The sequence below is a fragment of the Polynucleobacter sp. AP-Capit-er-40B-B4 genome (assembly GCF_018882245.1).
Classification (GTDB): Bacteria; Pseudomonadota; Gammaproteobacteria; order Burkholderiales; family Burkholderiaceae; genus Polynucleobacter.
Map to the genome: position 1 here is coordinate 572,247 of NZ_JACVOV010000002.1, position 51,359 is coordinate 623,605.

Below are 51,359 nucleotides of genomic sequence, written 5' to 3' on the forward strand. Positions count from 1 at the left end.
AATTTGATCAAACGCTTTCCAGTCCTCAGGGTTTGCATTAAATAATCCCGGACCAAATTCAGCAATATTGGCAAGCGTATCGCCGATCGCGCGCGGCTGCTCAAAAATTTCTTTTTGCATGTAGTGCTGATACGGGCCCAAATCAACCGAGTCAGCTTGCGCTGGCATAGGCTTTAATTCTCTTTGGGCAGGCTTGCCCGCCTGATCAATCACCTCAACACTATCCGCCTTAAGGACCGCAACATCGCCCTCTTCTAAATACAGCATGGAATGAGCTCGTCCGGCCAAAGCCAGCGCATCAGATGCTAAAAAGTGTTCATGATCTCCGATGGCTACTACTAGAGGCGATCCAACGCGCGCACCTACCAGAGTGCTCGGATTATCTTGGGCAATAACACCAATAGCGTAAGCACCATGTAATTTTGGCAACACCGCTCTTACTGACTGTGCAATATCTTTTTGTCCGTTAGCAACATATTGCCGATGAACTAAATGGGCAATCACTTCTGTATCAGTTTCAGAAGTAAATACATACCCAGCAGCTTTTAATTCGGCACGAAGCACTTCGTAGTTTTCAATAATGCCGTTATGCACGACAGCAATTAAATCATTTGAAGTATGTGGATGCGCATTTTGCGTATCTGGTTTGCCGTGAGTCGCCCAGCGTGTATGTGCAATTCCCAGCGTGCCAATAAAATCCTTACCCTGCTCGGCCAGCTCAGAAACACGTGCCGTAGTGCGAGCGCGCTCAATGGGATATTTAGCATCATCACCATTGATGACTGCAAAACCGCAAGAGTCATAACCCCGGTACTCTAGACGGCGCAAACCCTCAACCAAAACATCAACGATATTTTTATGGGAGGCTGCTCCAACAATACCGCACATTATTTTTTACCTTTTACAGTTTTCTTAACTACTTTTTTAACCGCTTTCTTCGTAGTTTTCTTCGCTGATTTTTTTGTTACTGCTTTTTTTGCGGGCGGCTTTTTAATGGCATTCTTTTTTTCTTGCTTTACAGGGCGCTGCCACTGCAATGAAATTTGCTTTGCTCTCGATACGGTCAACTGATTGGCTGGCGCATCTTTTGTGAGTGTTGTGCCTGCGCCCAATGTCGCACCGCGACCCACGCGCACCGGAGCAACCAGCTGTGTATCCGAGCCAATAAAAACATCGTCTTCAATAATGGTTTGGTGTTTATTAACGCCATCGTAGTTACAAGTAATAGTACCGGCACCAATATTGACTCTGGAGCCAACAATCGAATCGCCAACATAAGCCAAATGATTGGCTTTGCTGTTAGCGGCAATTTTGCTGTTCTTTACTTCAACAAAGTTGCCAATGTGAACATCATTCGATAAATCCGCACCAGGACGCAATCGAGCATAAGGACCAATTAAAGATTGATTGCCTACTTTTGCACCATCCACATGACTGTATGCATGAATAACTACAGCATTACCGATGACGCTGTTACGAATCACACAGTAAGGACCGATCTTTGTACCGGCACCTAAAGTGACGCAGCCTTCAAACACACATCCAACGTCAATTGATACGTCTGTACCGCACTCCAAAGTACCGCGTACATCAATGCGCGCCGGATCAGAAAGAGATACGCCTGCATCCATTAATTGATTGGCAATATTGAGCTGGTGTACACGCTCCAACGCAGCAAGCTGATTACGACTATTCACGCCAATAGTTTCAAATTCATCATCGGCCTGAGAGGTGCGAATTGGCACACCATCTTTGACTGCCATGGCAATCACATCAGTTAAGTAATACTCACCTTGGGCATTGCTTGCACGTAAAGCCTTTAGCCATTTCTTTAATGAGTTCGTTGGCAGCACCATGATGCCGGTATTGATTTCATGAATCTGTTTTTGCGCTTGAGTTGCGTCCTTCTCTTCAACAATCTCTTTTACTGAACCATCAGCATTGCGCACGATGCGACCGTATCCGGTTGGATTGCTTAGGTTCTGTGTCAGCAAAGCCAATGCGCAATCTTGCCCTCTTACACCATCCGCTAATTTTGCTAATTTGGCGAGCGTCTTTTTTGTTGTCAGCGGAACATCGCCATACAAAACCAGCGTAGGCTCTTGTACATCCAACTTAGGCAATGCTTGCAAGAGTGCGTGACCCGTACCTTTTTGCTCGGCTTGAAGCGCGGTCACTACTTTGCTATAGCCTGAGTTATCTTTGCTTGCAATTACTAAGAATGTCTTAACGTCTACTGCGCCATGACCCACCACAACAACAGGGCCAGTTTTTGCTTTCTTATCCTGTAAAGAGAGTGCAGTATCGAGAACATGCTGAAGCAGGGGTTTGCCTGCTAGATTTTGCAGGACCTTGGGCAGGGCGGATTTCATCCGCTTTCCTTGCCCAGCAGCCAATATGACGATATTCATAAAGGGGGATTATAAGTCCCCTGAATCATGGTTCCACAGGCTAATTCGTCTAATTCAGCCTCATCAATTGCCTTGTCACCTGCAGATCTAGCAGCAATTCCGGAGAGTTCGGTAGAAATCTCCAGGTTTTTGAAATCAAAGGCCTCTCCATCCATCAAATGGGACGGAACGATATGGTGCATAGAGCGAAATAAGTTCTCAACTCGACCTGGGTGCTTCTTTTCCCAGTCGCGCAGCATTTCTTTCATCACTTGACGCTGTAGATTGGGCTGACTGCCACACAAGTCGCATGGAATGATAGGGAAGTTCATATCGGCCGCATAGCGCTCAAGTAACTTTTCAGGAACATAAGCTAAGGGGCGAATCACAATATGCTTGCCATCATCAGATCTCAGTTTTGGCGGCATACCCTTAAGCTTGCCCGCATAAAACATATTGAGCATCAAGGTTTCCAGGATGTCGTCACGATGGTGTCCCAATGCAATCTTTGTTGCACCTAATTCATCTGCTACGCGATATAAAATGCCACGACGCAAACGTGAGCACAAGCCACAAGTAGTTTTACCTTCAGGAATAACGCGCTTCACAATGCTGTAAGTATCTTGCTCTTCTATGTGATATTGGACACCCAGGCTCTTTAAGTAATTAGGCAATATTTCCGCAGGAAAGTTTGGCTGCTTTTGATCCAAATTCACTGCGATGATTTCAAAATTGATAGGGGCCCGCTCACGCAACTTCATCAGGATATCGAGCATGGCATAACTATCCTTGCCACCAGATACACACACCATGACCTTGTCGCCATCTTCAATCATGCCAAAGTCACCAATAGCCTGACCAACCAAGCGACAGAGTTTTTTCTCTAACTTGTTTTCTTCGAAGACAACTTTACGAATATCGCCCATAAGAGTTTTTTAATTCTTTAAGAAGTCTTAATACGAAACACTTCAACACCCACTGAGTGGCAGTCTGGGTACACATCCGGCTTAGCCGTGCTCACTCGCGCAGCCAATACCTTAGGGTGCAACAACATCGCCGTCACAATGTCATCACAGAAAGTTTCCTGTAAATGGATGTGGCCCTTGGAGGCTCTAGCCTTAATAGTTTCACGCATGAAGTCGTAATCCACCACCTCATCCAATTGATCCTGAGTTGGCGTATTCATCGCCAAAGGAATATAGAGGTCTACATTTAAGATGACGCGCTGCTCTGCTTTTTTCTCAAAGTCATGAACGCCGATGTTGATATAGATTTCATAGTCGCGCAAAAATAAACGGCGACAGTCAACAAGGGCAGGATGAGAAAGAATAGCGTGCATGAATATTTACTTTTTAAAAAACTTAATTGGTTTTGAACATTACATCGCGAGTGGAGGGCAATAAGTGCTGTCCGCCATCCACATATAAAGTGGTTCCAGTAATGGCACCAGAATCCGCTAAAAATACCGCTGCTTTTGCAATGTCTGCAGGTGTTGAAGATTTACCTAGTGGCGTCATTTGATGCGCCTTAGAAAAACCATCGTGTGTTTGATCGCCTGATGGAAGAGAGATTCCTGGAGCCAATCCAACCACTCGTAAATGCGGCGCAAAATCCATCGCCAATAATTCAACAGAAGAAAGTAGTGCGGCTTTGGATAGCGTATAAGATAAATAATCTGGATTGAGATTAATGAGTTTTTGATCTAGTAATTGAATTGCAGATGGAATGACCTCTGATGTATTTGACTTGCTTTTTTGATATTCAAACATCAGTTGAGATAACAAAATTGGTGCCGTCAAGTTCACCTGCATATGCTCTTGCAAGATTTTTCCACTTAAAGGGGTATCTGAACTGGCGCGATCATATTCAAAAATAGAGGCACTATTGACTAAACAGCTCAAATGCGGAAAAGCATTGCTAACCGCTTTAAAAAGATTGTTGATTGCGGCTTCATCGGCCAAATCTGCTTCAAAAGCCTGAGCTTTAACTCCAAATCCCTGAATTTCCTGAACGGCTTGGGCGGCCTCATGGGCTGATCGCCCATAATGAACGGCAACATCCCAGCCCTGACGGGCAAACTGCAAGGCAATTTCTCGACCCAGACGCTTTGCAGCGCCAGTCACTAAAACTGCCTTTGGTTGCTGGGATGGGGGTGTTGAACTAGGGTTCAATTAAATTCTCTTAGACTAGCGAGCTATGGATATTACCTTGACCAGCCTTGAAACGGAGCATAGTGCGCTTCTGAAGGCCAAAATAGCCTCTCAGATCGCCTCAAAAGGCGGCTGGCTCCCCTTTTCTCGCTATATGGAGATGGCCTTATACGAGCCCGGAATGGGCTATTACAGCGCCGGGGCCCATAAGCTGGGTGCGGGTGGTGATTTCACCACCGCCCCTGAATTAAGCCCCTTATTTGGCGCCGCTATTTGCTCAACCCTCTTGCCAGTACTTGAGGGCATCAAAGACAAAGGCTTGCCTACGCAAATTTTAGAGTTTGGGGCAGGCACTGGAAAGCTGGCCGCATCCATCCTTACTCGTCTTAATGACCTTGGATTTCAATTAGACAGTTACGACATTATTGAAATTTCGCCAGATTTAGCGCAGCGTCAACAAGAAAATATTGATGCTACGGTTAAACAACTTTATTTGAGCACTCAATGCAATTGGCTTAGCGAGTTACCTAAAAATTTTAAAGGGATCATTCTTGCTAATGAAGTGATCGATGCCATTCCTTGTGATGCCATCATTTTTAAAGATGGCTTTTGGTATTGGTATGGGGTTGCTTTTGAGAATGAGACTCTCACTTGGAAAGTAGGCTCACCCGTTGAACAAAAGCTACTTCCCGAAAGTTTATTAAGCGGCAACTTCTCTGAGGGCTATGTCACCGAACTACACACACCGGCAAACGCTTGGATGCAACAAGTTGCCAAGCATCTAGAACTTGGTCTATTTCTGACATTTGATTATGGATTTCCGGAAAGCGAGTACTACCACCCTCAAAGACTTGAGGGCACACTGATGGCTCACCATCGCCATCATGCGATTCAAGATCCTTTTTATCTTCCTGGTCTTTGTGACTTAACAACGCACGTTGAGTGGTCGCAAATTGCACGTAGTGCATTGACAGAAAATGTAGATGATGTGTATCTCGCTAATCAGGCTGCATACCTGCTGGATGCAGGCATTGGTGATATCGCACTAGAGATTGGCGATCCTAGTGACCCAGAAACATTTCTTCCTATCTCGAACTCTCTACAAAAATTATTGTCTGAAGCGGAGATGGGCGAGCTCTTTAAGGCCTTTGCATTTTCTAAGAACTTAGAAAGCTTGCTGCCAGGCCATATCCTTGAAGATCTGCCAGGTCTACGCGGCAGAAATAGACTCTAGTATCTTGTTTAAGAATTTAGCGCTGCAGTAATTGCAGCCAATCTTGCGGACTCAAAAGTGCTACCAATACGCTCGCCATTAGAGCGATCCTCTACTGCAACGCTTGCAATAATTTCTGCCGCATTTATTGTCTGAGCATTACGCATTGCATTCATTAAGGGTAATGTGTTCATCCCCAGCTTGTCGGCAAGATTCAAAATCGCTTGAACGCGATCCGGCTTGCGCCAAAGATCTGCACGATTAAACCAAGCCAAAATATCCTTAGCTTGATAAGAATGATTGAGGTATGTATTTACTAAAACTCTCAAGTCACTAAAAATCTCGCTGAAATCACGCACTTCGATTGGCATGCGAACACAATCAGCCCAAGAGCGAATTTCCTTGGCACTCAAATCCATCAAAATAATTGCGCAACGCTCATCCAAGCTATTCCCGGCACATGAAAAATGTGTAATTAACTGTTCGCGAAAAGGCTCATCTGCCAACTTGGTGGTCAATGATGGAGGCAATATCACGCCGGCAGCGCCTGTATTTAATAAGACCTGAAACAAATGCATCGGCTTTGTGGCCACCAAACCTCTAGCCAACTCCTGCCAAATACGCTCGGCTGATAGAGCCTTTAACTCGCCAGACTGAACAATCGCCTTTAACGCTGATAGGGTTTCATCGGCTACGCTAAATTCTGGGAAACGTGCAGAAAATCGAGCGATGCGCAATAAGCGCAATGGGTCTTCTGCAAATGCATTAGACACATGCCGAAATATTTTGGCAGCTAAATCTTCTTGACCGTTATAAGGATCAATAATTGGTCCAAACTGTTTTCCATCTGCGCCCACTTCTTGCGCCATTGCATTAATTGTTAAATCACGACGCTCTAAATCCTGTTCCAAGGTAACGGAAGGATCGGCATAAAAATGAAACCCTTTATAGCCTTGGCCAGTCTTACGCTCAGTGCGAGCAAGTGCATATTCAGCCTGAGTCTCTGGATGTAAAAAGACCGGGAAATCTTTTCCTACAGGGCGGTAGCCCTTAGCAATCATCTCTTCTACGCTAGAACCCACAACGACATAATCAATATCGTGCACAGGCAAATCCATTAGGGTGTCCCTTATAGCTCCGCCTACTGCGTAGATTTTCATTACTGCATTCCCTCTAGACTACGGCGACTCATTTTGAATACCTCTGTCAGTGAATCGACACCGCCTGCAGGCAAAGTATTGGGTAATTGCATGGAGGCAATATTGTCACGAGACATTAACGTGGGCCCAGGCAAAAACTCAAATGCAAGCGCCTGCAAATAACCCACAAAAGCAGGGACCGGAATAATCGCACAGCTTGTCTTTGCCTTGCGAGCTGCAAATTCAACGATTTCTTTCATCGTATAAACCGTTGGGCCCACCAAGTCATAGGAATGATGAATTGTTTGCGGCATCGATAACGATTTCACAAAAGCAGATGCAACATCATCCACGCTCACCGGCTGAAACTGTGCCTGATGGTTGGCCAAAGGCATGGCAGGGAATAACTTGGTCAATTTGGAAAATAAATTAATGAATTGATCTTGCGCACCAAAGATGACAGATGGCCTAAAGATTGTCCAATCTAAACCGCTTGCCTTCACAGCGGCTTCTCCATCACCCTTGCTGCGCTGATACATAGAAGGTCCATGAGAATCCGCGCCCAACGCACTCATGTGCAAATAGCGTTTCAAGCCATGTAGCTGCATCGCCGTAATAATATTTTTTAGCAAATCTACATGCGCCACCTTAAATACTTTTCCATAAGGCTGAGCGGTCTTGTCATGCAAGACACCAACTAAATTGATCACCGCTCCATTTTTATCAATACGCTCACAAAGACTTTGTAGCTCATCAAACTCATGAACATCAGCCTCTTCTACATGCACCTTGGGCAGCAACCGTAATTCACGTGCGGCAGCCAAATGGCCTGTTGGAATCAATACAGAATAGCCCGCAAGTTGAAGTTGCGCAGCAATAACTCGCCCCACAAAACCATTTCCACCAATCAATAGAATGTCGTATTTCATGTGAGGCTTTCTTTACCTTTTGGGGTAATTCATTATTTTAAGGAAGCTCGGATTGCGTTGCAGCCTTCGGTGTAATCACACCTAGTCGTTGCTTTAAAGATTGTGTTTGGCCATTCATTACAGACGAATAGTAATTTGCATTGGAGAGTACGTTCTTTACATACACGCGTGTTTCCGTGAATGGAATGGTTTCTGCAAAGATAGCGCCTTCGGTAGGCCCAGACAACTTTTCACGCCAAGCTTTTGAACGAGAAGGTCCTGCGTTGTAGGCCGCTGAAGCCAAAACCCAAGAGCCGTCCAAGTCGATGAGAACCATATTTAAGTAATTGCTACCTAAAGTCAGGTTGGTATTGGTGTCGCTTAGCTTGTCATTGGTGTAATTCGTCATACCAATTTTTTTGGCAACATACTTAGCGGTATTTGGCATCACTTGCATCAAGCCGGACGCGCCCACTGAAGACGCGGCATTCATAATGAAGCGCGACTCCTGACGAATCAAACCATATGCCCAAGCAAGATTCAAATCGATTTGGCGTGCAATCGGAGATAGCTCTTCTTTAAATGGCGTTGGATAACGCAAGCTAAAGTCATGCTCTTGCTTTGTGCGATCAGCAGTATTCACTACACGATCATAGAGATTAATGCGCTTCGCATACTCAGCTGCAGCCAACAACTGCTTATCAGACATGTTACGTAATTCCCAGTTCCATTCGCGATTACCCTCAAAGCGCAAGTTCATTGCATATAAGCGCTCGCCACGAATAAATCCTTTACGGCTTGCCATCGCATCAATCTCTTGCTCAGTCACCTTAGTCTTAGCGGGGGCATGATTGGATTTCCCTAGCTCCTCACGTGCCAATTGACCATAAAAGTTGTATTGATCAGCAATTAACTCAAAACTATCTTTGGCTTTAGCGTCTTGACCTTCAGCTTTTAATGCTCGGCCATACCAATAAGTCCATGCGGGGTCTTTAGCACGCACAGCTGGATTCATGCCATCAATTGCGTTCTTCACCAGAGCCCAATCTTTAGCACGCAAACCAGCGCGTACTTTCCACTCTTGCGATTCAACAGAAAGGAGTTCGTTGTAACCAAGCTCCTGCTGTAAACGATAAGCATCATCCGCATTAGGATCTAACTTCTTCGCCAAGAATTGTCCGATCACACCCCATGCAACCGCTTGATTCTCTTTGCTATAGCGCGATGCATTTTGAGAAAAGTCACGATAGGCTTTGGCCGGATCGGCTTTAGCCGCTTTTACAATATCCGCGATTGGGTCTTCGCCACCAAGACGACGCGCCATAGTGTCATAACCTCTTTCGCTAGCAGCGCGCCCAATTGCTTTAGCTTCGCTTGGAGACATACCACCTGCAGCAACTAGTGATGGCACTAGCTCTTGGCAAGCCTGCCCAAAGTAACTTGGGTCCAATAAGACTGAGCGAGAATCGATTGCCAATTTAGTCGGGTTCTCACCCTGAGATAATTTAGATAACAAGGAGTAGCACTTCACTTGTGTATCGTCATCCAATACAAATTTGGCGTACTCTGCATCAAAGCGCGCCCAATCTTTTCGCTTACCCAAGACCAAGAGCCAATCGTTCCGCATGCGATCCGCCAGAGCTGTGCCTTGGTATTGATTTAAAAAAGCAACCACTTGAGCATCAGCGCTATAGTCATTTCGCGCTCCGCCCGCGCTATCAAATAATTGCGGCTTAATACGGAAATAAGCTACGTAATCATCAAATGGGTAGTTAACCAAATTCGAAGAGAGTTGTTGAGTCCGAAATACATCATTCTTTTTTGCGGCTTCACGCAAATCAATAAACATCCGATCGGTATCGGTAATTTCTGCGGGAGCAGCTTTGCTCTCATATGACTTAGGCAGGCTTGGCTTTTTGGTTTTTTCTGCAAAACTATTGGACATGCCAAACGCTAGGCCCAAGATCAGAATCTTAGCCATCAAAAGGTGCTTGCTGCTGAATATTGCGGACTTCATTCTCGCTATCTAACCCCATATCTATTTACCTGACTGTGGTCAGGCAACAACTTGATTACTATATCTTCTAATTTTCGCCTGATAATGGTCGATATGCACGGTAATTCAGCAAAAACTCTTCGTCAAAATTTACTGAAGCAGCGGACTATGTTTGCTGCCGAGCAAAATTACGCTCAAATTCAAGCTCAACTAATCGATTACTTAAATCAACTGCTATTGGAACAAGGCGATTCCTGGCAATCTATTGCTCTGTATTGGCCTATTCAGGATGAGATTGATTTACGCTCCACCTTACTAGCCTGGGTCAAAAATACCCCCAACAGGACTCTTTCACTGCCATTTGCTCGCCCCGATAAACATCTCGATTTTTATGAATGGCGTCAAGGGGATCAATTACTTCCAAGCAAACATGGCGTACCAGAGCCTAATCCAGAAAATTCTGCACGCCCGCAACTGACACCTGACTGCATCCTGATTCCCTGTGTTGGCTGGTCCAACTCAGTGGTTGACGGCAAAACTCATTACTGGCGCCTGGGTTATGGGGGTGGCTACTTTGATCGCACCCTAGCCCAGTTACGAAAAAATAACCCAAAACTCATTTGCATGGGGGTTGGGTTTGATTGGCAAAAATTAGATGATTCTCAATGGGCTGCTCAAACGCACGATGAGCCCTTAGATATGCTCCTGACGGAGTCTGGTGTACTTCGCTAGGTGCCGCCTTAACTTATTTTGTTAAATCTAGGTTATCAGCAATGGCTAAAACTGCATCTGCCTGATTGAGTGAGTAGAAATGAATTCCAGGTGCGCCTGCAGTTAATAACTGGTCGCATAAATCGGTTACCACCTCTTCACCAAATGCACGAATAGAGGCAATGTCATCGCCATAAGATTGAAGACGCAAACGAATCCAGCGCGGAATTTCAGCGCCGCATGCATCAGAGAATCTTAACAACTGACTGCTATTTGTGATCGGCATGATGCCGGCAATGATCGGCTGTGTCACACCAAGGTCATATGCCTCATCTACAAATCGGAAGTATGCGTCGCTGTTATAAAAATACTGAGTAACAGCAGAGTTCGCGCCTGCTTTCATTTTTTGCACAAAGAAATCTACATCATTTGCAGGTGATTTGGCTTGAGGATGCGTCTCTGGATATGCAGCGACATCAATATGAAACCAATCGCCTGTTTCTGCACGAATAAATTCCACCAATTCATTGGCATGATGAAACTCGCCATACTGACCCATGCCAGATGGCAAGTCACCGCGCAAAGCGACAATACGCTTCACACCTAAAGCTTGATATTGCTTAAGCATCTCACGCACGCTTTCACGTGAGCTGCCAACACAAGACAGGTGAGGAGCAACAGCTGCACCAGCAGCATGAATGTCACTCACCACCTTTAAAGTACCAGACTGAGTAGAACCGCCAGCACCAAAAGTCACGGAATAAAACGCAGGCTTGAGTGTTTTACTAAAACGCTCACGCACAAGATGTAACTTGCTCTCACCTTCAGGTGTTTTTGGAGGAAAGAATTCGACGCTTAATTCCATGATTTTGGGCCTAGGTATCTATTGAACAGTAATTGGATTAATAACGGTAGTGGTCAGCCTTATATGGGCCTTCCTTCGTTACGCCAATGTAGGAAGCTTGCTGATCTGACAACACGGTCAACTCTGCATTGAGAGTCTTGAGCTGTAAGCGTGCAACTTTCTCATCCAAATGCTTAGGCAATGTGTAAACACCGATTGGATATTTATCTGTCCCTACCGCATTCCACAATTCGATTTGGGCAATCACTTGGTTTGCAAATGAAGAGCTCATTACGTAGGAAGGATGTCCTGTACCGCAACCCAGGTTAACCAGGCGTCCTTTAGCCAAAATGATGATGCGCTTCTCAGGCTTACCATTAGCAGCTGGGAAAATTACATGGTCAACTTGTGGCTTAATCTCTTCCCACTTGTACTTTTCAATACCAGCAACATCGATCTCATTATCAAAGTGGCCGATATTACAAACGATGGCTTGATTCTTCATCTTAGCCATATGGTCATGCGTAATCACATGGTAGTTGCCTGTTGCAGAAACAAAGATATCTGCTTTATCAGCAGCGTAGTCCATAGTTACAACACGGTAACCTTCCATCGCAGCTTGCAATGCACAAATTGGGTCTACTTCTGTTACCCACACTTGAGCAGATAAAGCGCGCAATGCTTGTGCAGAGCCTTTACCCACGTCGCCGTAGCCGCAAACTACTGCAACCTTACCAGCAACCATCACGTCAGTAGCGCGCTTAATCGCATCAACCAAAGATTCGCGGCAACCGTAGAGATTGTCGAATTTGCTCTTAGTAACGGAATCGTTTACGTTAATTGCTGGGAACTTCAAATCACCCTTGGCAAACATTTGATACAAACGATGTACGCCTGTGGTGGTTTCTTCTGTAACGCCCTTTACCTTCTCCAAGCGTGTTGAGTACCAAGTAGGATCTTGCGCCAATTTCTTTTTAATGGCCGCAAACAAAATAGTTTCTTCTTCGCTAGTTGGGTGATTCAAGCATGCTTGATCATTTTCAGCGCGAGCACCAAGGTGCAATAGCAAAGTAGCGTCGCCACCGTCATCCAAAATCATGTTGGTGTAGCCGCCATCAGCCCACTCAAAAATACGATGGGTAAAGTCCCAGTACTGTTCGAGAGTTTCACCCTTGATAGCAAACACAGGAGTGCCGTTAGCAGCAATTGCTGCAGCAGCGTGATCTTGTGTAGAGAAAATATTACATGAAGCCCATTGCACTTCAGCGCCAAGCGCCTCCAGGGTTTCGATCAACACAGCTGTTTGAATGGTCATATGTAATGAACCAGTGATGCGTGCTCCGCGTAATGGCTGTTGTGCAGCAAACTCGTCGCGAATAGCGATCAAGCCAGGCATCTCAGTTTCAGCAATCGCGATTTCTTTGCGGCCAAAGTCAGCCAAAGTGATATCAGCAATTGCGCAACGAGTTGCAACAAAGTTATTTAAATCAGAAACGGTATTCATTAATGCTCCAGCTAAATACGATCCAATGCTGGAGTAGAAACTCGCTAGCCATTGAATCATGGGTTAGCGAGCGCGGTTGCAATTAGCAAACTCCGTTTAGGAATCCACTCCCTTCAAGCCTGGGGAAGTGCTGGGTCTCAGCATTCCTTGCAACGCTCCTTGAAGGTATGCCGTAATTGTAAACAATTACGGCATATTTCGCCTCAATACACCTACAAACTGCGTATTTCCTACTTACAGACCTGCTGCGGCACGTAATGCCGCTGCCTTGTCTGTTTGCTCCCAAGTAAATTCTGGCTCCTCACGACCAAAGTGGCCGTAAGCAGCAGTCTTCTTATAAATTGGGCGCAAGAGGTTGAGCATCTTCACGATACCCTTTGGACGCAAGTCAAAGTGCTCAGAAACCAATTGGGCAATCTTCTCATCGGAAATTTTGCCTGTACCAAAGGTACTCACCATCACTGAAGTTGGCTTAGCAACCCCAATCGCATAAGAAATCTGAATCAAGCACTTGCTTGCCAAACCAGCAGCAACCACGTTCTTTGCAACATAACGGCCAGCGTACGCAGCAGAGCGGTCAACTTTGGATGGATCTTTACCAGAGAAAGCGCCGCCGCCATGAGGAGCTGCACCACCATAGGTATCAACAATAATTTTGCGACCAGTTAAACCGCAATCGCCTTGTGGGCCACCAATAACAAAACGACCTGTTGGATTTACCAAGAAGTTAATCGCGCCTTTGATCAAATGCTTAGGCAATACTGGCTTGATGATTTCTTCAATAACTGCTTCACGCAATTTTTCGAGAGAAATATCTTCATCATGTTGAGTAGAGAGCACAACGGTATCGATAGAGTCTGGCTTACCGTCCACATAACGCAATGTCACTTGTGACTTAGCATCAGGGCGCAACCAATTTAAACGGCCATCACGACGCAATTGAGATTGACGCTCAACTAAGCGATGTGACAAATGAATTGGCAAAGGCATCAACTCTGCAGTCTCATCGCAAGCGTAACCAAACATTAAACCTTGGTCGCCAGCGCCTTGATCCAAGCCGTCATCATGAGCTTTATCAACGCCTTGAGCAATGTCAGGGCTTTGCTTGTCATAGGCAACTAATACCGCACAACCTTTGTAGTCGATACCGTAATCAGTATTGTCGTAACCAATTTCACGCAAAGTATTGCGAGCAACTTGGATGTAATCAACGTTTGCGTTAGTAGTGATTTCACCAGCCAAAACTACTAAGCCAGTGTTACATAATGTTTCTGCTGCAACACGTGCAGTTGGATCTTGGGCCAAAATGGCATCAAGAATCGAATCAGAAATTTGGTCTGCTACTTTATCGGGGTGACCTTCAGAAACAGATTCTGAGGTAAAGAAGTAATCGTTTGCCATTGCATATTCCTTAAGTTATTAACACGATCATTGGGACAACTCACGTGCCAGGAACCACAACGGCGACGCTTTAGCAGAATTTATGAATCGCTCTGCAAGTTGTCTTAACTCAGCGATGGTGGGATTCTATCCGAAAAGCTGCTAATTGAGCAAGGCAAGCTGAAATCCACACACGCAGAGCGGCATTGAATATCATTAGGGGGTGCGAAAACTCCTACTTAAGCTCTGCCTCAATACGATTGCCGTGCTTCCTCTTGTCCTGGTTCAGGTAATTGGGGCTTTTTTAGGCATGCTGGCTTATGTTGGATCCAAGCAATACCGGTCACTCTTTCGCCCTCAATACGAAACTGTAGTCCAAGCTCACAAATTGCCTTTAAAGCTCTGGGAGGCAATCAGAGCCTCTGGCATGCTGTTTTCAGACAGCCTGTGGATTTGGCGCAATCCACAAAAAGCATTGAAATTAGTTGAAGTGCAAAACTGGGATGTCGTAGAGGCGGCGATTGGCGAAGGACACGGCCTGGTCATGCTTACACCCCATCTAGGTGGCTTTGAAATTATTCCTCGCGTCTTGGCACAACATTTCCCTGCAACCATTCTGTATCGACCATCACGCCAAGAATGGCTCAATGAAGTGGTAGAAAAAGGTCGCGCCTATCCCAATATGCATTTTGTGCCGACCAACCTCAATGGCGTGCGCCAAATGACTCGAGCCCTCACGCGCGGGGAGGCTATCGGCATTCTTCCGGATCAAGTGCCTAGCGGCGGGGAAGGTGTATGGGTGCCATTTTTTGGACGCCCTGCTTATACAACGCCATTACCGGCTCGCCTTGCTAATCGCAACAACACACCAGTAGTGATGTTTACTGCAAAGCGTAAAGGTCTCGGTCAAGGCTGGTTAATGCAGGCAACTCGTCTAACACCCTTATCCGAAGATGCTCACTCTGCCGCCGCAGACCTTAATGTCGCAATTGAAAATGCAGTACTAGTCGCGCCAGAACAATTCATATGGTCGTACAACCGATATAAGCATCCCGCTGGTGCAGAATTGCCTCCAAGCAATTGAATTAATTCGTTATTATTTCTGGAATGACCTGGTTACAAAACCTTTTCAATTTCTTGGCGCTCAGTCTTCTGCGCCTCTTTGCTTTTTTGCCCTATACGATTACCGTTCATGTGGGCTATAGCCTAGGTTGGCTTGCAGCCCATATTCCGAATGAGCGCAGCAAGGTAGTCAAAACCAATTTACGTTTGTGCTTTCCGAATCTGAGCGAAGAAGAAATAGACAAGCTTGCAATTGAGCACTGGAAATTATTTGGTCGCAGTGTTTTAGAAAGAAGTCGCATTTGGCTTGGTAGCGGCAAACAAATTACCGATATCGTAAGCATTGAATCTGCCATCACCTTGGGTGATCGGAAGCCGCGCCTTCTTATTAACCCTCACTTTGTTGGTCTTGAAGGTGGCTTTATGGCGCTCTCAGTATTGGCAAATCAGCACGATTGGCCACGTGGCGCAGGCCTCTACCAAAACATGAAGAATCCTTTCTTCAATCAAAAAATGATTGAATGGAGAAATCGTTTTGGTGGCAAGTCTATTGAAAGACAAAGTCGCTTACGTGACCTCATCCGCGAAATACAAACGGGCAACTTTATTTTTATTGCCCCGGATATTGATTTGGGGCCGCGCGATTCGGTTTTTGTTCCATTCTTTGGCATCCAAACCAATACCATCACCTCCGTATCCCGCCTAGCAAGACTCAGTGGAGCTGAGGTCTGCCTCATGACAACTACGTTAAATGAAGATCGCAAAGGCTACACCTGCCACATCAGCGCACCCTTGCCTAACTTTCCAAGCGATGATGTTGAGAAAGATACTGCGCGCCTCAATCAATATATTGAAGAGCTTGTTCGCGAAAGACCAGCGGAGTACTATTGGGTACATAAACGCTTTAAACATCGGCCACCTGGCGAGCCGAGTCTTTACGATTAAACGGAAATATTTTGAGCAACAACACAAACAACCCGGCACGTAAGTTGCGCTTCACCAAAATGCATGGTGCTGGCAATGATTTCATTGTGCTCAATGGCATAGATCAAGATCTCAGCGGAATTACCCGCGAACAGTGGCAAGCATTGGCGCATCGCCAATTTGGTATTGGCGCTGATCAAATTCTATTGGTTGAAAAAGCGACACGCCCAGATGCTGATTTTCGGTATCGTATTTTTAATGCTGACGGTGGCGAAGTAGAGCAATGTGGCAATGGCTCACGATGCTTTGTACGTTTTGTATTAGATCAAGGTATTTCCAATAAGAATCCCTTGCGTGTAGAAGTGGCACACACTGTTCTCACCCTCAAATCCCATCCTGATGGGCAAGTAGAAGTTGATATGGGCGCGCCTATTTTTGAACATAGCAATATTCCATTTAATGCCAATGGTTTAGCAAGCATTCAAGAGTTTCAAGAAACGCTATATGCACTTCCTTTGAACTACCCTGCCACGCACGATAGCTTGGTTGGTGTTTTATCTATGGGCAATCCACATGCTGTACAAGTGGTTGGTGATATTGATAGCGCACCCGTACTTGAAGAAGGGCCAGAGATTGAAGGGTTTGCAGCTTTCCCGAAAAAAGTAAACGTAGGCTACCTACAAGTGATCAATCGTAATGAAATTAAATTGCGCGTGTTTGAGCGTGGTGCAGGTGAAACCTTGGCCTGTGGCACCGGCGCATGTGCAGCAGTTGTTTCTGGCATTCGCAGAGGCTTATTAGACTCGCCGGTAAAGGTACATACACGGGGCGGCGACCTACAAATTGCTTGGGCTGGAACTATTGATGGCGTTACTCAATCAGTCATCATGACCGGTCCGGCAGTCACAGTATTTGAAGGTGAAACAGAAATCTAAGAGCGAGCGCTCTTAGATGCCGTACTTCTCGCGATACGCTTTTACTGCAGGCAAATAATTGGTTAGTTGGGTATCGCTTGATGCAGTCAAGAATGACATCAAGCCAGTTAGGTTCGCAATCGCAATCACCGGCAAACCAAATTCTTGCTCCACTGCTTGCACAGCAGATTTATCGCCAATATCAACAGCGTTACCTGAACGCTCCATACGATCCAAAGCAATCAATACTGCAGCAGGCTCTGCGCCCGCTTTGCGAATCAGATCCACCGACTCTCTCACAGAGGTCCCGGCAGAAATCACGTCATCAATAATCACCACGCGCCCCTTAACAGGAGCACCCACCAAAACTCCGCCTTCGCCATGATCTTTTGCTTCTTTGCGGTTATAGGCATAGGGAACATTAATACCATCGTCTGCCAAAGCAATTGCTGTAGCAGCCGCTAGCGTGATTCCCTTATAGGCTGGCCCATATAGCATGTCGAATTGAAGGCTCGACTCTTGCAAAGCTTTGGAGTAGTAACGGCCTAGCGCACTCAAACGAGCGCCATCATTAAATTCACCGGCATTAAAGAAATAAGGCGAGAGTCTGCCAGCTTTGGTTTTAAACTCCCCGAAGGACAAAACCTTTGCCTCTAAGGCAAAACGTATAAAGTTATCTTGATTTGAATTATTTGAGCTCATAGGCCTACATGTTACGCATCATTTCCGCGAACCTCAACGGTATCCGTTCTGCAGTCAAAAAAGGCTTTCTGCCATGGGCCGTAAAGCAAAAGGCTGACTTTATTTGCATGCAAGAACTCAAAGCCCAGCGCGATGATTTGGAAGATGCCATTCTGAATCCCGATGGAATGCATGCCTACTTCCACCATGCTGAGAAAAAAGGCTATAGCGGTTGCGGCATCTACACACCCCACAAGCCTGATGAGGTCTTGTACGGGTATGGCAATGAAGAGTTCGATGCTGAGGGCCGTTATGTAGAGGCGCGCTTTAAAGGGCTTTCTGTTATTTCGGTTTATATGCCCTCAGGCTCCAGCTCTCCCGAGCGTCAGGAGGCCAAATACCGCTATCTCGACAGCTTTTTACCGCATCTCATCGATCTCAAAAAGTCTGGGCGTGAAATCGTTCTTTGTGGCGACGTGAATATCGCCCATCAAGAAATCGACCTAAAGAACTGGAAGGGTAATCTCAAAAACTCAGGATTCCTGCCGGAGGAGCGCGCATGGCTCACCAATCTATTCAATAAAGTGGGTTACGTCGATGTCTATCGTCAGCTTGAGCCTGAGGCAACTGAGACTTGTTACACCTGGTGGAGCAATCGCGGACAGGCCTATGCAAAAAATGTAGGTTGGCGCATTGACTATCACATCAGCACACCGGGGATCGCGCAAACAGCCAAGAAAACAGCTGTGTACAAAGATGAAAAATTTTCAGACCACGCACCACTTACTGTGGATTACGACTGGAAGATTTAAGCGGTAATAAATTGCAGCACAAAACGACAGGGGAGACTACTCCCCTTCTTTTTTGATCTGCACGATCTTGAAATGAATGGTTGCCCAGATTAAAAGCAACACTGGGGCGCCAATGATGGCAGTACCGTAGAAGAATGCTTGGTACCCAAAGTTATCAACAAATACCCCTGAGAAGCCTGCCAACCATTTGGGTAGCAGCAGCATCATCGAGCTAAACAAAGCGTATTGAGTGGCTGAGTAGCGGATGTTCGTCAGCGAAGATAAGAAAGCTATAAAGGCTGCACTCGCAATGCCTGAACTAAGGTTGTCTGCAGAAATTACCCATATCAAGCCATGTAAGTCATGGCCTTGTGTTGCCAACCAGGCAAACAATAAGTTGCTGACTGCAGAGAGAACAGCGCCTACAAATAAAATGCGGAGCACACCAAATCGTAATGTAAGGACGCCACCAACAAATGCGCCCACTAAAGTCATTACAACTCCAAATACCTTGCTGACTGCCGCCACCTCATCTTTGGTGTAGCCCATATCCACATAGAATGGATTGGCCATAATGCCCATCACTACATCACTAATGCGATAAACGGCAATCAAAGAAAAAATCAATATTGCATGCCAACGATAGCGAGTGATAAATTCTGCAAAAGGCTCTACAAGCGTTTGATATAGCCATGCTTTGGCGGTACGCACTTTTGCCAACTCATACTTGACTGGCTCTTTGCTTAGCAAGGTCGTAATCACGCCAACACCAATAGAGGCGGCCATACAGAGATAGGCAAATTGCCATGCACTCGCATCGTATCCACTACCCGTTTCAGCGCGAGCCGCAAGCCAAAGAACGCCTGCACCAGCCCAAATTAAGGCGAGTCTATATCCAGTTTGATAGGTAGCGGCCAAAGCTGCTTGATGATCGCTATTGGCCGACTCAATCCGAAATGCATCTAAAGCAATGTCTTGAGTAGCAGAACCAAAGGCCACCAACAAGGCGCACCAGACAATCGAATTGAGTGCGAGCTTCGGGTCTAAAGTCGACATGCCAACCAAACCCAAAATGATGAGTGCTTGTGCAAAAAGCAACCAACTTCGGCGGCGTCCGAACAATTTCGTTAGCAAGGGAATTTGTAAACGATCTACGAGAGGCGCCCACACCCACTTAAAGGCATAGATCAACCCAACCCAAGTTAAGTAGCCAATAGTGCTGCGATCAATTCCAGCTTCACGTAACCAAAAACTCAAGGTTCCCAAAATCAGCAACAAAGGAAGGCCTGCAGAGAAACCTAGGAATAGCATGCGCAAACATGGCCATTCGAGATAAACCCGAAAATCTTTTATCCAAGATTGGACTGCAGTTAACACCTTTGTATTTTTATCCTAGGCGCGACGAATACGGAACAAGGCAAGACTGCCAAAAAGGTTTGGCATCAAGGTCACCTGGCGACCCTCATGCAAGATGCATTGATCAAGTATCTTTAAGCCAAGACTAGAGGCTAGTTTTTCAAAGTCAGCAACCGTGAGCACGCGCACGTTTGGCGTGTTGTACCACTGGTAGGGCAAGCTCTTAGAGACTGGCATGCGACCTAAGCCTACAGCTAGGCGATGTGACCAATGGCCAAAGTTTGGAAATGAAATGACCGATTCTTTTCCCACTCGCACAACTTCACGCAAAATCTTTTCAGTTTGATGAATGGTTTGCAAAGTTTGTGAGAGAACAACCGTGTCAAAACTATCATCTTCAAAAAGCGCTAAGCCACCCTCCAAATCCTGTTGGATGACATTCAACCCTTTTTGCACGCAAGACAGTACGCGTGAATCATCGATCTCAACGCCATAAGAATGCACGGGCTTTTGTTTCTGCAAGAACTCTAAGAAACTACCGTCACCACAACCCAAATCTAACACTTGAGTATTTGGTGCAATCCAATTGGCAATAGCAGCAAAGTCGGCGCGTTTATTCAGATTGCTCATACTTGAGTCTCACGCATTTGCTTAAAGTAGGCGCGCACTAGATTGTGATAACGAGCGTCATCCAATAAGAAGGCATCATGCCCATGAGGCGCATCAATCTCTGCATAAGTCACTTCGCTCTTATTGCTCAACAAAGACTCCACAATCTCGCGACTACGATTGGGCGGGAAGCGCCAATCAGTAGAAAAACTCACAACCAAGAACTTGGCTTGCACTTCCGCCAGGGCGCGGTTCAGGCTGCCATCGTAACGGCGCGCAGGATCAAAATAATCAAGCGCACGGGTAATCAGTAAGTAAGTATTGGCATCAAAGTAGGTTGAAAACTTATCGCCTTGATGACGTAAGTAGCTCTCGACTTCAAATTCAACATCAAAACTAAAACGGTAGTCATTAGACTCGCCATTAGGGCGCTGCAATTCGCGCCCAAATTTTTCTGCCATGTCGTCATCAGACAAATAGGTGATGTGCCCAACCATGCGAGCTAAACGTAAACCACGTTTAGGTACTACGCCATGCTCGTAATAGTTGCCGCCATGAAAATCGGGGTCAGACAAAATGGCATTACGTGCCACCTCATTGAATGCAATATTTTGAGCGCTCAGTTTTGGTGTAGATGCAACTACGACACAATGATCTATTCGCTTGGGAAACTGAATGGCCCAAGCCATTGCCTGCATGCCGCCCAAACTGCCGCCCATCACAGCAGCGAACTTACGAATACCCAACTTGTCAGCTAAACGCGCCTGAGTGTTTACCCAATCTTCAACAGTAACTACTGGAAACTCAGCGCCATAAGGCTTACCAGTTGCAGGATTAATGCTCATGGGCCCAGTTGAACCAAAGCATGAACCTAAATTATTTACACCGATGACGAAGAAGTGATTGGTATCAACAGGCTTGCCTGGACCAATCATGTTATCCCACCAACCGATATCTGTTGGATCTTCTGGGCTTGGTCCAGCTACATGATGTGATGCGTTGAGTGCATGACAAACCAATACGGCATTAGTTTTGTCTGCGTTGAGCTTGCCGTAGGTTTCAATGACTAAATCGTAGCCAGACAACACAGCGCCACTCTGCAAAGGCAAGGGCTCGGCAAAATGAATAGTATTTCTAGAGAGGTTTAGCTCGCTCATTCTGACAGGAGAAGACGCAAACTAACATCAGATGCTTCTGTAGGCAACTTCTTAAACCCGCTGCGGGCAAAGCGATGCCAACGACCCAAAACAAAACTCATCAACATGGCGGCGCGAATGCTGACCTCTTCTTGACCTAATTGTGACCAGTTGCCGCCCTGAGTTTGCGCAATGCGCAATGCCTGCTTGAGAGATGCCTCAACACGATCTAACACTTGAGTAATGCGCTCTTGTAAACGATCATCCTCTTGCAATAGCGCATCACCCAATAAAACACGAGTCATGCCAGGATTCTTTTCTGCAAAGAACAAAAGCATTTGCAAAATACCGCGCGCTTGAGCAAGGCCAGACTCTTCTTTTTGGTTGATCTGATTAATCAAACCAAAGACCGTTTGTTCAATAAACGAAATGAGGCCCTCAAACATCTGCGCTTTACTTGCGAAGTGACGATATAAGGCAGCTTCTGAAACTTGGATTTTGGCCGCTAAGGCAGCAGTAGTAACGCGCTCACCCTTCGGGTTTTGCAACATCTCCGCGAGAACCTGCAAGATCTGCAGACGGCGCTCACCCGGCTTGGGGCGCTTGCGCGTCTTACCAGCGTCAGCGCTGCTGTCGTTAATATCTGCCGGTTCTAAAGATTCGCGCATGCTTATTTACTCACCCACTTATCTAGAACGGATCATCGTACCGAACGCTTGCTCGGTCAGAATTTCTAACAATAATGAATGCTCAATACGACCATCAATAATGTGTACTGAATTAACACCACTCTTTGCCGCATCCAATGCAGAAGAAATCTTTGGCAACATGCCGCCAGAAATTGTGCCGTCAGCAAACAGGCCATCAATTTCACGGGCAGTAAGGTCGGTCAACAAAGTGCCATTCTTATCCATCACCCCCGGAATATTGGTCATCATGACTAACTTTTCTGCATGCAAAATTTCAGCCATCTTGCCAGCAACTAAATCTGCATTAATGTTGTAGGCCTGACCTTCTTCGCTAAATCCAATTGGAGAAATCACCGGGATGAAAGCATCATCTTGCAAGGCTTTTACAACTGCAGGATTAATGGCCTCAATTTCTCCAACAAATCCCAAATCAATTGTTCCGCCAGCGTTCTTTTCATCAGCAACCAACATTTTCTTGGCGCGGATGAGTCCGCCGTCTTTACCAGTCAAGCCTACAGCCTGGCCACCAAAGTGGTTAATCAACATCACGATGTCTTGCTGCACTTCGCCACCCAAAACCCACTCCACCACTTCCATGGTTTCTTCGTCGGTCACGCGCATGCCTTGAATAAAGGTGCCGGTCTTGCCGATCTTCTTAAGAGCTTCATCAATTTGTGGTCCGCCGCCATGAACCACTACAGGATTCATGCCAACGAGTTTGAGCAAAATAACATCGCGCGCAAAACTCTCTTTGAGGCGCTCTTCAACCATGGCGTTTCCACCGTACTTAATCACGATCGTTTTGCCGTGATACGAACGGATGTAAGGCAAAGCCTCAGCCAGAATCTCTGCCTTTAATAAAGGAGAAATATCACTAATAGTTGGTAAATGCTTAGTCATTGCTACTTAAAATTTATTCGCCAAATAATTTTTGACGGAGTTCACGACGCTCTTGAGCTTCAAGAGATAAATTGGCTGTAGGCCTTGCAATTAAACGGTTCAAGCCGATTGGCTCACCAGTTTCTTCGCACCAACCGTAGTCACCAGATTCAATACGCGCTAATGCTTGCTCTACTTTTTTGAGCAACTTACGCTCGCGATCACGTGTACGTAACTCCAAAGCATGCTCTTCTTCAATCGTGGCACGATCAGCTGGATCCGGAACCAAAATATTTTCACGTAGGTGTTCTGTTGTCTCAGAGGCATTCTTCAGAATGTCATCCTTGAGAGTGAGTAATTTTTGACGGAAAAAATCTAACTGGGCAGCACTCATGTAGTCCTTCTCGGACATCTTGAGCAATTCAGCTTCCGTTAAGGGCGCGCCTTTTGGAGCTTTTGTGCTCGCAGCTTTACTGCTTGCTTTTGCAGCAGTTGCTGGTTTTGTTGCTGTTTTTACCGTCATCTCATTCTTCCTTGGTTTGAAGCATTATTGCCCCATTCTGCCAAATTTTTATAACCTTTAATCAATATTCATAATATTGACCGTGGCGGCGGATTGTACCCGAATCTTCCTAGGCCAAACATCCCTCAAGCCCAGCCAGTAGGGTGTCTTTAGGCAGGTCGATGCCAATAAACACCATACGGGTTTGCTTGGGTTCTGCACCCCAGGGACCGGCTAAATCGCTGCCCATCATCTGATGAACCCCCTGAAACACCACTTTTCGGGCACTTCCCTTCACATAGAGGACGCCTTTGTAGCGCAGCATCTTCTCACCAAAGACCTCCAGGATGCCACCCAGGAAGTCTTCCAACTTTTTGTGATCAAAGGGTTTATCACTACGAAAAACAAAGGATTGAATGCGGTCTGTATGGCCCGCATGGCCATGGTGATGGTCGTGGCTGTGATCATGGCCGCAGGTGCTGTGATCATGATCGTGACTGTGGTCATGGCCGCAATGCTCGTGATTGTGATCATCCTGCTCCAGGAAGTGAGGATCAATATCTAGTTTGGCATTCAGATTGAAGCCCTTAAGGTCCAAAACAGCATTTAAAGGCACCACGCCCTTAGATATGCCAGCAATAGGCGCCCTCGGGTTCATATGCATCAAACGATTACGCAAAGCATCTACTTCTGCAGGAGCAACTAAATCTGTCTTCGTAATGAAGATTTGATCGGCAAAGCCAACCTGGCGCTGAGCCTCTTCATGCTCATTGAGTTGCTGCTGACCGTGCTTAGCATCTACCAGAGTAACGACGGCATCTAAAACATAATGATCTGCCACATCGTCATCCATAAAGAATGTCTGTGCAACCGGACCTGGATTTGCGACGCCAGTAGTTTCTATGACCACGCGATCAAAACTAATTTTTTTGTCTTTGCGTTGCTCCCAAAGCTCATTCAGAGCATCCACTAGGTCGCCACGGATAGTGCAGCAAATACAACCATTACTCATCTGCACAATATTTTCTTGGTTGTCTTGTACCAAGATGTCGTTATCAATATTTTCTTCCCCGAACTCATTCTCGATCACGGCAATTTTTTTGCCATGCTCCTCAGTCAAAATGTGTTTGAGCAAAGTAGTTTTGCCGCTTCCCAAGAAGCCAGTCAAAATGGTTACTGGAATTAATGCCATGAATGATCCAATCAAAATCTAGAAGCTAAAGTTTCCCAAGCAGGAAACCTTCTATCTTACCGAGTTCCTCAGCCTTTGCCAGCCTTTGCGCGTGGATGCGCTTTATCGTATGCCTGAGCAAGGTGTTGAAAATCCAAAGAGGTATAAATCTGGGTACTAGCGATGCTGGCATGCCCCAACATCTCCTGAACGGCGCGTAAATCTTGGGAAGACTGCAGTACATGACTTGCAAAGCTATGGCGCATCATATGCGGGTGCACATGAGTTGGCAAACCAGCGCGCATCGCCAAGGTGCGTAATCTCGCTTGCACCGTGCGCGGTGATAGGCGCTTGCCGGTAGCCGACAAAAATAAGGCAATTGATTCTTCCGGGTAACTTCCGGCATCTCGCTGCTCTCGCCATGCAGCAAGCGATTTCATTGCAGGCACACCAACGGGTACTGAACGACGTTTACCGCCCTTACCCAAAACCGTTACTTCAGCAGCATCCCAGTCTAACCAGCCTGCAGATTCATGTTGGCGATCCTTACTTTGCATGACATCAATTCCCAACAGCTCTGAGAGACGCAAGCCTGATGAATAGAGCAAATCAATAATCGCTGCATCACGAATCGATTCCAAATCCTTTTTCTCCTCGGCCTCTTTAACTGCTTGATTTACCAAAGCAAGGGCCTGCTCTACAGATAGGGCCTTAGGCAAGGACTTCAAGCGCTTTGGCGCCTTCACATCATCGACGGGGTTTGCAACTAATGCACTGGTTACCTTACCTGCGCGTGCATCACGTCGCGCATCTTTTTCGCTGAGCCAGTCATACCAACCACGCCACGCAGAAAGCGCTCTCGCAATACTTCTCGAAGACTTACCTTTGGAATGCAAGCGGCCCGCCCAACGACGCACATGGCCATTGCTCACCTTTAATAATTCAACAGCATCTTCAAGAGCAAAATTTTGTAGGTCACTCAAGTCCATGCCATACGCTTTGAGCGTATGTGGCGAGAGTTGGCGCAACACATGCAACTCATGCAAATACTCTTGCATGAGGGGGTGAAGATCAGTCGCCTTTAATTTCATAAGCCTGGATGCGATCCAAAGCTGCAGCAGTTAATTCGGCGATCTGACGTAAATAGAACGCGCCCATATCGGCAGTAAAGCGGGACTCATCTTTGCTTGCTAGCAATAGGACTGCCGGCGATTGATTGGCGCCAATGCTTCTACCCAGCGGCAATCCAATAGCCACCATGCTTTGCCACTCAGGATCAATAGTAGTTTGACTAGCTAATAAATCGACACTGGCAGCAGCCAGTTCTTTTGCCGAGCCGCACAAAGGGGTATCAACCCAAGGGCCAAAAGCAGAATTTGGTGAAAGTAATTGCGCGGACTCCACTTCAAATACTTCAGCTAAGCCAGAAGTAATTGCACCCTCTACATCGGCTTTATTGTTTGCTTTCATTAGACGCAATAACCAAGCAACCAAGCTTTGTTGGGTTTTGTCATTGCGACTACCGAAATGCAGCATCTCACTTAAGCGACGATTGAGCTCTTGGTTCTGGGTGCGCAACACCGTCATCTGGCGCTCTTGTAAAGAAATCGCACGGTCTTCATGTGGATGCTTAATGCGGATCTCATTAAAGAGATCGGCATAGCGTTCAAAAAAGCCTGGGGTTACACGCAACCACTCAGCAACTAATTCTTCTTGCTCAGCTTGTTTTGGATCTATTGCGCTCATGAATTTCTTTCTCTAATTTCTTTTTATTAACCAATCTTATGAACTTAGTTAGCTTAGTTTTTTACGTAAGAGCTCATTGACTTGACCAGGATTGGCTTTACCTTGTGAGGCCTTCATGATCTGACCAACCAATGCATTAAACGCTTTCTCTTTGCCTGAGCGAAACTCTTCCACAGACTTTTGATTGGCTGCCAATACTTGATCAATGATGGCCTCAATTGCACCGCTATCGCTAATCTGCTTCAAGCCTTTGGCATCAATCACTTGATCCACAGTGCTAATAGCCTTGCCAGCAACAGCCTCGTCCCAAAGAATCGCAAAGATATCTTTAGCAATCTTATTGGAGATGGTGCCATCTGCTACGCGAGTGAGCAATGGCGCCAAATGCTCTGCCTTTAGTGGTGCATCTGCTGCTGTAATACCGGCACGATTTAATGACGATGCAAGTTCACCGGCAATTAAATTTGCAGCTGCTTTTGCCAATGGCTTACCAACGATTGCCAATAGATCTTCAAATACTTTTGCAGTATCGCGATCTTGTGTGAGCAACTGCGCATCATAGGCACTTAAACCGAATTCGCTTTGCCACTGATCACGCAACTGCGCAGGAAGTGCAGGCATCTTGCTACGCACATCTGCAATCCATGCGTCATCAATGACTACTGGCAATAAATCAGGATCTGGGAAATAGCGATAGTCATTCGCGTCTTCTTTACTTCGCATGCTGCGTGTTTCTTGACGATCAGGATCGTACAAGCGGGTCTCCTGAACAACGGTGCCGCCATCTTCAATTAACTCAATTTGACGACGCACTTCGTATTGAATTGCCTCTTCCAAGAAGCGGAAGGAGTTCAGATTCTTGATTTCGCAACGGGTACCAAACTCAGCCTGTCCCATGGGGCGAACAGATACGTTCGCATCGCAACGGAATGAACCTTCTTGCATATTGCCGTCACAAACGCCAAGCCATACCACCAGACCATGCAGTGCCTTGGCATAGGCAACCGCCTCAGCAGCGCTGCGCATCACTGGCTCAGTCACGATCTCCAGGAGAGGCGTACCGGCACGATTTAAATCGATGCCACTAGACGGTTCCCCGTGGGGGCCAGTAAAGCCCTCTTCATGGACTGATTTGCCTGCGTCCTCTTCCATGTGGGCGCGGGTGAGCTCAACCACCTTCACCTCATCACCAACCAGAATTTCAACTTTTCCACCAACTACAACTGGAATTTCCATTTGGCTAATTTGATAGCCCTTTGGTAAGTCGGGATAAAAATAGTTTTTGCGAGCAAAGATGCTTGCAGGTGAAATCTTTGCATTCACTGCTAGCCCAAATCGAATCGCATGCTCTACTGCTTGACGATTGAGGACCGGCAAAACACCGGGCAATGCAAGATCAACCGCACATGCTTGTGTATTTGGCTCAGCACCAAAGCGTGTGCTTGCGCCACTGAAAATCTTCGATTGTGTTTGTAACTGTGCGTGGGTCTCTAGACCAATGACAACTTCCCATTGCATCATGCCACCTCGCTTGCTGGGCGCAAATGCCAATCGCTGGCTTGCTGATATTGGTGAGCCACTTGCAACAAGCGCGCTTCAGAAAAATAGTTGCCGATAAGTTGCATACCAATTGGTAGATTGTTTGTATTGAATCCGCAAGGAACACTCATCGCTGGCAAGCCTGCTAAGTTAGTAGACAGGGTGTAAATATCTTCTAGATACATTTGTACAGGGTCTTTTGACTTTTCACCCAAGCGCCAAGCCACATCAGGGGCTACAGGCCCCAGGATGACATCGCACTGATTAAATGCAGCCTGAAAATCTGCCGCAATAATTCGACGAATTTTTTGTGCCTGCAGATAGTAAGCATCATAGTAACCATGACAAAGAACATACGTTCCAATCATGATGCGTCGCTTTACCTCAGAACCAAAACCTTCAGTGCGAGACTTGGCATACATGTCACCTAGATCACGATATTCATTTGCACGATAACCGTAACGTACGCCATCGAAGCGACTCAAATTACTCGATGCTTCTGCGGGTGCCAAAACGTAATACACCGGAATTGATAATTTAGTTTTAGGCAAGCTGACTTCAACCAATGTAGCACCTAAGTTTTCTAAAAGCTTGGACGCTTCGTTAACGGATTTGGCAACATCGCTTGCCAGACCTTCAGCAAAAAATTCTTTTGGCAAACCAACACGCAAACCTTCTAATGGTTTTGCAGGGTTTGAGTTGCCCTCTTTCCAATTTTGGTTGAGGTAACGACCGTAATCTTCGCCGGAGTCCGCTAAAGATGTGGAATCACGCGGATCATGCGAAGACATTGCCGAAAGTAGCAAAGCACAATCTTCTGCAGTCTTGCCCATCGGGCCCGCTTGATCGAGCGAAGAGGCGTAGGCGATCATGCCGTAACGAGATACGCGCCCATAACTAGGCTTAATTCCAGTTAGGCCGCAAAACGCAGCTGGCTGTCGAATCGAGCCGCCAGTATCAGTACCAGTGGCAATTGGGGCTAGTCCTGCAGCAACCGCTGCAGCAGAGCCGCCAGATGAGCCGCCTGCTACGTGGGCTGAATTCCATGGATTTAGAACCGGTCCAAACGCTGAGTTTTCGTTGGATGAGCCCATTGCGAACTCATCCATATTGGTCTTGCCCAGGCAAACCATGCCAGCCCCATGGGGATTGTTTTCGTCTGGGATTCCCAGATTAGCCACTACCGTGGCATCAAAAGGACTCTGATATCCAGCCAAGATTTTGGAGGCTGCGGTCGACTTCCAGCCACGCGTTACGAAGACATCTTTGTGGGCAACAGGGATGCCGGTTAACTTGCCAGCTTTGCCAGATGAAATTAGCTGATCTGCTTTATTTGCTTGCTCTAAGCTTAAGTGAGCATTCACATCAAGGTAAGCATTCCACTGTTTTCCAGCCTCAATACGGTCCAAAAAGTACTGGGTTAGCTCAGTGCTGGAGACCTCTTTTGCAGCCAGTGCTTTTGCCATTAAGGCAATCGGGGTGTTGTGCCAACTCATTCGATCACCTTTGGCACCAAGAAGTAGCCATCCTGCTGTGCAGGGGCTGATTGCATGTTTTCAGCGCGGTGGTCTGACTCAGTAACCTGGTCAGCACGCATAGGCTGAGCCAAATCACGTAAAAAGAGGATTGGATGAGCCAAAGGCTCAAGACCAGTTGTGTCAACTGCTTGCATTTCCTCAACCAAGGAAAAAATAGCCTGCAATTGAGGCAAAACTGCCTCGGCTTCTGCCTGATTTAACTCAAGCCTAGAAAGGTGCGCAATGCGCTGGACATCATCAAGTTTCATGGGGCGCTAGAGTATCATTCCTATATATTTTCATTAACACTTTCTATTTTCCCACTACATCATGTTTGGTTTTTTCCGCAGCTACTTTTCCAATGACCTAGCCATCGACCTAGGAACCGCCAACACCTTAATTTATATGCGTGAGCGGGGTATTGTCCTTGATGAACCTTCTGTTGTGGCAATTCGCCAAGAAGGTGGTCCAAACGGCAAAAAGACCATTTTGGCCGTCGGCAAAGAGGCAAAAGCGATGTTGGGACGTGTTCCAGGGAATATTGAGGCAATTCGCCCAATGAAAGACGGCGTTATTGCTGACTTCACAATTACTGAACAAATGCTCAAGCAATTTATCAAGCTTGTGCATGAAAGCAAATTATTAAAGCCAAGCCCACGCATCATCATTTGCGTTCCTTGTGGATCTACTCAAGTTGAGCGTCGTGCGATCCGTGAATCTGCATTAGGCGCTGGTGCATCACAAGTATTTTTGATTGAAGAACCGATGGCTGCTGCAATTGGTTCTGGCTTGCCAGTTTCAGAAGCGGCAGGTTCGATGGTTGTCGACATCGGTGGTGGCACAACTGAAGTTGGCGTGATGTCATTAGGTGGCATGGTTTACAAAGGTTCAGTGCGCGTTGGTGGTGACAAATTTGATGAAGCAATTACCAATTACATTCGTCGTAACTACGGCATGTTGATTGGTGAACAAACTGCTGAGCTGATTAAGAAAACGATTGGCTCTGCTTTCCCTGGCGCCGAAGTACGCGAGATGGAAGTAAAAGGTCGCAATCTTTCTGAAGGTATTCCACGTAGCTTCACAGTTACCAGCAATGAAATTTTGGAAGCATTAACTGATCCATTGAATCAAATCGTGACTGCGGTAAAAGCCGCTCTCGAGCAGATCCCCCCTGAGTTGGCATCTGACATTGCTGAGCGCGGCATGATGCTCACAGGCGGCGGCGCCCTATTGCGCGACCTTGATCGCCTTTTGCTTGAAGAGACTGGTTTGCCAATTCATGTTGCAGAAGATCCTTTAACTTGCGTGGCTCGTGGTTGCGGTATCGCACTTGAGCGCATGGATAAGTTAGGCGGAGTGTTCTCGCACGAGTAAGCGACATACACGTCGACCAGGGAATTGCAACATAGCGCTCCACCACTTTTCAGACAGGGCATTCCGGCCTTACTTAAACTGATTGTCTGTCTGTCGATCAGCATCGCTCTGATGCTGATCGATTTTCGCTTTAAAGCACTTGATCCAATTCGCAACAATGTGAACTGGGTTTTGCGTCCCCTTGAATATGTCATGATGGCTCCGCGCAATGCGCTCGAAGCAACATCAGAATATTTCACAACAAGATCAACTCTTGATCAAGAAAACCAAGTCATGAAAGTTCGCCAAGCAGAACTTTCTCTGCTTGCAAATCAATCTGAATTTTTGATGGTGGAAAACCAAAACCTACGCGAGCTAATGGCTTTACAAAAACAGGTTCCATTCAAAACATTGCCAGTAGAAATTTTGTTCAATCCGCCCAACCCAATTTCACAACGGATTGTGATTAATCGCGGCAGCAATGATGGCCTGAAGCTTGGCAATCCCATTGCCAATGATTCTGGCATTTTGGGCCAGGTAGTCCGCCTTTATGAGCGCTCTGCAGAGGTTTCATTGCTGGAAGACCGAGATTTTGCAGTCCCCGTCCAAGTTGCCCGCAATGGGCTCCGCGCGGCAGTATTTGGGGCCGGGCGCGGCAATCCACTGGAGCTACGCTACTTACCGGTAGCCAGCGACTTGGAAGTTGGCGATATTTTGCTGACCTCAGGAATTGACGGTGTTTATCCCCCAGGTTTTGCGGTGGCTGTCATTAGCAAAATTGAACGCAATGTCGATAAAAATTCATCAAACGTTTTTTGTGTACCAGTTGCAGCAGTCAATCGCTATCGTCAAGCGCTCGCGCTTTTATATGATCCGCAGTTTGATGCCAAAGCGCCGACACTAAATAACAAATCTGCTGCTGGTGCAAGTAATGCACCAGGGCGCCGACAAACTCGTGCGCGGGGAATGCAATGATTGATTTCCAAAGCGGCTATATTCTGCGCCCGGTAAATCCGGTCTTTATTTACTTCAGCTTATTTTGTGCGCTGCTATTAAATCTGCTGCCGATTGGTAATTATGGTTGGGTACCAGATTGGCTGATCCTTTGTATTGTGTTTTGGAACATTCATCAGCACCGTTATGTGAGCGTGATTACCGCGTTCATTCTGGGCTTGATGATGGATGTACACAACTCGGATCTACTTGGCTTGCACGCCTTTAGTTACTCGCTTGTAGCTTACGTTGCCATCTCCTGGCACAGGCGCATCGTGGCACTCACGGTGCTGTCTCAAGCGTTGCATCTACTGCCGATTTTCTTATTGGTATCGCTCTTTCCGGTATTGGCACATTGGTTACTCAGTGGAGAACTCTACTGGTGGGCTCTGACAGGCGCTATTCAAGCGCTGATTGAAGCGATGCTCTGGCCAATAGCAACACGCATTCTGCTTGCGCCACAGCGTCGCCCTATAGATGTTGACCACAATCGACCGCTTTAAGAAACAAGATGGTTTCTTTTAAAAAGCCTGACTTAGACTCATTTCAAGAGCGCATTCATATTGCGACCTTGTTTGTTACGGTTTGCTTCTTTTTACTAGTTACTCGCCTTGTATGGCTACAACTCGTCAGCCATGGAAAATATGCCCTATTGGCAGAAAGCAATCGTATTGCTCTCGTTCCCGCTCCTGCAAACCGAGGCCTACTAATTGACCGTAATGGCATTGTGATCGGCAGGAATTATTCCGCCCTCACTCTGGATGTGAATGCTGAAGAGGTAAAAGGCAACGTAGACCAACTGATTAGCGATCTTTCCGAAATTATTGATATTTCACCCAGAGATAAGCGTAATTTCAAGCGATCCCTCGAAGATTCACGAAATATGGGCACTTTTCCCTTGCGTTCGATGCTCAATGAGACCGAAACAGCCCGTTTTATGGCCAATCGCTACCGTTTTCCTGGGGTAGAAATCCGCGCCAGAAGCTTCCGAGAGTACCCATATAACGAATTAGCCTCCCATTTGATTGGCTATATTGGCCGCGTTTCTCAGAAAGACAAGGAGCGCATGCAGGCTGAAATCGAAGGCGCCAAAGCAGATGATCCAGATGCTTTGCAGGCATCTTTCTTGCCTGGCATCCAGTACGTTGGAAAGATTGGTTTAGAGCAAAGCTACGAAACTGTTTTGCGCGGAGTGCCCGGTTACGATCAAGTAGAAATTACTGCTGGCGGAAAACCAGTGCGCACACTTTCTAGCTCGCCATCGATTCCCGGCAAGAATGTGGTTCTCTCTGTTGATATCAAGTTGCAATATTTGGTTGAGCAGCTGTACGGCAATTTCCGTGGCGCGTTTGTCGCAATTGAACCTGAAACTGGAGATGTCTTAGCTTTTGTTTCAAAGCCCAACTTCAATCCCAATGATTTTGTTGAGGGTATTGATTCAGTAACGTGGAAAGAGCTGAACGATTCACCGCAGAAGCCACTTTATAACCGTCCGCTGAAAGGCATCTATCCACCAGGTTCAACATACAAGCCCTTCATGGCGCTGGCAGCATTAGAAAATAAAAAGCGCACGCCATCACAAACCATTTCTGATCCTGGTTACTTTGACTTTGGTAATCATACTTTCCGCGATGATAAAAAAGGTGGTCATGGCATTGTGGATATGCAAAAGTCGATTGTTGAATCTTGCGATACCTATTACTACTTACTTGCCCGTGATATGGGCGTCAACATGATGCATGACTTTATGAAGCCACTTGGCTTTGGTCAAATTACTGGCATTGATTTACAAGGCGAAGCAAGAGGCGTTCTACCTTCTACAGAGTGGAAGAAAAATACTTTCAAAAAGCCAGAGCAGCAAAAATGGTACGAGGGTGAAACAATTTCACTGGGTATTGGTCAAGGCTATAACGCCTTTACTATTTTGCAATTGGCTCATGCAATGGCAAACGTTGCAAATAACGGTATTGTGATGAAGCCGCACTTAGTTAAAGCTATTGAAGATCCATTTACTCGCAATAGAGTATTAACTACACCAAAAGAAAGTTATCGCATAGATCTCAACGCTGAGAATATTGAAGTCATTAAAAAAGCAATGCTAGAAGTAAATATTTCAGGCACTTCTGCGGCGGCATTTAAAGGCACCGGCTATCAAGTCGGCGGCAAGACAGGAACTGCACAAGTCTTTAGCTTGAACTCCAAAGAATATAAACATAGCGCTACTGCAGAATTCTTGCGTGACCATGCTTTGTATATTGCATTTGCACCAATAGATAAGCCAACCATTGTGATTGCCATGGTGGTGGAGAACGCAGGCTTTGGTGCGCAATATGCTGCACCAATCGCACGTAAAGCATTGGACTACTACATTGAGGGCAAGTGGCCTAAGGAGATTCCTGAATGGAAAAGAGCCCCTTAATAAAAGCTAAAGGATTTTTCTTCAGTATCTTTGCTGGGTTGGATCGCCAGCTAGGCCTTATTCTGCTTGGCTTGGCGGCTGTTGGCTTTTTTACTTTTTTATCAGCAAGTCAAAATACTCCTGTGCAAATTGCAGAAGAGTTGCGCAATCTTGCGCTCTCTTTTGTGGTGATGTGGATCGTTTCACGTATACCGCCAAAGTGGCTTGAGATGGGTGCAGTTTGGATATATGGACTTGGTGTTGCCCTTTTAATTGCAGTGGCTGCATTTGGATTAATTAAAAAGGGTGCGCGTCGTTGGCTCAATATTGGTGTTGTGATTCAACCCTCTGAGATTATGAAGATTGCAATGCCGCTCATGCTTGCCTGGTACTTCCAAAAGCGTGAAGGCATTCAAAAATCTTGGGACTACGGAGTTGCTGCAATTATTTTGGCAATTCCAGTATTTTTAATCGCACGCCAACCCGATCTAGGAACCGCTCTTTTAGTTTTTGCTGCAGGTCTTTACGTCATCATTTTGGCGGGCTTGCCCTGGAAGTGGATTTTGCCGTTTGTAGCATTAGGTGTTGTTGGTATTTTGCTAATTATTATTTTCGGCAGCGCCATCTGTGCTCACGATGTAGTTTGGCCACTCGTGCATAACTATCAAAAACATCGCATCTGCACTTTGCTAGATCCAACTAGCGACCCTTTAGGCAAAGGCTTTCATACGATTCAATCTATGATCGCAATTGGCTCAGGTGGATTCTTTGGCAAAGGCTGGTTTCAAGGCACTCAAGCGCATTTGGAATTCATTCCAGAAAAACATACCGACTTTGTATTTGCTGTTTTCTCTGAGGAATTTGGTCTATTGGGTAACCTGGTGTTGCTAGCACTTTTCTTTGCCTTAATTAAGAGAGGCCTAGCCATCTCTGCAAGTGCGCCGAATTTATTTACTCGCCTGTTGGGCGCAGCAGTCACTCTGATTTTCTTTACTTACGCTTTTGTGAACATCGGTATGGTGAGCGGTCTATTGCCTGTTGTAGGAGTGCCGCTACCATTTATTAGCTACGGTGGCACTGCACTAGTTACCCTGGGGTTTGGTGCGGGCATATTGATGAGTATTCATCGTCATCGCCGATTGGTGCAAAGCTGACCCAACGCAATATTGTGGTTTTGTTTTTTTAGATTCTTGAGGAAATAAAAAAGCCCGGCATGCCGGGCTTTTTTATCAACAAAGGAAGAATTACTTCTTACGCTTATTAACTGAATCTTTAAATGCCTTACCAGCAGAAAACTTAACAGTTTTCGCAGCAGCAATTTTGAGTGGCTCGCCAGTTTTTGGGTTACGACCCATACGTGCAGCACGTTTGCCAGAAGCAAAAGTACCAAAGCCGATCAGTTGTACTGAGTCACCTTTAGTAACAGCTTTGATGATTGTGTCGATAGCAGAATTCAATGCGAATTCAGCTTTGGCTTTAGAAATCTCCGCGTCGTCAGCAATCGCTGCGATTAGTTCGGCTTTGTTCAAGTGAAGCTCCTTATAGATATTGATGTCAGCGCACATTACGCTTACATGATTTTAACCACAAAAAATTACAAAAATAAAGTTGCGTTACAGCAATTTTTTAATGCGACTACAAACTACTCTTCCAAAACTGCGATATCAGAAACAAAATACTCCGTATCGCCAAAACAGGTTGTCGGCAAGCCGATGTGTTGCTCATACTTGAGAGCAACCTTTTTTCCTAAATTAGCATTTATTTTTTGCGCCACAGCATCTTCACGCACCGTAAAGAGGAATTTTTCTGACATAGTGCCGGGCATGGAAACCATGGCCAATTCACCCTCCCAGGTTTTGCATATATAGCCGCGATTAGAGAATTTCTGTACATATCCAGCACGCTCGCCACTTCCGTAGCTCCAATTCAGCATAGCCCATGTATAGACGGAAATACCCACTAACCCAATTAAAACAAGGCTTAAGAGCCACTTTATAAAGCTATTCATCAGAATTTCCTTGGTAAATCACCATACAAACCCTAGGCGGGTGCTTATATCTTCTATCAGAAGTATATGAGCATCTAGTTCCAAGAATTACTCTATTTGAGGCGGGTAACCAAATTAAAATACTAATAACAGCTTTAAATATAGATAAAACTTATGGAAATCCGGCACATCATCTTTTTTATTTTTGTAGCGTCAGCTATTTACGTCTATTTCAGAGGAAAGGTGCGTTTTGGCATAGTAAGGTCCCTCACTGACTATCAGGTACTTCTAGCACCAGTAAATACCCTGCTGTATCTCTTTTCAAAAGTAAAGGCCAGCGCCTTTGTTCCGGTTAGCCAATTTCCCGAGATGAAGCCTATTCACGAAAACTGGGAAACCATACGGCAAGAGGCGCTTTCTCTGCAGGAAGGCGGGTCAATTGCTGCTGCTACCGGATATAACGACATTGGCTTTAATTCCTTCTTTCGCACCGGCTGGAAGCGTTTTCACCTTTGCTGGTACGGAAAAGAGGTGCCATCAGCCCTAGCCAAGTGCCCAAAAACAGTCGCTCTACTGAAGTCCATTCCCACCATCAAGGCGGCGATGTTCGCCTCACTGCCTCCTGGAGCAACTTTAGTGCGCCACCGAGACCCCTATGCGGGCTCCTTGCGCTATCACATCGGCCTGTCTACACCAAACAATCCTAAGTGTTTCATTGAGGTCGACGGAGAGCGCTATCACTGGAAAGATGGAGAAGCAGTAATTTTTGATGAAACTTACATTCACTTTGCCGCCAACGAAACCGATCAACAGAGGATCATTTTATTTTGCGACGTTGAGCGCCCGGTTTACACCAAAGTGGTTGAGTTATTCAATCGCTGGTTTGGGCGATATGTCATGAGCGCAGCCTCCTCTCAAAATGAAGAGGGTGAAAAAGTTGGGTTTGTAAATGTTCTGTTTACGTATTTTTACCAACTTCGCGCGCAAGCCAAAAAGCTAAAAGCAAAACATCGCACTGTTTATTACGTAGGCAAATGGGTGCTCATTCTGGGAATTTTGTGGGCTATTTTTTGGTAGGCAAAGAATTAAATTTAGGGGCTTAATAGCTGAACAATTTGTTCGGGGCTGATAGGGCCCCATATTTCTACTCTTTTCTTACGGCTATTTTGACCAGAAACAAATTGAATTTGCTTCTGGGGCACCCTTAACTGCTTAGAAAGCCAGGCCAATAAAAGTTCATTTGCCTTGTTTTCAAGGGCGGGTGCCTGTAGAGAAATTTTTAGACAACCATCATGCAAACCGACAACTTTGGTTTGCTTTGCCCCTGGTTGGCAATGCAAATTTAGGGTGATTCCGGTGGGAGTTTGTTTTAACCAAATAGGTGTCATCAAAGTACTTTAAACTGAAACCATGACGATGAAGAATTCCCAAGCCTTAGAGCAGCTATTTACAAACAATCGCAACTGGGCTGAAAGCATGGTGGCCAAGGATGCCAACTTCTTTAAGCGCTTAGTTTCTCAACAAGCTCCGGAATATCTTTGGATAGGCTGCTCTGATAGTCGAGTACCAGCAAATGACATTGTTAACTTATTGCCTGGTGAATTATTTGTACATCGAAATGTTGCAAACGTAGTTGTCCATACAGACTTAAATTGCTTGTCGGTTATTCAATTTGCTATCGATTTGCTTAAAGTGAAGCACATACTGGTGGTTGGTCATTATGGCTGCTCCGGCGTACATGCAGCATTAGCAGATAAGCGGGTTGGCCTTGCCGATAATTGGTTACGCCACGTTAAAGATGTACATCAAAAACATGAACGCTATCTGGGTGACATGATCCCAACTCCAAAACGTCAAGATCGCTTATGCGAGCTCAACGTGATTGAGCAAGTAGTGAACGTTTGTGAAACCACCATCGTGCAAGATGCATGGGCGCGCGGACAAGATCTAACGGTTCACGGTTGGGCTTACCGACTTGAGACTGGCCTTGTAAATGATCTGGGTATGTCTAGCAGCTCAATCGAAGAAATGACTGAGCGCTACGCAAAGTCAGTAAAGCGATACGAACTAGAACAAAACTGATTTGCTCAAATCCATTTCCAATCAAGTAGTTGTTGCGCTACTCAAGATTCTTGCGCTGCTACCTTATAAATTATTAGTTGCCATTGGATATGGGCTTGGCTTTATAGCTGCTCGCATTCCCAGCGATAGAAATCGGGTCGTTAAAACCAATCTTCGCCTATGCTTTCCGCAATTAAACTCTGCAGAAATTGACAGCTTAAGCAAACAACACTGGCGTTTACTGGGCCGTAGCCTTGTAGAGAAAAGCATTATTTGGTGCGGGAGCTCTAAACAGTTGAGTAATATGATCGAGGTGAAGTCAGCAGTAGATCTTTCTAGCAAAAAACCTCGAATTTTAGTGAATATGCACTTCACTGGAATTGAAGGCAGCATTATTTTGAGTGCGCTTTGCAAAGAAAAACACTGGCCACGAACTTCCGGATTTTTTCAAAGAATGAAAAATCCATTTTTTAATAAGAAAATTGTGGAATGGCGCAATCGATTTGGTGGCAACTCTATTGATCGACAGGGGAATGTGAAAGCCATCATTCGAGAAATTCGCAACGGTGACTTCATTATCATTGCGCCGGATATTGATTTAGGCCTCAAAGATTCTGAGTTCGTGCCATTTTTTGGAATTCAAACCAATACAATCACAACGATTTCTCGCTTAGCCAAAATTACAGGCGCCGATGTTTGTCTAATGACAACTACTTTGAAGGCGGATGAATCTGGATATCTCTGTGAAATTAAAGAGCCAATAGAAAATTTTCCCGGGGAAGATCCAAAATCAGACACGGCTCGACTTAACCAATATTTTGAAGATGAAATTCGACTTCGGCCGGCTGAATACTACTGGGTGCACAAGCGCTTCAAAAACCGTCCCGACAACAGTCCAAGCCCCTATAACCCTTCTATCTAGAGGTCTTTTGTCCTATCATTAAGGGATGACTGAACGTATTGGGCTATTCGCCGATCTCCACAGCAATTTAGAGGCTTTTGAAGCCTGCATGGAGCGCGCGCAAGAACTTGGCGTAACCCGGATGGTTTTCTTGGGCGACCTTGTTGGTTATAACGCTGACCCAGTAGCGCTGATTGATCGAATTGCAGATCTTGTTGATAGCAAAAAGGCCATTGCCATTCTGGGCAATCATGATGAAGCGATTTTTAAAGATAGTCGCAGCCAAATGAACGCGAGCGCAAATGCCGCCATTGAGTGGACTAAGTCTCAGCTCAATTCTGGGCATGTGGCGTTTCTTAAAAATTTACCGCTGATCATTCAAGAAGATCGGGTTTGCTTTGTCCATGCCTCTGCACATAATCCGGGAGATTGGAATTACATCACCGACAGCATGAGCGCTTGGCGCTGCGCACAAAACTCCGGGAAAAGTTACACCTTTGTTGGCCATGCGCACGAACAAGCCTTGTTTTATCAAAGTGCCGTTGGCAAACTCATACGCTTTGAACCGCATCCTGGCGATGAAATTCCAGTTCTGCACCATCGTCAATGGGTAGGGGTTGTAGGCTCGCTTGGTCAACCCAGAGATGGAAATCCGGAAGCCTGTTTTGCCATTTTTGAGCCCGAAGCTGAAGTGCTGACGTTTCATCGCACGCCCTATGATCACTTTACTGCAGCAGATAAAGTGCGTCGTGCAGGCCTACCAGAAGACCTAGCAAACCGCCTCATTACTGGCAAGTAAATCTAATGGCCATTAATACCGACATTGAAGCAGTAGACGATATATTTCAAGAGGGTAAAGTAGTTGATGGATTTACTCTGGGCAAAGAGGTTCATCGCGGCGGAATGGCCAGCCTCTTTTCAGCAACTAAAGAAGGTATTAACGTACCCATTCTGCTAAAGATTCCGCGCGTTGGTAGAGCCCAGCCAGTAGAAAGTTTGATCGGCTTTGAAACCGAGCTAACCATCCTGCGCTCTCTTAAAAGTCCCTATGTTCCTCAATATTTGGGCTCTGGCAATATGGCCACACGCCCTTATATTGCAATGGAAAGAGTCGAAGGGCGCCCTCTCGAAGACTACATCAAAGAAGGTAAGGTTTTTACAATCGATGAAGTTGTTCGCATCGGAGTAGATCTTGCACAAGCAGTTCAATCACTTCACTCTCAAGATGCAATACATCTAGATATCAAGCCTGAAAATATTTTGATTGATGACAAGGGCAAATTAACACTTATTGATTTTGGTTTATCGCATCATGCTCGCTATCCAGATTTGCTTGCAGAAGAAATGCGTAAGGGTGTTGGATCTGCGCCTTATATTTCTCCCGAGCAAGTAGCTGGAATTCGCTCAGATTCGCGCAGTGATATTTTTTCTATCGGCGCAATCATGTATGAGTTACTTACAGGCGAACTGCCATTCGGCAATCCACAAACAATGAGTGGCCTACGAAGACGAATGTGGGCTGAGCCTTTTCCACCGCGCGCAATTCGCAGAGAAATTCCACGCTGGCTTCAAGAGGTAGTATTGAGATGTCTAGAGCCTCGTGCAGCCGATCGCTACCAAAGTGCTGCTCGCTTGCGACAGGTATTGCGTGATCCTGAGGGTGTAACACTTACCGAACGGGCCGATCGTGTTGAGCCGCCTAGTTTTTGGCAAAACCTCAAGGGCATGTTCAAAGCCGCTGGCTATGAACCATCCCCAAGTCCGCGCCCAAGTATGGGTAACTTTGATGCGCCCCTGATGATTGCTGCAATTGATACACGCCAATCAGACGAAGACTTAAGAGAGCGCATGCAAATTACTGCGAAGAACCTATTGCAAGCTTATCCCGAAAGTAGATTGGTTTGCTTAAGCACTATTAGCAGCACTCCAACGTTCGAGGGCAACCAAGAGAATGAGACTGCCAGTGGCATTGTGCGTGGCCACTTAGTACAACTGATGGATTGGGCCAAACCACTAAAGCTGCCGCCAGAGAGAATCTCTTATCACGTGCTAGAAGCACTTGATCCCGCCTCACGGATTGTTGAGTTTGCCAAAGATAATGATGCATCCCTCATTCTCATTGGCGCATCACATAAGTTACCCAACAAGGTAACGCCTTGGAGAACTTCCATGACGAAGATCGTCGAGGAAGCCCCCTGCAGTGTGCACATTGTCAGGACTTAAGATGGTTTCTATTGCCTCCCCGTGGGCGGTAATTGACGGATAATGCAGGGATGGAAGAAAAAGTACGCGTCTCAAAATTACTCTCTGAGCTAGGTCTTTGCTCACGTCGCGAAGCGGACTCATATATTGAGCAAGGCCTCGTAACGGTAGATGGTGAAGTGGTGAATGAGTTAGGGGTTCGCGCTTTCCGTCATCAAAAAATTGAACTTCAATCTGGTGCCAAGGCACAACAAGCCTCTCGCATCACCGTGATTTTGAATAAGCCCGTTGGATATATCTCTCATTACGACGATGAGCAGGAATACCAACCTGCAGCCTCTCTAATCACCCCTGAAAATTACTTTGCCAGCCCATTAGATAAGGGCAGAAGTCCACGCTTCAACACCAAAGGTCTGGCTCCAGCAGGAAGGCTAGATATTGATTCCACCGGCATGCTGGTCCTCACTCAAGATGGGCGTATAGCCAAGCTATTGATCGGTGAAAATAGTCCGATTGAAAAAGAGTATTTAGTGCGCGTTGAAGGCTTACTTTCTTTCGAAGATTTGGATCGTTTAAGACATGGTCTATCGCTAGACGGTGTAGAACTTAAGCCGGCACAAGTAAGTTGGCAAAATGAAGATCAGCTTCGCTTTGTTTTGCGTGAAGGTCGTAAACGCCAAATTCGCCGGATGTGTGAGATGGTGGGTCTTAAGGTGTTGGGCCTCAAACGCGTCAGAATGGGTCGCATCTCATTGGGGCCCCTACCTCCAGGCCAATGGCGCTACGTAAGGCCTGAAGAGCAATTCTGAAGCCTCACACCCGCTTATAATTGCGACCAAACTTAGATTAAGTGGCGCAAAATTACCATCGAAACCTCCATCCCCAGCACGCCAGGCGCAGAAGTACTTAGACGTCGCAGCTTCGCCATCATCTCTCACCCAGATGCGGGTAAAACTACGCTTACTGAAAAATTACTGCTCTATGCGGGCGCCATTCAAATTGCAGGTAGTGTTAAAGCACGTAAAGCAAGTCGCCATGCAACCTCCGACTGGATGGAGATTGAAAAACAACGGGGTATTTCTGTAGCAAGCTCTGTGATGCAGATGGAATATCGCGATTGCATCATTAACCTGTTAGACACTCCGGGTCACCAAGATTTCTCAGAAGATACTTACCGAGTATTGACTGCAGTTGACTCTGCTCTTATGGTGATTGATGCTGCTAATGGCGTTGAATCTCAAACATTACGCTTGCTTGAAGTATGCCGCGCGCGCAATACACCTATTGTCACCTTCATCAACAAGATGGACCGTGAAGTAAAGCCACCAATGGAATTAATGGATGAGATCGAAAACGCTCTCGGCATTGAAGTGGTTCCATTTACCTGGCCAGTTGGCATGGGCAAGTCTTTTGCTGGCGTGATCGACATTGCCAATATGCGAATGCGGATGTTCAAGGCTGGCGAGGATCGCGTTACCGAAGACTCCCATGCAGTAGTTGATGTAAATGATCCTGCCCTTAAAGAGCGCCTGGGGGCCGATCTAGAAAACGCTTTGGCTGAAGTGGCGCTTATCAAAGAAGCGATGCCTGCATTTGATCTAGAAGCGTTTTTAGCAGGGCGTCAATCCCCAGTCTTCTTTGGCTCCGCAATCAACAACTTCGGCGTGCGTGAGATTCTCAATACACTGGTTGAGTTAGCGCCATCGCCTGGTTCACGCAAAGCATTGCAACGTGAAGTCAGCCCTGCAGAAAACAAATTCTCAGCAGTCGTATTCAAGATTCAGGCCAACATGGATCCAGCGCATCGAGACCGAGTAGCATTTTTAAGAATTTGCTCTGGTCATTTTCAGCGTGGTATGAAACTCAAAATTTGCCGCAATGGTAAAGAGGTGCGCACCAATAATGCACTTTCCTTCTTGTCACAAAGACGCGATATTTTGGATGAAGCATTTCCTGGCGACATCATTGGCTTACCCAATCATGGCTTGCTTCGTCTTGGCGACACATTAACTGAAGGCGAACAGCTACAGTTCACAGGTCTACCATTTTTTGCGCCTGAAATTTTCCGCATGGTTGAGTCTGCGGATCCGCTGCGTTCTAAACAATTGCGGACTGGACTAATGCAATTAGGCGAAGAAGGCGCCATTCAAGTCTTCAGACCAATGGCTGGAGGCACGATGTTGCTGGGCGCATTTGGCCAGCTTCAATTTGAAGTAGTCAGTCACCGACTCCAAACCGAATATGGCGCAGAGGTACGTCTATTGCCTGCTCGCTACAGTTTGGCGCGCTGGGTTAGCTCAGATGACCCTGTTGCTCTGAAGAAATTTACCCAAGAAAATATCCATCGCATGGCCGAAGATGTTGTAGGCGCATCCGTCTTCTTGGCATCACATAAATCTGAATTGGATGTTGCTCAACAACGATGGGAATCGATTCAATTCCACGCCCTGAGAGAGCACGCTGGCCTAATTTATCAATCGGATTTGGCAGGCTAATTAGCCAACCGCCTCAATAAATTAACGAGGCGCCTTGCAATCAAACACGGCAACCAACTGAGTATCACTGCTTCTGAAAGAAGCCGTCTTACCGTATTGCGCACAATACGCATTTGCCTTTTTTGTTAACTGCTCCATCGATTCTCCGCTACTATTTAAGAAAGTAACGTGATTAGAGTCAGAGGCATCGGTATACACCGCAGCACAAGCACTCAATACCAATATGCAGCTCACGCTAGGTATAAAAATTTTTAGCAGTACGTTCATTTAGCACTCACTCAGATGTATTTAGGATTTATTAGAGCCCAGCTTTTGTAAAATCTTTGCAGTAATTTTGCTTGCAGTTGGTCTGTAAATCAAAATGCAGACAATCGCCACTGGATAGGCTACGACCCAAACCTCAAGCCATAACCAAAAGAAATTTCCTGCTGGACCGACTCGTACAAAAGTAGTGGCCAGCGTAATGCTGAGAGACATTAAGAAGCCCATTACAAGGGCAAAAACTAAACTGGGAAAATTCATCATGGGTACATCATAGCTTCTGCAGGTGTTAACTGTTATTCTGGACTGTGATCACTATTGTGCGCCCTAGATAGGGGAATCTCTGAAGCAAGCATTGAGATTCATCATTCCATTACTCTAGGAAATTTATGGCTGTAGGCCAAAATCAAAGAACCAGAAAAAACGACTCTATGCTTACCAAAACTGGTAAAGCGCGCTTAGGGCCCCTTAACTCAGCACAGCTTACTAAGTTATTAGAAACAAGCACTAAACCAAAAGAGAAAAGCAAAATATTGCGAGCTCTTAGCAAACATAAAGTTGTAGTTGCATAATTAAAAAGCCCCGCCACTCGGGGCTTTTTAATTTCATCAAGCCCTTCTAACCAACATTCTTTTTCCCAGTATGACTGTAGATACCACCAGAACTGCGAAGATTAAGTTCATTATTGTTAGCGGATCGCCAAGCAAAATACTGGCTGCTACTAAAGTGCAAAAGGGTTGAATGAGTTGCACTTGGCTTACTCTTGCAATGCCACCAATTGCAAGGCCCTCATACCAAAAGAAAAAGCCAAGGAACATAGGAAATAAACTGAGATAGACAAAGCTAGTCCATGCCACTGTGCCCACGTAAATATATTCCGGGCTATACGTCAACCAAGTCATTACGAAATTTAACGGCAATGAAATTACCAATGCCCATGAAATTACGGCGCGAGGGTTCATCTTTCTAGATAGCTCGCCGCCCTCTACGTAGCCAATACATGCGCTGATGCCGCCTAAGACCAGCAGTCCATCAATATAGGTAAAACTTCCCGAACTCTTGAGCAAGGCATACAAAACAACCAAGCCGGCCCCCAATAGGGATACCAGCCAAAAACCAAATGAGGGACGCTCCTTAAAACGCAGCACCCCAATCACCGTTGTTGCAAGCGGCATCATTCCCAAAATAACAGCGCCATGAGATGAAGAGCCCTGGGTCATTGCTACCGTAGTAAAAATAGGAAATCCAAATACAACGCCCAAAGCTATCACTACAAACTTTACAAAATCGACTTTGGAAGGCAAATCTTCTTTTTTATAGGCCAGGTAAGCGAGCGCGACAACCCCCGCTAAGCTTGCTCTACCAAAAGCAATGAAATAAGGGTTGAAGCTTAAAACAGCAATTTTGCTAACCGGCAGCGTTAGGCTAAAAATCAGAATGCCAATAAAGCCAATTAACATTCCTTTGGTTTCTTTGTTCACCATCGCCCTTTTTCTTGTATTGAATTAATTGTATTAACAATCGATCGCAGGTGGGCTGTAATATTCAACTACTGCCTATGAAATTCAACGCCCACATACAAGCTATTTATCTTGCGACTTCTGCTGGAGCAGAGATGCAATCTGTTCACTCCGCCAAACTCAATGCCGGCATAGGTATTGAGGGAGACCGCTATGCCATGGGCACTGGAGCATATTCTGCAACAGAGCCCGCTAAGGTGCGCCATATCAGCTTAATTAGCCTATCGGGCATAGAAACGGCAAATGATTGGCTAAAAGCTGGCGATGAGCCCACTTTTGATGCTGCAGAAACACGCCGAAATATTGCCCTTAAGGGCATCACGGCAGACGAACTCAATGACCTGGTAGGTAAGCGATTTCAGTTAGGGGGCATTCAAATGCTGGGCACCGAACTTTGTACTCCATGCGAAAGGCCCGCTCAACTACTCAGTAGACCAAGCTTCATGGATGCATTTGAAGGGCGCGGGGGGATTCGTGCTGAGGTTTTAAGCTCTGGAGTCCTAGCTATTGGTGATCAACTATCCACAGAGAAGACAAATGATTGAATACCGCGACAACGCCACTATTACTGCCGAGCAAGCGATAGGACTTTACAAACGCTCAACTCTTGGGGAGCGTCGCCCCATTCACAATGTACAAACCTTTGAAGCGATGCTCAAAAATGCCAACCTTACAATCACCGCATGGGATGGCGAAACTTTAGTAGGCATTTCTAGATCCTTAACTGACTTTGCTTACGTGGCATACCTTGCAGACTTAGCGGTCGATCAAGAATATCAACGCTCTGGAATTGGCAAGCAACTGATTGAAGAAACCAAATCTCGACTTGGTCCCGAGTGCATGATTGTCCTATTGGCCGCGCCCAAGGCAAACGAATACTACGGGCACATTGGCTTTGAACATAATCCGCGTGCGTGGACTATGAAAAATAATTAAGTCTTTATCATTGCGGCATGACTATTACTCGATTTTGTTTGGTTCGCCACGGTGAGACCGACTGGAATGCTGAGCGCCGCCTTCAAGGCCATACAGATATAGACCTAAATGCTCGAGGCTTGGCGCAAGCAGAGCAAATGGCGTGCGCTATCAAAAAAATTAATCTTGCATTTGATGTTTTATATACCAGCGATCTCCAGCGGGCTGCCAAGACTGCAAAAGCAATTGAGGAATTGTTTGGTACATCCGCAATCACCAATACTGAGCTTAGAGAGCGGCACCTTGGAGCGCTACAGGGACTGACCACCGATGAAGCGCCCCAGCTTGAACCGGAACTTTGGAGATCTCACCTAAGCAGAAATATTACTGAAGAATTGCGCGGTGGAGAAAGCATTGAGCAATTTGCAAACCGTATCAAAACTGCGCTTGAGAAAATCCGCGCGCAACATCTTGGTAAAACGGTTTTATTAGTGAGTCATGGTGGCGCATTAGACATGATGTACAGGATTGCAAGCAATCAACCCTTGGATGCTGAAAAGGCCGTTGCCGTACCGAATGCCTCCCTCAATTGGATTAGCCACGATGGGCATACTTGGAAAGTGGATGGTTGGGCTGACACTAGCCACCTAGAAAATTTATCGCTAGATAATTTAGATCTATAAAAAACTAAAATCTATTCCCCTTAATAAATAAGCCACCCAAGGATGGCTTATTTATTTTGTAATTACTTGGTAGGATGTAATTTATTTTGATCTGAAACACAAAAATCAACGATTACATCAGCAAAGCCTAAGTAACGAGAATTGCTTTTTCTGAAGCGATCAATTTCTGCGGCCAAAGGCGAAGCAACGCCTTTAAAGCCAGCATCTTCGTAGCCGGGATGATATGGAGCCTCTTCAACAAATTTGTTTGTCATACATTTACCTTGATAAGTTAGCGCCCAAAATAAAAGTAGATTTTGGGAAATATCGATGAATTTAATAGACCGCATTTGCGGCATGATAAAAATTGGCGAACTATTTGATCAGCATATGCATAGAGACTCTCCCAAAGCAGCCCGTCGCTAGCGGACTATGGCCGCGTTGACGGATGCCGCTCCCCCTGTCCTTGATACCTGAGAGATTCACACTAAGCGTAGCTTAGGGCTTGCTCCTTCGGTGCACCATAGAAACGGTGACTCTCCAGACGGCTATTTAGGATAAGCAGTACCTTCCTGGTGGATACCTGAGCGTTCATGGGAGTTTGCGCCTTCGGTGGAGGGATATCCCTCGCTCTCCTGCTTATGAAAATTATAACTGAATGTTAGATTTATCAAACTAGTGATTTGTACCAATGCACTAAAAGGACATCGCCAAAATAGAGAGTCCCGAGATCAACATGACCAACTCCATCAGCAATAAAAATTTATCTTCTGGCAGTGCCAATACAATTCTTTTAGAAAAAATTGAGCCAGCCAAAACACAAACTCCAATTAGAAGACCCTGCATGATAGCCAGCATGTTCAAAAAGCCTAGCTGGTGAAATGCTATGCCCTTGGTAAATAAAATTGATAGGGTGCTTGCTGCCTCTGTGCCCAAGAAGGCGCCTTTACTTAAGCCATATGCTAAAAAGAAAGGGGTATTGATTGCTCCGGTAGTGGCAACAATGCCCGTCAAGTAACCGATGACCGCGCCAACCAGGCTCATCTGCCAAAGCTTTAAATAAAAGTTCTTTTTACGCATCCAGCGGCGAATTGGTACTAGCAAAATTAAAAAACCGCCTAAGGTCATTTCAATTAGTCGCTCATCAAGCTGCACCAAAGTATTCACACCCAACACTGTGAATGGAATAGCTGTAAGACTATAAACAAGACAAACGCGCCACCGAATGACACCCCACCACAAAAAGATGCGCGAGAGATTGGCTACTGTCGCAACCAGAGCAATAACAGGGATTGCCTGAATAGGCCCATAAAAATAAACGAGAGCGGGCATTAAGATGATGGTGGTGCCAAAACCAATAACGCCACCCAAAACCCCGGCGCCCAGACCCAGCGAGCCGAGGACCAGGGCCTGAAGAATCAGATCAGGCAAGGTTAATCATCTCAAATTAACAAAAGGTGGCCGAATAAATACTTCGTCAACCCCTTAACGACCGCCCTGACAATCCAGCGGCATTTCCCACATGGGCTTACCCTGAGCATAGTTACAGTTAACTCCGTCAGGAGAGGTTGTGCTGGCAAGGCAGCCCCCTAGGGCCAGAGTAAATAAAACCGATGCAATAGTAATAAGGAGTTTTTTATTCATTTTGTATCCCGATTTATTCGATGATATCCATTGAGCAAGTTACGACTAATTTATAGCAGATTCACCAAGAAAAACGTCCCAAAGGCCTGCCTATACTTCATCATTAGAAAAATAAAATGCAGATTAGGCAATCCCTATGCAAATAGGCTATATAAGGACCAGCCTAAGTTGAGAATTGCCAATGTAATGAGAGTCCCAAAAGTGAATTTCATCCCCAATACCCGACTACTAAAATTGGGTGGCGGCTCATTAATACCTTTGGCATGAATTAAGCGCCCAATAATTAAAGTGATGCCGGGGAGAATAACAAGCCACCAAGGGGCTCCATTTAATTCAAGGCAAGCAATTAAAATAAGTCCGATTGGCACATACTCAGCAAAGTTACCTTGTGCACGAATAGCCCTTTCTAACTCGTCATAGCCCCCGCTTCCTAGGCCAACTTTATTTTTTCTTCTAAGCCCAATTACCGCAAATGAAAGCTTTACGAAAATAATAGTCAAGATTGCGGCAATAATTGAAGTCATCAGCAACATGCATTTCTCCTTAAATAACTTCTAAAACTTTGCCTAGAGAATTTCCTTCATAGTTTGGTTTTTCACCAATCTCTTCAAAAGGATGGCCAAGGCGATTGACCCAAAATACATCAAATCCATACCATTTCGCTGCTAGCGCATCCCAAGCATTACTAGAGACAAACAAGATTTCTTCTTTCTTCACTGGAAACGCTTTTAATAAAAGCTCATAAGCCTGTGGTGCCGTTTTAAACAAACGCACATCCTCAATCGTGACAACCTTATCCAGGTATGGCGCCAGACCATTGCTTTCGACTACTGTTGCCAACATCTCTCTACTGCCGTTAGACAAAATCGCAGTGGAAATTCCCATGCCCTTAATTGTCTTAAGGACGCTTAGACTGTCATTAAAGCCAGTAAGCTTCGCATATTGATCCATAAGTCGCTTCTCATGTTCTGCCGTGAGATTTAATTCCATACGCTTACATACATAGCGAAGTGAGCGAATTGTTAATTCCCAAAATGGGAGGTAGTGTTTGCTTCCGCCTGGATTGGGGTCGCTCATCGTTACTAAGCGGGTATATTCAATTTGTCGATCGCGCCACATCAATGCAAAAGCTTGGCCATGACCCGGAAATAACTCTTCCGCCAACTGGCCCATCGAGTACACATCAAACAATGTTCCATAGGCATCAAAGGCTATCAGCTTATACATGCAGTCCCCAGCTTTTTATTATGAGTTTCTATTGTCGCTGAAAAGCTATTTTTAAAGATCTCAGGCAAAAGAAAAACCACCCGAAGGTGGTTGTACAACTACATGTCAGCTTAAGGGCAACCAATCAAGGCCAATGATGCAGCCCTAATGACTCTTCAAATAGTCAATTACCCACGCCGGATCACTATCACTTGGGAAAATGGGGTAGTGAACTGCCTCGATTACACCGTTGTTCGCAATGAGCGTGACTCGCTTTAAGAGAGTCATTCCAGCCGCAACAAAAGTTGGCATTTTTAATGCCTTTTGAAATTCATAATTGATATCGCTAACAACTGGAAATGGGAGATGAAGTCTATCTGCCATCTCTTTTTGATACTCAGTGGTTTGAACACTTAAACCCACAACCTCTGCGCCCAATGCTTGAAGCTCTTGATAGTGATCCCTAAATGAACAACTCTGGGGCGTACAACCTCTTGCCCCAGGAATTTGATCCCAACCATCTGGTAAGGCTACGTTAGGCTGCCCTGTCATTGGATAACAGTAGATAACCAGCTTGCCTTTGATGTCGCCAAAGTTAACGACCGTTCCATTGGTAGCCTTTAAAGAAACATTGGGTAGTTTCATTCCCTTCAAATGATTGGTTGAACCATCATCCTGAGGAATAGGAAGATCTGTAGGGAGTTGATTTAGATTGGTCATATCTGAATACTATACAAAACAAAAGCCCCGCATAGATCAAGGACAAAACAAAAAACCACCCGAAGGTGGTTTTGGTGTTTCTTGGTGGCCCGGGGCGGAATCGAACCACCGACACAAGGATTTTCAAATATCCTCCGATAGACCGCTTCGTCTATGAAATCAATTGGTTACACCACCCCTGACATTTCGTGCGCAAAATTTATATAATGTGTCGGTCAAAATATCGAGCGTAATCAGAAAGTTACGATAGCGTGTAAAACTGTGTGCAAACAGCGGAACCAATATGCGTC

57 protein-coding genes and 2 riboswitches (1 of these 59 only partly in view) are annotated in these 51,359 nt (G+C 45.8%); of the genes, 21 read left to right on the forward strand and 36 right to left on the reverse strand.

The window, feature by feature from the left end:
• The 5 genes in view from glmS to ICN19_RS07905 are tightly spaced (at most 22 nt apart) and all read right to left on the reverse strand, a layout consistent with a single transcriptional unit that may run on beyond the window.
• A protein-coding gene (glmS, locus tag ICN19_RS07885) for a glutamine--fructose-6-phosphate transaminase (isomerizing) (RefSeq protein ID WP_216246786.1) crosses the window boundary here: on the reverse strand, positions 1–888 show its beginning. Its footprint begins 945 nt before the window's first position; the window shows 888 of its 1,833 coding nt (coding positions 1–888); it begins with the start codon at positions 886–888; its stop codon lies off the left edge, out of view.
• Positions 888–2,411, reverse strand: a complete 1,524-nt coding sequence (gene glmU, locus ICN19_RS07890; protein ID WP_216246788.1) for a bifunctional UDP-N-acetylglucosamine diphosphorylase/glucosamine-1-phosphate N-acetyltransferase GlmU — start codon at positions 2,409–2,411, stop codon at positions 888–890. Before glmU ends, glmS begins: the two co-directional genes overlap by 1 nt.
• Complete coding sequence (gene ttcA / locus ICN19_RS07895) at positions 2,408–3,316, reverse strand: tRNA 2-thiocytidine(32) synthetase TtcA (protein ID WP_216246790.1); 909 nt, start codon at positions 3,314–3,316, stop codon at positions 2,408–2,410. Before ttcA ends, glmU begins: the two co-directional genes overlap by 4 nt.
• 17 nt (positions 3,317–3,333) lie before the next feature.
• Entirely contained in the window at positions 3,334–3,729 is a 396-nt protein-coding gene (locus ICN19_RS07900) for a dihydroneopterin aldolase (protein ID WP_216246791.1), read from the reverse strand.
• A 22-nt stretch (positions 3,730–3,751) separates the two neighbouring features.
• A complete protein-coding gene (locus ICN19_RS07905; protein WP_216246793.1) occupies positions 3,752–4,561 on the reverse strand; it encodes an SDR family oxidoreductase in 810 nt (269 codons plus the stop codon).
• A gap of 25 nt (positions 4,562–4,586) precedes the next feature.
• On the opposite strand from ICN19_RS07905, the gene ICN19_RS07910 reads away from it, so the two are divergent.
• Positions 4,587–5,774, forward strand: coding sequence for a class I SAM-dependent methyltransferase (locus ICN19_RS07910; RefSeq protein WP_216246794.1), 1,188 nt, complete (start codon positions 4,587–4,589; stop codon positions 5,772–5,774).
• Positions 5,775–5,782: 8 nt separating this feature from the next.
• Here the strand turns inward: ICN19_RS07910 and ICN19_RS07915 are convergent, their stop codons facing one another.
• From ICN19_RS07915 to ICN19_RS07925, 3 genes are read right to left on the reverse strand one after another with little or no spacing between them, the layout of a single operon-like run.
• On the reverse strand, positions 5,783–6,913 hold the full coding sequence (locus tag ICN19_RS07915; RefSeq protein WP_216246797.1) for a polynucleotide adenylyltransferase: 1,131 nt from the start codon (positions 6,911–6,913) through the stop codon (positions 5,783–5,785).
• Positions 6,913–7,821 (reverse strand): complex I NDUFA9 subunit family protein, encoded by a 909-nt coding sequence (locus tag ICN19_RS07920; RefSeq protein ID WP_216246799.1) that lies wholly within the window; start codon positions 7,819–7,821, stop codon positions 6,913–6,915. Before ICN19_RS07920 ends, ICN19_RS07915 begins: the two co-directional genes overlap by 1 nt.
• Positions 7,822–7,858: 37 nt before the next feature.
• On the reverse strand, positions 7,859–9,817 hold the full coding sequence (locus tag ICN19_RS07925) for a lytic transglycosylase domain-containing protein (protein ID WP_216246801.1): 1,959 nt from the start codon (positions 9,815–9,817) through the stop codon (positions 7,859–7,861).
• A 93-nt stretch (positions 9,818–9,910) separates the two neighbouring features.
• Between ICN19_RS07925 and ICN19_RS07930 the strand changes: the two genes are divergently transcribed.
• Entirely contained in the window at positions 9,911–10,528 is a 618-nt protein-coding gene (locus ICN19_RS07930; RefSeq protein ID WP_255536970.1) for a 5-formyltetrahydrofolate cyclo-ligase, read from the forward strand.
• Between the two features lie 13 nt (positions 10,529–10,541).
• Here the strand turns inward: ICN19_RS07930 and metF are convergent, their stop codons facing one another.
• The 3 genes from metF to metK form a co-directional block, all read right to left on the reverse strand.
• On the reverse strand, positions 10,542–11,372 hold the full coding sequence (metF, locus tag ICN19_RS07935; protein WP_216246804.1) for a methylenetetrahydrofolate reductase [NAD(P)H]: 831 nt from the start codon (positions 11,370–11,372) through the stop codon (positions 10,542–10,544).
• A gap of 37 nt (positions 11,373–11,409) precedes the next feature.
• Positions 11,410–12,855, reverse strand: a complete 1,446-nt coding sequence (ahcY, locus tag ICN19_RS07940) for an adenosylhomocysteinase (protein ID WP_216246941.1) — start codon at positions 12,853–12,855, stop codon at positions 11,410–11,412.
• Between the two features lie 61 nt (positions 12,856–12,916).
• Positions 12,917–13,022: riboswitch (S-adenosyl-L-homocysteine riboswitch) on the reverse strand.
• 67 nt (positions 13,023–13,089) lie between these two features.
• On the reverse strand, positions 13,090–14,256 hold the full coding sequence (gene metK / locus ICN19_RS07945) for a methionine adenosyltransferase (protein ID WP_068319810.1): 1,167 nt from the start codon (positions 14,254–14,256) through the stop codon (positions 13,090–13,092).
• 202 nt (positions 14,257–14,458) lie between these two features.
• Between metK and ICN19_RS07950 the strand changes: the two genes are divergently transcribed.
• Genes ICN19_RS07950 through dapF form a run of 3 tightly spaced genes read left to right on the forward strand, consistent with a single transcriptional unit; the run spans position 14,459 to position 17,156 of the window.
• The gene (locus ICN19_RS07950; RefSeq protein WP_216246806.1) at positions 14,459–15,319 is read left to right on the forward strand and encodes a lysophospholipid acyltransferase family protein; all 861 of its coding nucleotides are present in this window, start codon (positions 14,459–14,461) and stop codon (positions 15,317–15,319) included.
• Positions 15,320–15,342: 23 nt separating this feature from the next.
• A complete protein-coding gene (locus tag ICN19_RS07955; RefSeq protein WP_216246808.1) occupies positions 15,343–16,242 on the forward strand; it encodes a lipid A biosynthesis acyltransferase in 900 nt (299 codons plus the stop codon).
• 59 nt (positions 16,243–16,301) lie between these two features.
• Positions 16,302–17,156, forward strand: a complete 855-nt coding sequence (gene dapF / locus ICN19_RS07960) for a diaminopimelate epimerase (protein WP_216246943.1) — start codon at positions 16,302–16,304, stop codon at positions 17,154–17,156.
• 12 nt (positions 17,157–17,168) lie between these two features.
• Here dapF and pyrE read toward each other — a convergent pair whose 3' ends face one another.
• A complete protein-coding gene (gene pyrE, locus ICN19_RS07965; protein ID WP_216246810.1) occupies positions 17,169–17,837 on the reverse strand; it encodes an orotate phosphoribosyltransferase in 669 nt (222 codons plus the stop codon).
• 8 nt (positions 17,838–17,845) lie between these two features.
• Here pyrE and ICN19_RS07970 point away from each other — a divergent pair, with 8 nt between their 5' ends.
• Entirely contained in the window at positions 17,846–18,628 is a 783-nt protein-coding gene (locus ICN19_RS07970) for an exodeoxyribonuclease III (protein ID WP_216246812.1), read from the forward strand.
• A 36-nt stretch (positions 18,629–18,664) separates the two neighbouring features.
• Here the strand turns inward: ICN19_RS07970 and ICN19_RS07975 are convergent, their stop codons facing one another.
• From ICN19_RS07975 to gatC, 12 genes are all read right to left on the reverse strand, one after another.
• Complete coding sequence (locus tag ICN19_RS07975; protein WP_216246815.1) at positions 18,665–19,984, reverse strand: MFS transporter; 1,320 nt, start codon at positions 19,982–19,984, stop codon at positions 18,665–18,667.
• Between the two features lie 15 nt (positions 19,985–19,999).
• Positions 20,000–20,593, reverse strand: a complete 594-nt coding sequence (gene metW / locus ICN19_RS07980; RefSeq protein WP_216231010.1) for a methionine biosynthesis protein MetW — start codon at positions 20,591–20,593, stop codon at positions 20,000–20,002.
• Positions 20,590–21,729 (reverse strand): homoserine O-acetyltransferase, encoded by a 1,140-nt coding sequence (locus tag ICN19_RS07985; protein ID WP_216246818.1) that lies wholly within the window; start codon positions 21,727–21,729, stop codon positions 20,590–20,592. The genes metW and ICN19_RS07985 overlap by 4 nt, the downstream gene beginning before the upstream one ends.
• The gene (slmA, locus tag ICN19_RS07990; RefSeq protein WP_216246820.1) at positions 21,726–22,376 is read right to left on the reverse strand and encodes a nucleoid occlusion factor SlmA; all 651 of its coding nucleotides are present in this window, start codon (positions 22,374–22,376) and stop codon (positions 21,726–21,728) included. The genes ICN19_RS07985 and slmA overlap by 4 nt, the downstream gene beginning before the upstream one ends.
• An 18-nt stretch (positions 22,377–22,394) precedes the next feature.
• Positions 22,395–23,297, reverse strand: a complete 903-nt coding sequence (argB, locus tag ICN19_RS07995) for an acetylglutamate kinase (RefSeq protein ID WP_216185208.1) — start codon at positions 23,295–23,297, stop codon at positions 22,395–22,397.
• Between the two features lie 13 nt (positions 23,298–23,310).
• The gene (gene dksA, locus ICN19_RS08000) at positions 23,311–23,799 is read right to left on the reverse strand and encodes an RNA polymerase-binding protein DksA (RefSeq protein ID WP_216213042.1); all 489 of its coding nucleotides are present in this window, start codon (positions 23,797–23,799) and stop codon (positions 23,311–23,313) included.
• Between the two features lie 109 nt (positions 23,800–23,908).
• Complete coding sequence (locus tag ICN19_RS08005; RefSeq protein WP_216246821.1) at positions 23,909–24,970, reverse strand: GTP-binding protein; 1,062 nt, start codon at positions 24,968–24,970, stop codon at positions 23,909–23,911.
• A 68-nt stretch (positions 24,971–25,038) separates the two neighbouring features.
• Positions 25,039–26,040: a tyrosine recombinase XerC gene (locus ICN19_RS08010; protein WP_216246822.1), complete on the reverse strand. Its 1,002-nt coding sequence runs from the start codon at positions 26,038–26,040 to the stop codon at positions 25,039–25,041.
• A complete protein-coding gene (locus ICN19_RS08015) occupies positions 26,021–26,695 on the reverse strand; it encodes a DUF484 family protein (protein ID WP_216246823.1) in 675 nt (224 codons plus the stop codon). Before ICN19_RS08015 ends, ICN19_RS08010 begins: the two co-directional genes overlap by 20 nt.
• A 48-nt stretch (positions 26,696–26,743) precedes the next feature.
• On the reverse strand, positions 26,744–28,216 hold the full coding sequence (gatB, locus tag ICN19_RS08020) for an Asp-tRNA(Asn)/Glu-tRNA(Gln) amidotransferase subunit GatB (RefSeq protein ID WP_216246824.1): 1,473 nt from the start codon (positions 28,214–28,216) through the stop codon (positions 26,744–26,746).
• Entirely contained in the window at positions 28,213–29,730 is a 1,518-nt protein-coding gene (gene gatA / locus ICN19_RS08025) for an Asp-tRNA(Asn)/Glu-tRNA(Gln) amidotransferase subunit GatA (RefSeq protein ID WP_216246831.1), read from the reverse strand. Before gatA ends, gatB begins: the two co-directional genes overlap by 4 nt.
• Entirely contained in the window at positions 29,727–30,020 is a 294-nt protein-coding gene (gatC, locus tag ICN19_RS08030; RefSeq protein WP_068319845.1) for an Asp-tRNA(Asn)/Glu-tRNA(Gln) amidotransferase subunit GatC, read from the reverse strand. Before gatC ends, gatA begins: the two co-directional genes overlap by 4 nt.
• A 61-nt stretch (positions 30,021–30,081) precedes the next feature.
• On the opposite strand from gatC, the gene ICN19_RS08035 reads away from it, so the two are divergent.
• Genes ICN19_RS08035 through rodA form a run of 5 tightly spaced genes read left to right on the forward strand, consistent with a single transcriptional unit; the run spans position 30,082 to position 35,649 of the window.
• A complete protein-coding gene (locus ICN19_RS08035; RefSeq protein WP_068319852.1) occupies positions 30,082–31,125 on the forward strand; it encodes a rod shape-determining protein in 1,044 nt (347 codons plus the stop codon).
• 24 nt (positions 31,126–31,149) lie between these two features.
• Positions 31,150–32,079: a rod shape-determining protein MreC gene (mreC, locus tag ICN19_RS08040; RefSeq protein ID WP_216246834.1), complete on the forward strand. Its 930-nt coding sequence runs from the start codon at positions 31,150–31,152 to the stop codon at positions 32,077–32,079.
• Complete coding sequence (gene mreD / locus ICN19_RS08045) at positions 32,076–32,600, forward strand: rod shape-determining protein MreD (protein ID WP_216213059.1); 525 nt, start codon at positions 32,076–32,078, stop codon at positions 32,598–32,600. The genes mreC and mreD overlap by 4 nt, the downstream gene beginning before the upstream one ends.
• A gap of 8 nt (positions 32,601–32,608) precedes the next feature.
• Entirely contained in the window at positions 32,609–34,516 is a 1,908-nt protein-coding gene (mrdA, locus tag ICN19_RS08050) for a penicillin-binding protein 2 (RefSeq protein ID WP_216246836.1), read from the forward strand.
• Positions 34,498–35,649, forward strand: a complete 1,152-nt coding sequence (gene rodA / locus ICN19_RS08055; RefSeq protein WP_216246838.1) for a rod shape-determining protein RodA — start codon at positions 34,498–34,500, stop codon at positions 35,647–35,649. The genes mrdA and rodA overlap by 19 nt, the downstream gene beginning before the upstream one ends.
• Before the next feature lie 90 nt (positions 35,650–35,739).
• Here rodA and ICN19_RS08060 read toward each other — a convergent pair whose 3' ends face one another.
• Together ICN19_RS08060 and ICN19_RS08065 are read right to left on the reverse strand one after the other, a co-directional pair.
• Positions 35,740–36,060, reverse strand: coding sequence for an HU family DNA-binding protein (locus ICN19_RS08060; RefSeq protein WP_011903860.1), 321 nt, complete (start codon positions 36,058–36,060; stop codon positions 35,740–35,742).
• Positions 36,061–36,137: 77 nt separating this feature from the next.
• The gene (locus tag ICN19_RS08065; RefSeq protein WP_216246841.1) at positions 36,138–36,503 is read right to left on the reverse strand and encodes a hypothetical protein; all 366 of its coding nucleotides are present in this window, start codon (positions 36,501–36,503) and stop codon (positions 36,138–36,140) included.
• A 159-nt stretch (positions 36,504–36,662) separates the two neighbouring features.
• Between ICN19_RS08065 and ICN19_RS08070 the strand changes: the two genes are divergently transcribed.
• Complete coding sequence (locus ICN19_RS08070) at positions 36,663–37,559, forward strand: aspartyl/asparaginyl beta-hydroxylase domain-containing protein (protein WP_216246945.1); 897 nt, start codon at positions 36,663–36,665, stop codon at positions 37,557–37,559.
• A gap of 14 nt (positions 37,560–37,573) precedes the next feature.
• Here ICN19_RS08070 and ICN19_RS10280 read toward each other — a convergent pair whose 3' ends face one another.
• The gene (locus ICN19_RS10280) at positions 37,574–37,870 is read right to left on the reverse strand and encodes a DUF167 domain-containing protein (protein ID WP_216231023.1); all 297 of its coding nucleotides are present in this window, start codon (positions 37,868–37,870) and stop codon (positions 37,574–37,576) included.
• A 22-nt stretch (positions 37,871–37,892) separates the two neighbouring features.
• Here ICN19_RS10280 and can point away from each other — a divergent pair, with 22 nt between their 5' ends.
• From can to ICN19_RS08105, 6 genes are read left to right on the forward strand one after another with little or no spacing between them, the layout of a single operon-like run.
• Positions 37,893–38,564, forward strand: a complete 672-nt coding sequence (gene can, locus ICN19_RS08080; protein ID WP_216246843.1) for a carbonate dehydratase — start codon at positions 37,893–37,895, stop codon at positions 38,562–38,564.
• A gap of 1 nt (position 38,565) precedes the next feature.
• Positions 38,566–39,465: a lipid A biosynthesis acyltransferase gene (locus ICN19_RS08085; RefSeq protein WP_216246849.1), complete on the forward strand. Its 900-nt coding sequence runs from the start codon at positions 38,566–38,568 to the stop codon at positions 39,463–39,465.
• Between the two features lie 25 nt (positions 39,466–39,490).
• Positions 39,491–40,243 carry a metallophosphoesterase gene (locus ICN19_RS08090; RefSeq protein ID WP_216246851.1) on the forward strand — a complete coding sequence of 251 codons (753 nt, stop codon included), beginning with the start codon at positions 39,491–39,493 and terminating at the stop codon, positions 40,241–40,243.
• A gap of 5 nt (positions 40,244–40,248) precedes the next feature.
• Positions 40,249–41,667, forward strand: a complete 1,419-nt coding sequence (locus ICN19_RS08095; protein WP_216246856.1) for a protein kinase — start codon at positions 40,249–40,251, stop codon at positions 41,665–41,667.
• A 50-nt stretch (positions 41,668–41,717) separates the two neighbouring features.
• On the forward strand, positions 41,718–42,455 hold the full coding sequence (locus ICN19_RS08100; protein ID WP_215348117.1) for a pseudouridine synthase: 738 nt from the start codon (positions 41,718–41,720) through the stop codon (positions 42,453–42,455).
• 57 nt (positions 42,456–42,512) lie between these two features.
• Positions 42,513–44,141, forward strand: a complete 1,629-nt coding sequence (locus ICN19_RS08105) for a peptide chain release factor 3 (RefSeq protein WP_370625186.1) — start codon at positions 42,513–42,515, stop codon at positions 44,139–44,141.
• 21 nt (positions 44,142–44,162) lie between these two features.
• On the opposite strand, the gene ICN19_RS08110 is transcribed toward ICN19_RS08105, so the two are convergent.
• The 3 genes from ICN19_RS08110 to ICN19_RS08120 form a co-directional block, all read right to left on the reverse strand.
• A complete protein-coding gene (locus tag ICN19_RS08110) occupies positions 44,163–44,408 on the reverse strand; it encodes a hypothetical protein (RefSeq protein WP_216246858.1) in 246 nt (81 codons plus the stop codon).
• 21 nt (positions 44,409–44,429) lie between these two features.
• Positions 44,430–44,666 carry a DUF2798 domain-containing protein gene (locus tag ICN19_RS08115; protein ID WP_216246860.1) on the reverse strand — a complete coding sequence of 79 codons (237 nt, stop codon included), beginning with the start codon at positions 44,664–44,666 and terminating at the stop codon, positions 44,430–44,432.
• Between the two features lie 344 nt (positions 44,667–45,010).
• Positions 45,011–45,886: a DMT family transporter gene (locus ICN19_RS08120; protein WP_216246862.1), complete on the reverse strand. Its 876-nt coding sequence runs from the start codon at positions 45,884–45,886 to the stop codon at positions 45,011–45,013.
• Positions 45,887–45,960: 74 nt separating this feature from the next.
• On the opposite strand from ICN19_RS08120, the gene ICN19_RS08125 reads away from it, so the two are divergent.
• Genes ICN19_RS08125 through ICN19_RS08135 form a run of 3 tightly spaced genes read left to right on the forward strand, consistent with a single transcriptional unit; the run spans position 45,961 to position 47,520 of the window.
• The gene (locus tag ICN19_RS08125; protein ID WP_255536971.1) at positions 45,961–46,467 is read left to right on the forward strand and encodes an MOSC domain-containing protein; all 507 of its coding nucleotides are present in this window, start codon (positions 45,961–45,963) and stop codon (positions 46,465–46,467) included.
• Positions 46,460–46,858 (forward strand): GNAT family N-acetyltransferase, encoded by a 399-nt coding sequence (locus tag ICN19_RS08130; protein ID WP_216246864.1) that lies wholly within the window; start codon positions 46,460–46,462, stop codon positions 46,856–46,858. Before ICN19_RS08125 ends, ICN19_RS08130 begins: the two co-directional genes overlap by 8 nt.
• Before the next feature lie 17 nt (positions 46,859–46,875).
• The gene (locus ICN19_RS08135; RefSeq protein ID WP_216246866.1) at positions 46,876–47,520 is read left to right on the forward strand and encodes a histidine phosphatase family protein; all 645 of its coding nucleotides are present in this window, start codon (positions 46,876–46,878) and stop codon (positions 47,518–47,520) included.
• Positions 47,521–47,582: 62 nt separating this feature from the next.
• Here the strand turns inward: ICN19_RS08135 and ICN19_RS08140 are convergent, their stop codons facing one another.
• From ICN19_RS08140 to ICN19_RS08165, 6 genes are all read right to left on the reverse strand, one after another.
• The gene (locus ICN19_RS08140; RefSeq protein ID WP_216246868.1) at positions 47,583–47,774 is read right to left on the reverse strand and encodes a hypothetical protein; all 192 of its coding nucleotides are present in this window, start codon (positions 47,772–47,774) and stop codon (positions 47,583–47,585) included.
• A gap of 175 nt (positions 47,775–47,949) precedes the next feature.
• Positions 47,950–48,053: riboswitch (glycine riboswitch) on the reverse strand.
• A gap of 142 nt (positions 48,054–48,195) precedes the next feature.
• Positions 48,196–48,930, reverse strand: a complete 735-nt coding sequence (locus tag ICN19_RS08145; protein ID WP_216246870.1) for a sulfite exporter TauE/SafE family protein — start codon at positions 48,928–48,930, stop codon at positions 48,196–48,198.
• Positions 48,931–48,984: 54 nt separating this feature from the next.
• Complete coding sequence (locus ICN19_RS08150; protein WP_216246872.1) at positions 48,985–49,143, reverse strand: hypothetical protein; 159 nt, start codon at positions 49,141–49,143, stop codon at positions 48,985–48,987.
• Positions 49,144–49,277: 134 nt separating this feature from the next.
• Positions 49,278–49,676, reverse strand: a complete 399-nt coding sequence (locus ICN19_RS08155) for an MAPEG family protein (RefSeq protein WP_216246875.1) — start codon at positions 49,674–49,676, stop codon at positions 49,278–49,280.
• A gap of 10 nt (positions 49,677–49,686) precedes the next feature.
• A complete protein-coding gene (locus ICN19_RS08160) occupies positions 49,687–50,370 on the reverse strand; it encodes a haloacid dehalogenase type II (protein WP_216246881.1) in 684 nt (227 codons plus the stop codon).
• 144 nt (positions 50,371–50,514) lie between these two features.
• A complete protein-coding gene (locus tag ICN19_RS08165) occupies positions 50,515–51,069 on the reverse strand; it encodes a peroxiredoxin (RefSeq protein WP_216246883.1) in 555 nt (184 codons plus the stop codon).
• Positions 51,070–51,359: the final 290 nt, after the last annotated feature.

Excerpts from the sequence above, each read along its gene's own strand:
- ICN19_RS08120 (WP_216246862.1), bottom strand. The coding sequence starts at position 45,886 with ATGGTGAACAAAGAAACCAAAGGAATGTTAATTGGCTTTATTGGCATT.
- ICN19_RS07920 (WP_216246799.1), bottom strand. The coding sequence starts at position 7,821 with ATGAAATACGACATTCTATTGATTGGTGGAAATGGTTTTGTGGGGCGA.
- ICN19_RS07970 (WP_216246812.1), top strand. The coding sequence starts at position 17,846 with ATGTTACGCATCATTTCCGCGAACCTCAACGGTATCCGTTCTGCAGTC.
- gatB (WP_216246824.1), bottom strand. The coding sequence starts at position 28,216 with ATGATGCAATGGGAAGTTGTCATTGGTCTAGAGACCCACGCACAGTTA.
- dksA (WP_216213042.1), bottom strand. The coding sequence starts at position 23,799 with ATGACGGTAAAAACAGCAACAAAACCAGCAACTGCTGCAAAAGCAAGC.
- ICN19_RS07930 (WP_255536970.1), top strand. The coding sequence starts at position 9,911 with ATGCACGGTAATTCAGCAAAAACTCTTCGTCAAAATTTACTGAAGCAG.
- ICN19_RS07925 (WP_216246801.1), bottom strand. The coding sequence starts at position 9,817 with ATGAAGTCCGCAATATTCAGCAGCAAGCACCTTTTGATGGCTAAGATT.
- ICN19_RS08150 (WP_216246872.1), bottom strand. The coding sequence starts at position 49,143 with ATGAATAAAAAACTCCTTATTACTATTGCATCGGTTTTATTTACTCTG.
- ICN19_RS08015 (WP_216246823.1), bottom strand. The coding sequence starts at position 26,695 with ATGAGCGCAATAGATCCAAAACAAGCTGAGCAAGAAGAATTAGTTGCT.
- mreD (WP_216213059.1), top strand. The coding sequence starts at position 32,076 with ATGATTGATTTCCAAAGCGGCTATATTCTGCGCCCGGTAAATCCGGTC.
- ICN19_RS07915 (WP_216246797.1), bottom strand. The coding sequence starts at position 6,913 with ATGAAAATCTACGCAGTAGGCGGAGCTATAAGGGACACCCTAATGGAT.
- ICN19_RS08090 (WP_216246851.1), top strand. The coding sequence starts at position 39,491 with ATGACTGAACGTATTGGGCTATTCGCCGATCTCCACAGCAATTTAGAG.
- ICN19_RS08160 (WP_216246881.1), bottom strand. The coding sequence starts at position 50,370 with ATGTATAAGCTGATAGCCTTTGATGCCTATGGAACATTGTTTGATGTG.
- gatA (WP_216246831.1), bottom strand. The coding sequence starts at position 29,730 with ATGAGTTGGCACAACACCCCGATTGCCTTAATGGCAAAAGCACTGGCT.
- ICN19_RS08095 (WP_216246856.1), top strand. The coding sequence starts at position 40,249 with ATGGCCATTAATACCGACATTGAAGCAGTAGACGATATATTTCAAGAG.
- ahcY (WP_216246941.1), bottom strand. The coding sequence starts at position 12,855 with ATGAATACCGTTTCTGATTTAAATAACTTTGTTGCAACTCGTTGCGCA.
- ICN19_RS07955 (WP_216246808.1), top strand. The coding sequence starts at position 15,343 with ATGACCTGGTTACAAAACCTTTTCAATTTCTTGGCGCTCAGTCTTCTG.
- argB (WP_216185208.1), bottom strand. The coding sequence starts at position 23,297 with ATGACTAAGCATTTACCAACTATTAGTGATATTTCTCCTTTATTAAAG.
- ICN19_RS08140 (WP_216246868.1), bottom strand. The coding sequence starts at position 47,774 with ATGACAAACAAATTTGTTGAAGAGGCTCCATATCATCCCGGCTACGAA.
- ICN19_RS08005 (WP_216246821.1), bottom strand. The coding sequence starts at position 24,970 with ATGGCATTAATTCCAGTAACCATTTTGACTGGCTTCTTGGGAAGCGGC.
- ICN19_RS08010 (WP_216246822.1), bottom strand. The coding sequence starts at position 26,040 with ATGAAATTAAAGGCGACTGATCTTCACCCCCTCATGCAAGAGTATTTG.
- ICN19_RS08165 (WP_216246883.1), bottom strand. The coding sequence starts at position 51,069 with ATGACCAATCTAAATCAACTCCCTACAGATCTTCCTATTCCTCAGGAT.
- ICN19_RS07900 (WP_216246791.1), bottom strand. The coding sequence starts at position 3,729 with ATGCACGCTATTCTTTCTCATCCTGCCCTTGTTGACTGTCGCCGTTTA.
- metK (WP_068319810.1), bottom strand. The coding sequence starts at position 14,256 with ATGGCAAACGATTACTTCTTTACCTCAGAATCTGTTTCTGAAGGTCAC.
- ICN19_RS10280 (WP_216231023.1), bottom strand. The coding sequence starts at position 37,870 with ATGACACCTATTTGGTTAAAACAAACTCCCACCGGAATCACCCTAAAT.
- ICN19_RS07910 (WP_216246794.1), top strand. The coding sequence starts at position 4,587 with ATGGATATTACCTTGACCAGCCTTGAAACGGAGCATAGTGCGCTTCTG.
- ICN19_RS08115 (WP_216246860.1), bottom strand. The coding sequence starts at position 44,666 with ATGATGAATTTTCCCAGTTTAGTTTTTGCCCTTGTAATGGGCTTCTTA.
- metW (WP_216231010.1), bottom strand. The coding sequence starts at position 20,593 with ATGAGCAATCTGAATAAACGCGCCGACTTTGCTGCTATTGCCAATTGG.
- ICN19_RS08135 (WP_216246866.1), top strand. The coding sequence starts at position 46,876 with ATGACTATTACTCGATTTTGTTTGGTTCGCCACGGTGAGACCGACTGG.
- slmA (WP_216246820.1), bottom strand. The coding sequence starts at position 22,376 with ATGCGCGAATCTTTAGAACCGGCAGATATTAACGACAGCAGCGCTGAC.
- ICN19_RS08125 (WP_255536971.1), top strand. The coding sequence starts at position 45,961 with ATGAAATTCAACGCCCACATACAAGCTATTTATCTTGCGACTTCTGCT.
- ICN19_RS08130 (WP_216246864.1), top strand. The coding sequence starts at position 46,460 with ATGATTGAATACCGCGACAACGCCACTATTACTGCCGAGCAAGCGATA.
- ICN19_RS08035 (WP_068319852.1), top strand. The coding sequence starts at position 30,082 with ATGTTTGGTTTTTTCCGCAGCTACTTTTCCAATGACCTAGCCATCGAC.
- gatC (WP_068319845.1), bottom strand. The coding sequence starts at position 30,020 with ATGAAACTTGATGATGTCCAGCGCATTGCGCACCTTTCTAGGCTTGAG.
- dapF (WP_216246943.1), top strand. The coding sequence starts at position 16,302 with ATGCATGGTGCTGGCAATGATTTCATTGTGCTCAATGGCATAGATCAA.
- ICN19_RS08060 (WP_011903860.1), bottom strand. The coding sequence starts at position 36,060 with ATGTGCGCTGACATCAATATCTATAAGGAGCTTCACTTGAACAAAGCC.
- can (WP_216246843.1), top strand. The coding sequence starts at position 37,893 with ATGACGATGAAGAATTCCCAAGCCTTAGAGCAGCTATTTACAAACAAT.
- rodA (WP_216246838.1), top strand. The coding sequence starts at position 34,498 with ATGGAAAAGAGCCCCTTAATAAAAGCTAAAGGATTTTTCTTCAGTATC.
- ICN19_RS08155 (WP_216246875.1), bottom strand. The coding sequence starts at position 49,676 with ATGTTGCTGATGACTTCAATTATTGCCGCAATCTTGACTATTATTTTC.
- glmU (WP_216246788.1), bottom strand. The coding sequence starts at position 2,411 with ATGAATATCGTCATATTGGCTGCTGGGCAAGGAAAGCGGATGAAATCC.
- pyrE (WP_216246810.1), bottom strand. The coding sequence starts at position 17,837 with ATGAGCTCAAATAATTCAAATCAAGATAACTTTATACGTTTTGCCTTA.
- mrdA (WP_216246836.1), top strand. The coding sequence starts at position 32,609 with ATGGTTTCTTTTAAAAAGCCTGACTTAGACTCATTTCAAGAGCGCATT.
- ICN19_RS08110 (WP_216246858.1), bottom strand. The coding sequence starts at position 44,408 with ATGAACGTACTGCTAAAAATTTTTATACCTAGCGTGAGCTGCATATTG.
- ICN19_RS07985 (WP_216246818.1), bottom strand. The coding sequence starts at position 21,729 with ATGAGCGAGCTAAACCTCTCTAGAAATACTATTCATTTTGCCGAGCCC.
- ICN19_RS08065 (WP_216246841.1), bottom strand. The coding sequence starts at position 36,503 with ATGAATAGCTTTATAAAGTGGCTCTTAAGCCTTGTTTTAATTGGGTTA.
- ttcA (WP_216246790.1), bottom strand. The coding sequence starts at position 3,316 with ATGGGCGATATTCGTAAAGTTGTCTTCGAAGAAAACAAGTTAGAGAAA.
- metF (WP_216246804.1), bottom strand. The coding sequence starts at position 11,372 with ATGGAATTAAGCGTCGAATTCTTTCCTCCAAAAACACCTGAAGGTGAG.
- ICN19_RS08100 (WP_215348117.1), top strand. The coding sequence starts at position 41,718 with ATGGAAGAAAAAGTACGCGTCTCAAAATTACTCTCTGAGCTAGGTCTT.